Source organism: Arthrobacter sp. K4-10C (genome assembly GCF_059090085.1).
In genome coordinates, this window is record NZ_JBNHFI010000001.1 from 343,159 (window position 1) to 398,799 (window position 55,641).

At 66.1% G+C, this 55,641-nt stretch carries 53 protein-coding genes, 2 tRNA genes and 2 pseudogenes (1 of these 57 only partly in view); 22 read left to right on the forward strand and 35 right to left on the reverse strand.

Annotated elements, in window-relative coordinates; genetic code table 11:
• From AC5RUU_RS01585 to asd, 6 genes are all read left to right on the forward strand, one after another.
• Window positions 1-512, forward strand: partial view of a dihydrofolate reductase gene (locus AC5RUU_RS01585; protein ID WP_493973452.1) — the 3' portion only. The gene continues 73 nt to the left of window position 1, outside the view; 512 of the gene's 585 nt are visible here — the last part of the coding sequence; the start codon falls outside the window, past its left edge; its stop codon occupies window positions 510-512.
• A 4-nt stretch (window positions 513-516) separates the two neighbouring features.
• Window positions 517-735, forward strand: a complete 219-nt coding sequence (locus tag AC5RUU_RS01590) for an NF038396 family protein (protein ID WP_493973453.1) — start codon at window positions 517-519, stop codon at window positions 733-735.
• Between the two features lie 124 nt (window positions 736-859).
• Window positions 860-1,822 carry a hypothetical protein gene (locus tag AC5RUU_RS01595; protein ID WP_493973454.1) on the forward strand — a complete coding sequence of 321 codons (963 nt, stop codon included), beginning with the start codon at window positions 860-862 and terminating at the stop codon, window positions 1,820-1,822.
• Between the two features lie 19 nt (window positions 1,823-1,841).
• On the forward strand, window positions 1,842-2,504 hold the full coding sequence (locus AC5RUU_RS01600; RefSeq protein ID WP_493973455.1) for a hypothetical protein: 663 nt from the start codon (window positions 1,842-1,844) through the stop codon (window positions 2,502-2,504).
• Window position 2,505: 1 nt separating this feature from the next.
• A complete protein-coding gene (locus AC5RUU_RS01605; RefSeq protein WP_493973456.1) occupies window positions 2,506-2,943 on the forward strand; it encodes a hypothetical protein in 438 nt (145 codons plus the stop codon).
• A gap of 167 nt (window positions 2,944-3,110) precedes the next feature.
• A complete protein-coding gene (asd, locus tag AC5RUU_RS01610) occupies window positions 3,111-4,241 on the forward strand; it encodes an aspartate-semialdehyde dehydrogenase (RefSeq protein WP_493973457.1) in 1,131 nt (376 codons plus the stop codon).
• A 62-nt stretch (window positions 4,242-4,303) separates the two neighbouring features.
• Here the strand turns inward: asd and AC5RUU_RS01615 are convergent, their stop codons facing one another.
• Window positions 4,304-5,416, reverse strand: coding sequence for a winged helix DNA-binding domain-containing protein (locus AC5RUU_RS01615; protein WP_493973458.1), 1,113 nt, complete (start codon window positions 5,414-5,416; stop codon window positions 4,304-4,306).
• Window positions 5,417-5,521: 105 nt separating this feature from the next.
• Between AC5RUU_RS01615 and AC5RUU_RS01620 the strand changes: the two genes are divergently transcribed.
• A complete protein-coding gene (locus AC5RUU_RS01620; RefSeq protein WP_493973459.1) occupies window positions 5,522-5,953 on the forward strand; it encodes a hypothetical protein in 432 nt (143 codons plus the stop codon).
• On the opposite strand, the gene AC5RUU_RS01625 is transcribed toward AC5RUU_RS01620, so the two are convergent.
• The 9 genes from AC5RUU_RS01625 to AC5RUU_RS01665 form a co-directional block, all read right to left on the reverse strand.
• Window positions 5,934-7,001 (reverse strand): UDP-N-acetylmuramate dehydrogenase, encoded by a 1,068-nt coding sequence (locus tag AC5RUU_RS01625; protein ID WP_493973460.1) that lies wholly within the window; start codon window positions 6,999-7,001, stop codon window positions 5,934-5,936. The two genes, AC5RUU_RS01620 and AC5RUU_RS01625, sit on opposite strands and share 20 nt — an antisense overlap.
• A 68-nt stretch (window positions 7,002-7,069) precedes the next feature.
• Window positions 7,070-8,308 (reverse strand): MFS transporter, encoded by a 1,239-nt coding sequence (locus tag AC5RUU_RS01630; RefSeq protein WP_493973461.1) that lies wholly within the window; start codon window positions 8,306-8,308, stop codon window positions 7,070-7,072.
• 48 nt (window positions 8,309-8,356) lie between these two features.
• Window positions 8,357-8,794 carry a MaoC family dehydratase gene (locus AC5RUU_RS01635; RefSeq protein WP_493973462.1) on the reverse strand — a complete coding sequence of 146 codons (438 nt, stop codon included), beginning with the start codon at window positions 8,792-8,794 and terminating at the stop codon, window positions 8,357-8,359.
• A 2-nt stretch (window positions 8,795-8,796) separates the two neighbouring features.
• A complete protein-coding gene (locus AC5RUU_RS01640) occupies window positions 8,797-9,258 on the reverse strand; it encodes an FAS1-like dehydratase domain-containing protein (RefSeq protein WP_493973463.1) in 462 nt (153 codons plus the stop codon).
• Window positions 9,259-9,311: 53 nt separating this feature from the next.
• Window positions 9,312-9,536, reverse strand: coding sequence for a DUF3188 domain-containing protein (locus AC5RUU_RS01645; protein WP_493973464.1), 225 nt, complete (start codon window positions 9,534-9,536; stop codon window positions 9,312-9,314).
• 20 nt (window positions 9,537-9,556) lie between these two features.
• On the reverse strand, window positions 9,557-10,498 hold the full coding sequence (locus AC5RUU_RS01650) for a DUF2797 domain-containing protein (RefSeq protein ID WP_493973465.1): 942 nt from the start codon (window positions 10,496-10,498) through the stop codon (window positions 9,557-9,559).
• A 29-nt stretch (window positions 10,499-10,527) separates the two neighbouring features.
• On the reverse strand, window positions 10,528-11,391 hold the full coding sequence (locus tag AC5RUU_RS01655; protein ID WP_493973466.1) for an HpcH/HpaI aldolase/citrate lyase family protein: 864 nt from the start codon (window positions 11,389-11,391) through the stop codon (window positions 10,528-10,530).
• A 167-nt stretch (window positions 11,392-11,558) separates the two neighbouring features.
• Complete coding sequence (locus AC5RUU_RS01660; protein WP_493973678.1) at window positions 11,559-12,500, reverse strand: aldo/keto reductase; 942 nt, start codon at window positions 12,498-12,500, stop codon at window positions 11,559-11,561.
• A 42-nt stretch (window positions 12,501-12,542) separates the two neighbouring features.
• Window positions 12,543-14,255 (reverse strand): glycoside hydrolase family 13 protein, encoded by a 1,713-nt coding sequence (locus tag AC5RUU_RS01665; protein WP_493973467.1) that lies wholly within the window; start codon window positions 14,253-14,255, stop codon window positions 12,543-12,545.
• Between the two features lie 236 nt (window positions 14,256-14,491).
• Between AC5RUU_RS01665 and AC5RUU_RS01670 the strand changes: the two genes are divergently transcribed.
• The gene (locus AC5RUU_RS01670) at window positions 14,492-15,694 is read left to right on the forward strand and encodes an ROK family protein (protein WP_493973468.1); all 1,203 of its coding nucleotides are present in this window, start codon (window positions 14,492-14,494) and stop codon (window positions 15,692-15,694) included.
• Here the strand turns inward: AC5RUU_RS01670 and AC5RUU_RS01675 are convergent.
• The 3 genes from AC5RUU_RS01675 to yidC all read right to left on the reverse strand — a co-directional run bounded on the left by AC5RUU_RS01675 (window position 15,691) and on the right by yidC (window position 17,911).
• Entirely contained in the window at window positions 15,691-16,344 is a 654-nt protein-coding gene (locus tag AC5RUU_RS01675) for an SDR family oxidoreductase (protein ID WP_493973469.1), read from the reverse strand. The genes AC5RUU_RS01670 and AC5RUU_RS01675 overlap by 4 nt on opposite strands.
• A complete protein-coding gene (locus AC5RUU_RS01680) occupies window positions 16,341-17,000 on the reverse strand; it encodes a carboxymuconolactone decarboxylase family protein (protein ID WP_493973470.1) in 660 nt (219 codons plus the stop codon). Before AC5RUU_RS01680 ends, AC5RUU_RS01675 begins: the two co-directional genes overlap by 4 nt.
• Window positions 17,001-17,089: 89 nt before the next feature.
• Window positions 17,090-17,911, reverse strand: a complete 822-nt coding sequence (gene yidC, locus AC5RUU_RS01685) for a membrane protein insertase YidC (protein WP_493973471.1) — start codon at window positions 17,909-17,911, stop codon at window positions 17,090-17,092.
• Window positions 17,912-18,180: 269 nt separating this feature from the next.
• Here yidC and AC5RUU_RS01690 point away from each other — a divergent pair, with 269 nt between their 5' ends.
• Both AC5RUU_RS01690 and AC5RUU_RS01695 read left to right on the forward strand, forming a co-directional pair.
• Window positions 18,181-19,377: an acyltransferase family protein gene (locus AC5RUU_RS01690; protein WP_493973472.1), complete on the forward strand. Its 1,197-nt coding sequence runs from the start codon at window positions 18,181-18,183 to the stop codon at window positions 19,375-19,377.
• Window positions 19,378-20,213: 836 nt separating this feature from the next.
• On the forward strand, window positions 20,214-21,359 hold the full coding sequence (locus AC5RUU_RS01695) for a hypothetical protein (RefSeq protein WP_493973473.1): 1,146 nt from the start codon (window positions 20,214-20,216) through the stop codon (window positions 21,357-21,359).
• Between the two features lie 59 nt (window positions 21,360-21,418).
• On the opposite strand, the pseudogene AC5RUU_RS01700 reads toward AC5RUU_RS01695, so the two are convergent.
• The 3 genes and pseudogenes from AC5RUU_RS01700 to AC5RUU_RS01710 all read right to left on the reverse strand — a co-directional run.
• A pseudogene (locus AC5RUU_RS01700) lies at window positions 21,419-21,673 on the reverse strand (RNA polymerase sigma factor); the annotation flags it as partial.
• A 237-nt stretch (window positions 21,674-21,910) separates the two neighbouring features.
• Entirely contained in the window at window positions 21,911-22,174 is a 264-nt protein-coding gene (locus AC5RUU_RS01705) for a putative quinol monooxygenase (protein WP_493973474.1), read from the reverse strand.
• A 457-nt stretch (window positions 22,175-22,631) separates the two neighbouring features.
• Window positions 22,632-22,763 (reverse strand): hypothetical protein, encoded by a 132-nt coding sequence (locus tag AC5RUU_RS01710; protein WP_493973475.1) that lies wholly within the window; start codon window positions 22,761-22,763, stop codon window positions 22,632-22,634.
• 75 nt (window positions 22,764-22,838) lie between these two features.
• Between AC5RUU_RS01710 and AC5RUU_RS01715 the strand changes: the two genes are divergently transcribed.
• Window positions 22,839-23,495 (forward strand): VOC family protein, encoded by a 657-nt coding sequence (locus AC5RUU_RS01715; RefSeq protein WP_493973476.1) that lies wholly within the window; start codon window positions 22,839-22,841, stop codon window positions 23,493-23,495.
• A gap of 419 nt (window positions 23,496-23,914) precedes the next feature.
• Here AC5RUU_RS01715 and AC5RUU_RS01720 read toward each other — a convergent pair.
• The 4 genes from AC5RUU_RS01720 to AC5RUU_RS01735 all read right to left on the reverse strand — a co-directional run bounded on the left by AC5RUU_RS01720 (window position 23,915) and on the right by AC5RUU_RS01735 (window position 27,610).
• Window positions 23,915-23,988 (reverse strand) — tRNA-Met (locus tag AC5RUU_RS01720).
• 61 nt (window positions 23,989-24,049) lie between these two features.
• A tRNA-Thr gene (locus tag AC5RUU_RS01725) sits at window positions 24,050-24,121 on the reverse strand.
• Window positions 24,122-24,406: 285 nt separating this feature from the next.
• Window positions 24,407-26,548: a DEAD/DEAH box helicase gene (locus tag AC5RUU_RS01730; RefSeq protein WP_493973477.1), complete on the reverse strand. Its 2,142-nt coding sequence runs from the start codon at window positions 26,546-26,548 to the stop codon at window positions 24,407-24,409.
• 405 nt (window positions 26,549-26,953) lie between these two features.
• Window positions 26,954-27,610: an MOSC domain-containing protein gene (locus AC5RUU_RS01735; protein WP_493973478.1), complete on the reverse strand. Its 657-nt coding sequence runs from the start codon at window positions 27,608-27,610 to the stop codon at window positions 26,954-26,956.
• A gap of 159 nt (window positions 27,611-27,769) precedes the next feature.
• Here AC5RUU_RS01735 and AC5RUU_RS01740 point away from each other — a divergent pair, with 159 nt between their 5' ends.
• The 3 genes from AC5RUU_RS01740 to AC5RUU_RS01750 are packed head-to-tail and all read left to right on the forward strand — an operon-like array spanning window position 27,770 to window position 31,159.
• Window positions 27,770-28,411, forward strand: a complete 642-nt coding sequence (locus tag AC5RUU_RS01740; RefSeq protein ID WP_493973479.1) for a Tat pathway signal protein — start codon at window positions 27,770-27,772, stop codon at window positions 28,409-28,411.
• Window positions 28,412-28,422: 11 nt separating this feature from the next.
• A complete protein-coding gene (locus AC5RUU_RS01745) occupies window positions 28,423-29,622 on the forward strand; it encodes a glutathionylspermidine synthase family protein (protein WP_493973480.1) in 1,200 nt (399 codons plus the stop codon).
• A 13-nt stretch (window positions 29,623-29,635) separates the two neighbouring features.
• Window positions 29,636-31,159, forward strand: coding sequence for an APC family permease (locus AC5RUU_RS01750; RefSeq protein WP_493973481.1), 1,524 nt, complete (start codon window positions 29,636-29,638; stop codon window positions 31,157-31,159).
• A gap of 40 nt (window positions 31,160-31,199) precedes the next feature.
• Here AC5RUU_RS01750 and AC5RUU_RS01755 read toward each other — a convergent pair whose 3' ends face one another.
• The 9 genes from AC5RUU_RS01755 to AC5RUU_RS01795 all read right to left on the reverse strand — a co-directional run bounded on the left by AC5RUU_RS01755 (window position 31,200) and on the right by AC5RUU_RS01795 (window position 41,172).
• On the reverse strand, window positions 31,200-32,978 hold the full coding sequence (locus tag AC5RUU_RS01755; RefSeq protein WP_493973482.1) for an N-acetylglutaminylglutamine amidotransferase: 1,779 nt from the start codon (window positions 32,976-32,978) through the stop codon (window positions 31,200-31,202).
• 518 nt (window positions 32,979-33,496) lie between these two features.
• Window positions 33,497-34,312: a gamma-glutamyl-gamma-aminobutyrate hydrolase family protein gene (locus AC5RUU_RS01760; protein WP_493973483.1), complete on the reverse strand. Its 816-nt coding sequence runs from the start codon at window positions 34,310-34,312 to the stop codon at window positions 33,497-33,499.
• A 107-nt stretch (window positions 34,313-34,419) separates the two neighbouring features.
• Window positions 34,420-35,220: a carbon-nitrogen hydrolase family protein gene (locus tag AC5RUU_RS01765; RefSeq protein ID WP_493973484.1), complete on the reverse strand. Its 801-nt coding sequence runs from the start codon at window positions 35,218-35,220 to the stop codon at window positions 34,420-34,422.
• A gap of 124 nt (window positions 35,221-35,344) precedes the next feature.
• Window positions 35,345-36,115, reverse strand: coding sequence for an SDR family oxidoreductase (locus tag AC5RUU_RS01770; RefSeq protein ID WP_493973485.1), 771 nt, complete (start codon window positions 36,113-36,115; stop codon window positions 35,345-35,347).
• Window positions 36,116-36,140: 25 nt separating this feature from the next.
• Entirely contained in the window at window positions 36,141-37,499 is a 1,359-nt protein-coding gene (locus tag AC5RUU_RS01775) for an MFS transporter (RefSeq protein WP_493973486.1), read from the reverse strand.
• 225 nt (window positions 37,500-37,724) lie between these two features.
• Window positions 37,725-38,888, reverse strand: a complete 1,164-nt coding sequence (locus tag AC5RUU_RS01780) for a cystathionine gamma-synthase (protein WP_493973679.1) — start codon at window positions 38,886-38,888, stop codon at window positions 37,725-37,727.
• A 27-nt stretch (window positions 38,889-38,915) separates the two neighbouring features.
• Window positions 38,916-40,301, reverse strand: coding sequence for a cystathionine beta-synthase (locus AC5RUU_RS01785; RefSeq protein ID WP_493973487.1), 1,386 nt, complete (start codon window positions 40,299-40,301; stop codon window positions 38,916-38,918).
• A gap of 33 nt (window positions 40,302-40,334) precedes the next feature.
• Window positions 40,335-40,712 (reverse strand): DUF1304 family protein, encoded by a 378-nt coding sequence (locus AC5RUU_RS01790; RefSeq protein ID WP_493973488.1) that lies wholly within the window; start codon window positions 40,710-40,712, stop codon window positions 40,335-40,337.
• Between the two features lie 31 nt (window positions 40,713-40,743).
• Window positions 40,744-41,172: a VOC family protein gene (locus tag AC5RUU_RS01795; protein WP_493973489.1), complete on the reverse strand. Its 429-nt coding sequence runs from the start codon at window positions 41,170-41,172 to the stop codon at window positions 40,744-40,746.
• 167 nt (window positions 41,173-41,339) lie between these two features.
• Here AC5RUU_RS01795 and AC5RUU_RS01800 point away from each other — a divergent pair, with 167 nt between their 5' ends.
• The 3 genes and pseudogenes from AC5RUU_RS01800 (at window position 41,340) to AC5RUU_RS01810 (ending at window position 44,246) form a co-directional block, all read left to right on the forward strand.
• Window positions 41,340-42,344, forward strand: coding sequence for a DNA-3-methyladenine glycosylase family protein (locus AC5RUU_RS01800; RefSeq protein ID WP_493973490.1), 1,005 nt, complete (start codon window positions 41,340-41,342; stop codon window positions 42,342-42,344).
• 114 nt (window positions 42,345-42,458) lie between these two features.
• Window positions 42,459-43,425, forward strand: a pseudogene (locus tag AC5RUU_RS01805) (ATP-binding cassette domain-containing protein).
• A complete protein-coding gene (locus AC5RUU_RS01810) occupies window positions 43,422-44,246 on the forward strand; it encodes an ABC transporter permease (RefSeq protein ID WP_493973491.1) in 825 nt (274 codons plus the stop codon). The pseudogene AC5RUU_RS01805 and the gene AC5RUU_RS01810 overlap by 4 nt, the downstream one beginning before the upstream one ends.
• Here the strand turns inward: AC5RUU_RS01810 and AC5RUU_RS01815 are convergent.
• A complete protein-coding gene (locus AC5RUU_RS01815; RefSeq protein ID WP_493973492.1) occupies window positions 44,243-44,980 on the reverse strand; it encodes a response regulator in 738 nt (245 codons plus the stop codon). The two genes, AC5RUU_RS01810 and AC5RUU_RS01815, sit on opposite strands and share 4 nt — an antisense overlap.
• A complete protein-coding gene (locus AC5RUU_RS01820; protein ID WP_493973493.1) occupies window positions 44,973-47,024 on the reverse strand; it encodes a GAF domain-containing sensor histidine kinase in 2,052 nt (683 codons plus the stop codon). The genes AC5RUU_RS01815 and AC5RUU_RS01820 overlap by 8 nt, the downstream gene beginning before the upstream one ends.
• Before the next feature lie 179 nt (window positions 47,025-47,203).
• Here AC5RUU_RS01820 and AC5RUU_RS01825 point away from each other — a divergent pair, with 179 nt between their 5' ends.
• Both AC5RUU_RS01825 and AC5RUU_RS01830 read left to right on the forward strand, forming a co-directional pair.
• Entirely contained in the window at window positions 47,204-47,674 is a 471-nt protein-coding gene (locus tag AC5RUU_RS01825; protein ID WP_493973494.1) for a hypothetical protein, read from the forward strand.
• Complete coding sequence (locus tag AC5RUU_RS01830; RefSeq protein ID WP_493973495.1) at window positions 47,658-49,121, forward strand: multicopper oxidase family protein; 1,464 nt, start codon at window positions 47,658-47,660, stop codon at window positions 49,119-49,121. The genes AC5RUU_RS01825 and AC5RUU_RS01830 overlap by 17 nt, the downstream gene beginning before the upstream one ends.
• 20 nt (window positions 49,122-49,141) lie before the next feature.
• Here the strand turns inward: AC5RUU_RS01830 and AC5RUU_RS01835 are convergent, their stop codons facing one another.
• Window positions 49,142-50,818, reverse strand: coding sequence for a LuxR C-terminal-related transcriptional regulator (locus AC5RUU_RS01835; RefSeq protein ID WP_493973496.1), 1,677 nt, complete (start codon window positions 50,816-50,818; stop codon window positions 49,142-49,144).
• 185 nt (window positions 50,819-51,003) lie between these two features.
• Here AC5RUU_RS01835 and AC5RUU_RS01840 point away from each other — a divergent pair, with 185 nt between their 5' ends.
• Window positions 51,004-51,426, forward strand: coding sequence for an ester cyclase (locus AC5RUU_RS01840; RefSeq protein WP_493973497.1), 423 nt, complete (start codon window positions 51,004-51,006; stop codon window positions 51,424-51,426).
• Between the two features lie 3 nt (window positions 51,427-51,429).
• Here AC5RUU_RS01840 and AC5RUU_RS01845 read toward each other — a convergent pair whose 3' ends face one another.
• A complete protein-coding gene (locus tag AC5RUU_RS01845) occupies window positions 51,430-53,109 on the reverse strand; it encodes an AMP-binding protein (protein ID WP_493973498.1) in 1,680 nt (559 codons plus the stop codon).
• 95 nt (window positions 53,110-53,204) lie between these two features.
• Between AC5RUU_RS01845 and AC5RUU_RS01850 the strand changes: the two genes are divergently transcribed.
• Entirely contained in the window at window positions 53,205-53,483 is a 279-nt protein-coding gene (locus AC5RUU_RS01850) for a putative quinol monooxygenase (RefSeq protein ID WP_493973499.1), read from the forward strand.
• A 64-nt stretch (window positions 53,484-53,547) separates the two neighbouring features.
• Here AC5RUU_RS01850 and AC5RUU_RS01855 read toward each other — a convergent pair whose 3' ends face one another.
• Both AC5RUU_RS01855 and AC5RUU_RS01860 read right to left on the reverse strand, forming a co-directional pair.
• The gene (locus AC5RUU_RS01855) at window positions 53,548-53,970 is read right to left on the reverse strand and encodes a thioredoxin family protein (protein WP_493973500.1); all 423 of its coding nucleotides are present in this window, start codon (window positions 53,968-53,970) and stop codon (window positions 53,548-53,550) included.
• 122 nt (window positions 53,971-54,092) lie between these two features.
• Complete coding sequence (locus tag AC5RUU_RS01860) at window positions 54,093-54,647, reverse strand: acyl-CoA thioesterase (protein ID WP_493973501.1); 555 nt, start codon at window positions 54,645-54,647, stop codon at window positions 54,093-54,095.
• 68 nt (window positions 54,648-54,715) lie between these two features.
• Between AC5RUU_RS01860 and AC5RUU_RS01865 the strand changes: the two genes are divergently transcribed.
• Window positions 54,716-55,450: a potassium channel family protein gene (locus tag AC5RUU_RS01865; protein ID WP_493973502.1), complete on the forward strand. Its 735-nt coding sequence runs from the start codon at window positions 54,716-54,718 to the stop codon at window positions 55,448-55,450.
• Window positions 55,451-55,641: the final 191 nt, after the last annotated feature.

A 55,641-nucleotide genomic window follows, 5' to 3' on the forward strand; every position in this document is an offset into this window, starting at 1 on the left:
TGGTTTGGGCGCAGACCCCCGACGGCGTCATCGGCAAGGACGGGGACATGCCCTGGCACCTTCCCGAGGACCTCAAGCACTTCACCCGGCTGACCACCGGTCACCCGGTCATCATGGGCCGCAAGACCTGGCTGTCATTCCCGGACAAGTACCGTCCCCTGCCCGGACGCACCAACATCGTCATCACCAGGCAGAAAACCTGGGCCAGCACGCCTGAGGCAGAGGGCGCCGTCGTGGTTCCTTCCCTGGATGATGCGCTGCTGGAATCGCAGTTTGTCGACGGCGGTGACACCGTCTGGATCCTGGGCGGCGGGGAGATTTTCCGCCAGTCCACGGAACTGGCCAATGTTGCGGTGGTCACCACCATTGATGTGAAGTCCGACGGCGACACGTTCGCCCCCGAGCTTGGCACCACCTGGGAGGCCACTGCTTCCGTCCCGCCGGATGGCTGGCTGACCGCCGCCAACGGCACACGCTACCGATTCACCAAGTGGTCAAGGACCGAGGGCTAGAAACATGCTGAAGAAACCGGAAACCCTCTTTGTCCTGGGCTACATGCTGCTGCCGCTGCTTGCGCTGCTGTCCGCCATCGTGGGGCTGACCATGATCCTGGGCGGCAACAAAATCGCCGGCGCGATCGTGCTGGTGGTGGTGACGCAGGTCTTCGCCTTCGGTGCCTTCTTTGCGCTGCGGGCCCGGAAGTCCGCCGTGCTGGAGGAGTCCAAGCGCGGCTAGCCCCCGGTGGCGTGTGGCCGCGGTGCATGGGGAGGTCACCCCATCGCGGCAAGTCGCCTGCTGGAATAGGCTGAAGCCTGCAGCCTGAGGGACTGCTGTTTGGACAATATTGGGGGGATGCCGGATGGCAGGAACTTTGTGGGGCGCCGACGTCGAGCAGTTGCGCACCCTGGCGCGGCAATTCAGCAAGACAGCTGACCTGCTGCAGCAGCAGTCGCAGCAGCTGAGCGGCCACATCAACAACAGTCCGGCCTGGAAAGGCCAGGACGCCGCGCGCTTCCGGTCGGACTGGAACAGCAGCCACCGGACGCTCCTGCAGAAGACCGCCGTGCGGCTCCAGCAGGAGTCCAAACTGCTGCTGACGCATGCCGACGAGCAGGAGAAGGCGAGTGCCACCCGCGGGGCCGGCGATGCCGGCCCCGGTGCCGGGGCACCAGGCGGCAACGGACCAGGCGGGCAGGTCCCCGGCCAGGGGAGCAACAACCCCTCGGGTCCCGACTGGCTGGCAGACCCTGACTCGCCGTTCCGTGACGGCTGGGACATTTATGGCCTCACTAAAGCGTTCCCGAACCTTCGGGCGGGCGTGTTCGACATCGCTGCCATGCTTCACAAGTCGCGTATATCCGACTTCCTGGATCCGGCAGCATGGCGGGCTTTCCAGAATTCCAACGAGTTCAGCAAGTTCTTCAACCTGTCGAACAGCCTGTTTGAGGGCAAGTTCCACGAGGTCCTGAACCTCGCTGAGGGATCCACCGCCTTCAGGTACCTCGATGGGTTCAGCAAGGGCTTGGGCGTTGTGGGCATCGGACTGGACAGCCTCGACGCCTATAACAACTTCCAGGAGGGCGACTACGGCTCCGCCGCCTACTCCACTACCAAGGCGCTGTTGGGCGCCGGCTCGTTCCTGCCGCCGCCGGCCGGTACTGCCTGCATGGTGGCCAGCGGTGCCCTTGCCCTCTATGACAACGTTCCCATCATCCATGATTCTGTGAATTACGTCGGGGATAAGATCGCCGATGGAGCCGAGGCCGTTGGCGGCGCCATCAGTGACGGTGTGGACGCCGTCGGCGACTTTTTCGGCTTCTGAGAACTGAGGAGAAAAACCAGTGACTGAAACAACCACAGCCAGGTCCTCGAGCGCTGGCCAAGGCTTTCCGGACGCGATCGGTTTTGGCTTCGCCGAGCTCCTTGTGCTCCTTAACCTGCGGCGCGGCCCCGCAGCCGATGCCTCGGCTAAGGCACTACGGCTGGAGGGCGAACTCGATGATGCCTCCCTGCTTTCGGCGGGCGCTTCGTCCCTGGTGGCCCGCGGCGCCGCCAGCGTAGGCGGGGACCGGGAACTTTCCGTCGACGGTCCGGTGGCAGCTGTTACCCATGCCCTCACGGAGGCGGACAAGCTGGTGCAGATCAATCTCCTCACGGCCGACTCCGTGGACAACGTCCTGTCCGTCGAGTCGCCCGAATACCGGATCCTGTTGCAGCCAAGGGCCTACCTCAGCTGGTTCGCGATGGCGCAGCGTCCGGATACCACACCCGCAGAAGCCAACTTCTTTATCGTGCGCAAGCACCTTGAGGACAATCCCGACGGCGGAGCGACCATCCGCCTGCTCCCGGGTGCCGGCGGCAAGCAACTACTGGTGAAACGGAGCGGGGAAGGCTGGACAGTGGGCTACGGCAGCCTGGATGCCCCTTCGGAGCCGATCCGCGAAGTTCCCGGCCTCACCGACGACCAGGTGTTGGACCACATACGATCGATCCGACAGGACTAGCATGCAGAACGGCAATCCGGGCAATACTTCGGGCGGCGCATTCACACCGGACGATCAGGTCCGTACCTTTCACGAGCAGGCGCTGGCGCGCGGAGAAAAACGTGTCCTGTTCCGTACGGTGGATGGCGCGCTGCACAGTTATGCGAAGGACGAACTCGGCGTGGTAACCGCCAGCTCCCACCCGCAGGTACGGTCTGCCGGCGGGTTCCTGGTGATGGCTGTGTTCTTCGCTGCCTTGTCGGTGTTCTCCGTACTGCTGGTGGCCGGACCCACCAGCAGAGGCCAGGATCCCATGTGGGGTGCCCTGATCCTGACCGTGGCCGGTGTGGGCGGCGTGCTCTACGCTGCCCGGATGGCCGGTGTCGCCGCCAAGGCGAAACGCCTGCGCGCTGCGCGCGGAATTCCGGAACCCACCGCCCGCCAGTTCGACAGGCCCTGAGGGCTTTCCGGAGGACTGAACCGGCAGCACGCAGGCGTTCCCCGCTGAACCCGACGCCGCGGCAAACTCCTTAGCCGCCCGCCGCCGTCGTAATGCGCCTCCCCCTAGGCGGCCGGGAGTGACGTAACCGACTGCGCCCTGCCGGTTCCGAAGTCTAAACTGGACGAATGACTACAGCAGCTACCCCTTCCGTCGGCCTGGTCGGATGGCGCGGCATGGTCGGTTCCGTCCTCATGCAGCGCATGCAGGACGAGGGCGACTTCGCCAACATCAACCCGGTGTTCTTCTCCACCTCCAACGCGGGAGGTGCCGCGCCCTCCTTCGCTGAGGGCGCCGGCAAGCTCGAGAATGCGTTCGATCTCGACACCCTGGCGAAGCTGCCCATTATTGTCACCGCCCAGGGCGGCGACTACACCAAGCAGGTCCACGGCGAATTGCGCAGCCGGGGCTGGGACGGCCTCTGGATCGACGCCGCCTCAACCCTGCGCATGAGCGACGATTCAATCATCGTCCTGGACCCCATCAACCGCGACGTCATCGACAAGGGCCTGGTCAACGGCACCAAGGACTTCATCGGCGGCAACTGCACCGTCTCCTGCATGCTGATGGGCCTCGGCGGCCTGTTCAAGAACGGGCTGGTGGAGTGGGGCACCTCCATGACCTACCAGGCTGCCTCGGGCGGCGGTGCCCGGCACATGCGTGAGCTCCTCAGCCAGTTCGGCACGCTTAACGCCGAGGTCAGCACGGAACTGGGCGACCCGGCGTCGGCCATCCTGGACATCGACCGCAAGGTGCTTGCCCACCAGCGCACGGGCGTCGACGCCACGCAGTTCGGCGTGCCGCTGGCCGGCTCCCTCATCCCCTGGATTGATGCGGACCTGGGCAACGGACAGTCCAAGGAAGAGTGGAAGGCCGGGGTCGAGACCAACAAGATCCTGGGCACGTCCGACGAGAACCGCGTCATCATGGACGGCCTCTGCGTCCGCATCGGTGCCATGCGCTCCCACTCCCAGGCCCTCACCCTCAAGCTCCGTGAGGACCTGTCCGTCGCCGAGATTGAGAAGCTCCTGGACGAGGACAACGAATGGGCCAAGGTGGTCCCCAACACCAAGGAAGCGTCCATGGCCGAGCTCACGCCGGTGGCAGCCTCGGGCACCCTGGACATCCCCGTGGGCCGCATCCGCAAAATGGAGATGGGCCCGCAGTACATCAGCGCCTTCACCGTGGGGGACCAGCTCCTCTGGGGCGCCGCGGAGCCGCTGCGCCGCATGCTCAACATCGCCACCGGCACCCTGTAACAGCTGCTGTAGGAGCGGCCCTGCCCCGGATGGGGCGGGGCCGCTTTTGCGTTGGAGCAGGCTCAGGTGTCTAAAAACTGCATGTACCGCCGGGCGGCGCGGTCAAAAGCGGTTTGTGCTGCCGGGCCGAGCGGCCGTGTCCCGTCAAAGAGTTCCGGGACGACGGCGGGCGCACCGCGGAGGCCATCGCGCGCCCAGGTGCCAACCACCTGGCCGGCCACAACAACTGTCTTCTTGAACACCCCATTGCCGCCGGGAACGATCCGGTTGGCGTGCTCCGACGGCAGAACAAGGCTCCGGTCCGTATAGCCCAGCAGGAACTCATCAAAGCCGGGGAGCAGCAGGACGGTGCGGCCGCCCGGGATCCTGCCGTCCAGCAGCGACGCCGTCTCCGGGGACATCCAGTAGGTCGAACCGTCGAACTCCAGCTCCACGAGCCGGCCTCGGATTTCCTCCAGGGCGGACCGTACTTCGGTCAGGGGAATCTGCGTCCACCAGGCGAAGTCGCGGACGGTGGCCGGCCCGTGGCTGCGGAAGTAGCGCAGGAGGAACTCGGCCACCGCCTCGGCCCTGTCCAGGCGGCGCGACAGCGGAATCCAGTTGTCAAAGGCCACCAGCAGCTGCTGGTTTCCGGCCAGCGGTCCCTGGACCAGCCAGCCGTGGCGGCAGAGGGTTCCGATGATGTGGATGCCCCGCTGCCCCTGCGTAGGCTGTCCGGCGGCGTCGAACACACTAAACATATCGGAGCGGCTGAGCGGCCCGGCGGCAGAGATATGGTCGAGGGCAAGATCCCGGCACTTCTCGACGTCCGCCCACGTTATCCCGAGTTCCCGGTGCCGGGCGGCGATGCCCTTGGTCAGCCGGTCTGCAGTCAGCTCAAGCATCCAGCCCAGGTCCTCCGGAGCCACCAGGTGGAGTGTTCCCCGCATCGGCCACGACCGCACCACCGCCCCGGCATCGAGCGCAGCCCGCACCGCGCTGATGCCGGAACCGGCAAGCCGGACGCCTACCGCCCACAGCGCCGCCTGCAGGTCCTGCGCCTGCATTGCCGTCATCCGGCGCACCACATCGGCTGGTGACGCGAGCCCCTCCCCCACGGGCAGCAGTCCCTGGGACGCCAGCCGCAGCCGCCCCATATCCTTGCGGTTGAGACGGTTTCGCACCAGTGCAGCCATGCCCTCATCCTACGATCGCTGCGGAGCAGGTAACACGGCGGCTAGGGTAGAACCATGACTTTGGGGAGTTTGTGGCAGTTGCCCGCGCGTAAAACCAGGAGATGGATGATCTGCGGGACTGCCGGTGTCCTGGCAGGAACTGCACTGGGGCTCATTTCCCTCTCAGCGTTCCTCAGCGAAGGCCGGTCCAATCCCCTGTTGCTCCTCCCGTCCCTCGCCCTGAGCCTGGGCGGTGGCTACGCCGTCCTGTTCCCCGGCATCGCGGTCAGCCGCAACGGCGTGCGGATCCACCGGGACTGGCGGCAGCACCCCCGCGCAGGCCAGGTCCTCTGGATCCTGTCGTTGGCCGTCGCCGTCAGCGGACTGGCCATATGCGTCGTCGCCGGCGCATCGAACCCGCTGGCACCGGGCCTGCTGGTCTGGCTTTTCATGGGCATCTACCTGGCCCTCACGGGGTGGGCATCAGCCCTCATGGGCGCTGCAGAAATACAGCGGCAAAAAGTCCAGGATGTTGGGGTTACAGCTCCAAGCCGATGAGCAGCGGTTCCGGGTGCAGTTCAATTCCGAAGCGCCGCACGACGCCGGCGCGCACCTCGCGTGCCACGGCCACCACATCCGCTGCACGGGCGGCGCCCCGGTTGGTGATCGCCAGCGTGTGCTTCGTGGAGAGCGCCGCCCGTCCGCCGGACACGCTGTCCTGTTCCAGGCCGAAGCCCTTGCCGAACCCGGCCTGGTCGATGAGCCACGCCGCCGAAAGCTTCACCAGCCCGTCGGCACCCGCCGGGTAGCGCGGCGCGGACTCGGGCAACGCGTCAGCCACCTCCGCCGGGACGATGGGGTTCGTGAAGAACGATCCCGTGGAGTAGGTATCCCTGTCGGCGGCGTTCCACACCATGCCCTTGGAGGCGCGCAGCCGCAGGACTTCACGGCGCACGTCCGTGGCGTAGGCGCGCTTGCCGGCCTCGACGCCCAGCGCCCGGGCCAGTTCGGCGTAGCGGATGGGTGCACTCATCCGGCCCAGCGGAAGCTGGAACTCGACCGTCAACACGATGTAGCGGGGCGAACCGTTGACGGTGGTCTGCTTGAGGATGGAGTCGCGGTAGCCGAACTTCAGCTCCGAGTTGGTGAAGGTCTTGACGGCGTTCCGCTCGCGGTCCCAGGTCCGCACCGCGGCGATGGTCTGGGACACGTCGGCGCCGTAGGCACCCACGTTCTGGACCGGCGTCGCACCGGTGGAACCCGGGATCCCGGACAACGCCTCGATACCGGACCAGGCATGCCGGACGGCGTGCTCCACCAACTTGTCCCAGTTGTGGCCGGCCTGGACCACTACGGCCACGCCGCCGCACGAGTCCTCGGCATTGACGGTGAAACCCTCGGAGGCAACCTTCACGACGGTCCCGGGGAACCCGTCGTCGGAAATCAGGAGGTTGGAGCCGCCGCTGATGATCAGCACCTGCTCGCCTGCTGCATCTGCTGAGCGGACGGCGTCAATGATGTCGGCCTCGGTGCGCGCCTCGATGAAGGTGCCGGCGGGGCCTCCGACGGCGGAGGTGGTCAGGGAGGAAAGCAGGGTGGAATTCACCGAACAACAGTACTTGAAGTTACACCGTTTTACCCGGCGCATGTGCAAACCGATGTAAGCAGTGGACTTCAGGCAATCTTCCTGGCCACCGGTGAGAGCAGGAAGCTCACCGCCAGCATCACCATGACGGCCAGCAGCGAATGCAGGATCCCTACGTGCTCGGCGAGCAGGCCGAGCAGGGGCGGCCCGCAGAGGAAGGCCCCGTATCCGATGGTGGACACCACGGAAACCCGGGCGGCTGCCTTTGCGGGGTCGTCGGCCGCGGCTGACATGCCTACCGGGAACCCGAGGGATGCGCCCAGTCCCCAGACCGCCAGTCCAACGAATGCCAGCCAGGGCACCGGCGCAAAAACAAACAAGCCCAGCCCCAGGACGGCTATTGCCGCGCACCAGCGCATCACCGGCACCCGCCCGAAGCGGTCCAGGACCAGGGTTCCGGCGAACCGTCCGATGGTCATAAAGGTGACAAAGAGCCCGTACCCGGCAGCGCCGGCGGCGTCACTCTGGCCGTGGCCGTCGGCCAGGGCCAGCGCCACCCAGTCCCCCGCCGCGCCTTCGGCCAGGGCAAGGCCCAGCACCAGCACACCCAACAGAAGGGTCCGCCGGTCCCGCCAAGCCTGGGCGATCTTGCGTTTGTTGTCCAAGGGCGCGTCCGGGGTCGAAGTACCCGCAGGAACGACGGGAATGGGCCCCGTGGTGGGGTCCTCGAAATTGTCCGGGGCGTAGGTCCGCTCCCCGGCAACCGGAGTGATGTCCGCACGGAACCAGGAGGCCGCCGTCGCCACCGAGACGGCAACCACCGCCCCGGCGGCTGCCAGGTGCCAGGACACCGGCAGGGACACGGCAGCCGCTGCCGCGCCCAGCCCGGCGCCGGCCACAGTCCCCAGGCTGAAGGCGCCATGCAGCCGGGGCATGATGTGGCGGCCAACGGCGCGCTCCACGGCTGCGCCCTCGACGTTGGAAGCGGTGTTCCAGCTCCCGGTCCCCAAGCCGATGATGGCCAGGCCTGCGGCGGTCGCCACCGGGCTGGCCAGGACCGAGGTGCCGAGGCCGGTCAGCAGCAGGCCAACGCCCACCATGATGCTGCCAGTCCGGATTGTCCGCTTCGAACCGAGCCGGAGCACTATCAGCCCGGAGGCAGAGACTGACGCGAAGGAACCCAGGGTCATGCAAAGCAGGAGGACCCCCACATTGCCCGGGGTGAGGTCCAGTGCGTCACGTATTGCCGGGAGCCGGGACACCCAGGAGGCGAACGCCAGGCCGCTGGCCCCGTAGGCAACCACCACGGCATTGCGCCAGTGGGTCACTTCGGTGGCGGTAGCTTCTGTCCCTGCCCTGGGTACCAACGTGCCTGCTCAGGAAAGCTTGACGACGGCCTGGGCCTTCATCAGGACTTTTTGGCCCGCCGAGACAACGGCGAGGTCGACGCGGGCAGTGCCTGCCTCGGCGTCGAGCTTTCCAACGGTGCCGCTCACCTCGATGGTGGCACCCGGTTCGGTTGTGCCGGTGGTGTCCGTGACGAGGACCGGCTTGGTGAACCGGGTCTGGAAGTCGACGACGGCGGCCGGGTCGCCTGCCCAGTCGGTGACCAACTGGACGGCCGAGCCCATGGTGAACATGCCGTGGGCGATGACGCCGGGCAGTTCCACACCCGTGGCGAAGGCCTCGTTCCAATGGATGGGGTTGAAGTCGCCGGAGGCACCTGCGTACTTCACCAGGTCGGTACGGGTGACCTCGACGGTGCGGCTGCCGATCTCCTGGCCGGCGCTGAGTTCGTGAATGCTTGGGCTCATGGCTACTGTCCCTCCCCACGGACCAGGATGGAGGATGTGGTGGTGGTGACCTGCTCGCGCGATTCGTCCGCGCCCAGGGCGAAGATTTCAGAGCGCGTGGTGATCATCGCGCCGCCGCCCATGGCACGGACGCCGTCGACGTGCAGTTCCGCCACCAGGCGGTCACCGGCGAAGATGGGGCGGTGGTGGGTGAAGCGCTGGTCCGCGTGGACCACCCGGGAGAAGTCGATTCCGGCTTCCGGATCCTCGATGAGCTGGGCGTCGGCGCGCTGGGCGACGATGATGGCGAAGGTGGGCGGAGCCACCAGGTCGCTGTGGCCCAGGGCCCTGGCGGCATCGACGTCGAAGTGCGCAGGGTGGGTGGCTTTCACGGCCCGGGCGAACTCGCGGATTTTTTCGCGGCCAACGTCGTACACCTCTGCGGCAGGGTAGCTTCGGCCCTGCAGATCCGGATTGATAGTCATGGCCTCAAGCCTATCGTCCGGCTGTGAACGGGCAGAAAAGGCTTCCGTGCCGCCTACCGGCGCAGGTTTTTACGGATTGCCTGGCCGCGGACCACGATCCCGGCGATATGGAGGACCAGGCCCAGCCCGATCAGCGGCAGGGCGGCGGTGGCGAGGCCCTGGTTGCCGCTGGTGTTGCCCACCAGGTTCAGGATGATGCCGACGCCGATCAGCCCCATCGCGCTGAAAACCAGGACTTTGTAGCGGGTGGGCGCGGTGGCCCAGAATTCGTTCAGCACACAGCCAGCTTACCCGGCCATCAGAACAGGGATTCCTGCACGGCCGGGACCTCGGAGGCGAAGCTGCCCAGCAGGATGGTGCGGGCGGCCAGTTGCGCCAGGTTCACCACGAACGCCGCATCCGATCCGTCGAGGCGAACCAGCATGTTGGCACCGCTGATCCCGGCGATCTCAAAGCCATGCGCGCCGCTGTCCAACGGATGCGGGTAGGCGTGACGGGCGGCGGGACCATACAGGACGGACGCCTGCGCCGGACGCACCCAGGGTTCGTCCGCTAAGGTGAAGCCCTCGACGGCGGTGCGCGCCAGCAGGGCACGGGATTCGGCGGCGCGGCGGACGTTGATGGCATCCAGTTCCGGAGCGGGCAGCGGCCGGAGCAGCGCTTCGGCCTTGGCCGCGGACCGCACCTGCTGGGCCAGTCCGGTTTCCCCCGTGACCAGGTCCTCCAGGATCCGCACCACCCGGCCGTCCTGCGCCCGGGCCACATACCGGGCAACCACGGCCCCCTGCTCCGCCAGCCGGTTCCACTTCCGCGGACCGGATGCCGTCCCAACCTTGCTGGCCCCGCCCGCGAAGGTAGCCACATACAGCCAGTGCTCCTGCATTAGGTAATCCCGGAGCCCGGGCGTGACGCGGCCGCCACGGTGGAAGTCATGGATCAGCCGCGATTCGTCCAGCAGGAAGCAGCGCTCACATTGTTTTCCTTTGGCCGCCGGGGCACCAGCCGCGCACAGGATGTGGTGGCGCCGGGTGGACGACTGGACGCGAAGGTGCCCCAGGCAGGACCTGGCCGGGTCCACAACCTGGAAGCCAGGCCTGGCACCCGGGTGAAGGCTGAGCTGCCGGAAGTCCCCGGATGGCGACTGAAGACGCAGGACCGGGGCGCCGCCGTCGTCCGCTGCTCCCAAGGCCGGCGGCCCATCCCAAGAGACCCCGTGGACCAGATAGCGGGTATCGGTCAACAGTGCCTCCTGGGAACGGGGTTGGTGCACTACAGCGCCGGCTGCACCCCGAAGGCGACCGCGAGCTTCATGATCTTTTCGGCGCGGCCCAGGCGGGGCAGGTCGGAGCCGTCGCGGATGACGCGGCCGTTGGCTTCGAAGTCGGTCATGAAGTCGGTGGCCCAGGCGACGTCGGATGGCGTGGGGCTGATGACTTCATTGATGACGGGCGTCTGGTCGATGGCCAGGCACAGCTTGCCGGTCATGCCCATCATCACGGTGATGCCGGTCTGCTCGCGCAGGATGGGGTGGTTGGTGCCCACGGTGGGGCCGTCGATGGGTCCGGGCAGGTTGCCCACGCGGCTGGCGACGACGAGCTTGGCGCGGGGGTAGGCCATGGCCTCGGGGGTTGCGGCCATGCCGGTATCGCGGCGGAAGTCGCCGGAGCCGAAGGCCAGGCGGAACGCGCCCTGGGCTTTGGCAATGTGGTTGGCTTCCTCGATGCCCAGGGCGGACTCGACCAGCGGGATGACGGGGGTCTTGCCGTCCATGCGGTGGAAGCTCTCGGTCACCTGGTCCGCGGATTCGGTCTTGGCGAGCATGACGCCCAGGAGGCCCGGGGTGCCGCGAAGCCCTGCGAGGTCGTCGGCCCAGAAAGCGCTGGTGGCGTCGTTGATGCGCACCCAGGCCTTGCCGCCGGCGGTGAGCCAGTTGATGACGTTGCCGCGGGCCTGGTCCTTCTGCGAGGGGTCCACTGCATCTTCAATATCCAGAATGATCGAGTCGGCCCGCGACACTGCCGACTGGTCGAAGAGCTCGGGCTTCATGGCATTGACCAGCAGCCAGGAGCGGGCGATTTCTGCGGGGATATTGCGTTCCGGCCTTACGGTCTCGGTAGCGATGGTAGACGTCATGCTTTCTACAGTATCCGCCCTGCGAGGGGCGCGGCGACGAATTTAGCCGCCATGTGAGGATCAATACGAACTAAACAGGTTGTGACTCCAGCCCCGGTGCAAGTAGGTAGCAGCAGGTGTCGTTATGGGCCTCCATAACGACACCTGCTGCTACTCAGTTGGGTGGGTCAGGGGATGTTGCTGCCGCGCGCCGTCACCCAGAGCCGGTACCAGTCCTCGCGGGTCATCGCGGCGGCCACCTTTGAAGCGTCGGCACACGCGCGGATGCGGCCGGGGTTGACCGTGCCGATGACCGGGGCAATGCCTGAGGGGTGCTTCATCAGCCACCCCAGCAGCACCGCTTCCCCGGACGTGCCGTACTCCCCGGCCAGGCGGGCCACCAGGTCCGCCGTTGCCGACTCCGCGGATGTGGGGCTTTCCGGTTCCGCACCGGTGTACACGCCGCGGGCCAGCGAGCCGTAGGCCTGCAGGGTGATCGAGTGGCGGGTGCAGTACTCCAGCGTCCCGTGCGGGAAGCTGTAGTCCAGGTGTTCCGGATGGTTCACCAGCACCTGGCTTTCCAGCCATGCCCGCCTCAGCAGGCTCATCTCCAGCTGGTTGGCCACCACCGGAGTTTCCAGCCTGTCCTGCAGCACTTCGATTTGCGCTCCCGACATGTTGGACACACCCAGCTGCCGGACCTTGCCTTCAGCCATCAGCTGCCCGACGGCGGACGCCACCTCCGCCGGGTCCGCCAGCGGATCCGGGCGGTGCAGCAGGAGGATGTCCACGTAGTCCGTCCGCAGCCGCTTCAGGCTTTCGTTGACCCGTTCCAGGACGGCTTCGCGGCTGAGGTCGTAGTGGGTCTGCAGGCCGCGTTCGTTCAGCCTGATTCCGCACTTGGTCTGCAGCCGGATGCGGTCCCGCAGCCCCGGGGTGGCGGCCAGTACCTCACCGAAGACGGCCTCTGACTTGCCGCTCCGGTAGATGTCCGCGTGGTCGAACAGCGTGATCCCGGCATCAAGGGCAGCCTCGACGGCGGCAGCGGCCTCGTCCACATGCTCGCCTGCATGCGGCTCGTCGGACCAGCTGCCGCCCAGGCCCATGCAGCCATAAATAATCTCCTGCATCATGTCCCCGTCAGGAGGCCGGGCTTCCGCCGGTTGCGGGCATCAGCGCAGCCATGCCGTGGTGTTGGCGGGCAGCTGGCCGCCCTCCAGCGGTCCGCTGGTGAGCAGCACGGTCCCGGCGGGAAGGTCCACGGCGGTGTCCCCGAAGTTGGTCACAGACTGCCAGCCGTTGGGGCGGCGGAAGCGCAGGACTTCAGGGTTGCCGGACTCGACCCACTCGAGTTCCTCGTCCGTCTGCAGTTCGCGGCGCAGTTCCAGGGCAGCGCGGTAGAGCTCCAGGGTGGAGCCTTCCGTACCGTCCTGGGCTTCCACGGCGTACTTGCTGAACCAGTCCGGCTGCGGCAGGTGCGATCCGCCCTCGCCGAACCCGAAGGACGTGCCTTCCACGTTCCACGGCAGGGGCACGCGGCAACCGTCGCGGCCGATCTCCACGCCCTTGTTGCGGAAGAAGGACGGGTCCTGCCGTTCCGACTCCGGAATGTCAGCCACTTCCTGCAGTCCCAATTCCTCGCCCTGGTACAGGTACGCGGACCCGGGGACGGCAAGCATCAGCAGCGTGGCGGCACGGGCCCGGCGTTCACCGAGTTCCACATCCAGCTGCTCAGCGGGACCGCCGGCGAGCAGCCAGTCCTTCCCGTCCTGGCCCTTGCTGCGCTCCTTGCCTTTGGAAACCTGGGGCAGGCCGTAGCGGGTGGCGTGCCGGACCACGTCGTGGTTGGAGAACACCCAGGTGGAGGAAGCACCAGTTGCGGCTGCCTCGGCGAGGTTACGGGTAATGATCTCCTTGTATTCCTCGGCGTCAAAGTCGGCCTGGAGCAGGTCGAAGTTGAAGGCCTGGCCCAGGCCCTGGGGGCTGGCGTAGCGGGCGCGCCGGCTGGCGTGGACCCAGGCTTCGGCAACGGCGGTGCGCGGCGGGTTGTACTCGTTGAAGACCTGGCGCCATTCGGCGTAGATCTCGTGGACTTCGTCGCGGTCCCAGAACGGGTGTGAACCGTCGTCGAAACCGTCCACGCCGGTGTTCGCAGCGCTCAGTTCCAGCTTGGACAGCAGCGGCTCGGTGAGGTCCTTGGTGAGGGCATGGGCCACGTCCACCCGGAACCCGTCCACGCCGCGGTCCGACCAGAAACGCAGGGTCCTGAGGAAGTCGTCACGGACTTCCCGGTTGGACCAGTTCAGGTCCGGCTGTTCCTTGGCGAAGATGTGCATGTACCACTGGCCTGGGGTGCCGTCCGGTTCGGTGATGCGCTCCCAGGCAGGGCCGCCGAACACGGAATCCCAGTCCGATGGCGGGAACTCACCGTTCGGGCCCTTGCCGTCACGGAAGATGTAGCGGTCCCGGGCGGGCGAGCCCTTGGGCGAGGCGAGGGCCTCCTTGAACCACTCGTGGCGGTCCGAGGAATGGTTGGGGACGATGTCGGCGATCAGCTTAATGCCGGCGTCGTGCAGGGCCTTGGCCATCTCGTCAAAGTCCGCCAGCGTGCCAAGCTTGGGGTCGACGTCGCGGTAGTCATCCACGTCGTAGCCGCCATCCGCCAGCGCCGACGGGTAGAAGGGGCTCAGCCACACGGCGTCGATAGCCAGCGATTTCAGGTAAGGAACCTTGGCCGTGATGCCCTTCAGGTCGCCGATGCCGTCGCCGTTCGAGTCTGCGAAGCTGCGCGGATAGATCTGGTAGACAGACGCCTGGCGCCACCAGTTTGGGTCGGACGGGTGGTCGGAGTCGGACAGGGTTGCCAGCCTGGCGGTGGTGGACAAAGGGATCTTCCTTTTCTGTGCGTTGGGTTGTTGCTGGTCAAAGGGTTGGGTCTACTTGGCGGCCCCGCGCATCACTCCGGACAGTACCCACCGTTGGGCCAGGATGTAAACCACCGGAAAAGGAGTCGGACAACGGGCAGCGTCTGCACTGCCCCGCCTGCCGGGACATGTTCATTTGGAATCTAAATTTAGTGTCCCAAGTATTATGTTGTGCAGAGCACAGAGAGGTCAACACTATGACTGAATCCCCGCCGGCAACCCCGCAGCTGCTCCGGCGCGTCAGCGCGGGTGCTGTCCTGCAGTTCATGCGCGCATCTTCGGCGGTAACCGTCACAGAGGTCATCGAGGCCACCGGCCTCACGCGGGCCACTGCCATCTCCGTGTGCGAGGACCTGATGGAGCGGGGCTGGATCAGGGAGCTGGAAAACCAGCGGGCCTTCGGCGGGTACCAGAAAGGCCGCCCGGCCCGCCGGTTCGAGCTTAACGAGCGCGCGGGCTACGTCCTGGGCATGGACGTGGGCGTTTCCAAGGCCACGGCGGTGGTCGCGGATCTCCGGGGCAGGACTCTGGGCAGGGCCACGCAGGCGTTCAGCCGGGCAGAGATTCCGGCCCAGGAGCGCGTGGCAGTGGTTGACCGCACCGCCATGCTGGCGCTCGACAGCGTGGGGGCGCCGCCCGAGGCCGTGCTTGCCGTGAGCGCCGGCATCGCCGCCCCGGTGGACCGCCACGGTGGCGTCCTGCTGAAGCAGCACTTCTGGGGGCTGTTCGACGTCGACCTGCGCGCCGCGCTGCTTGAGATGCGGGGCTGGACGGTGCTGCTGGAAAACGACGCCAACCTCGCCGCACTTGGTGACCGCTGGCAGGGAGCCGCAGTTGGAATTGACGACGTGGTGGTGATCCTCGCCAGCGAGCGGCTTGGTGCCGGCATCATCGACAATGGGCGGCTACTGCATGGGCGCGATGGCGGCGCCGGGGAACTGGCCTTCGTGGAGATGATGGAGGGCGTCGGCGACACGTTCGGCATCGCCTTCCTCGCCCGGAACTGGGCTGCGGATGCGCTCGCCGGCAAGGCCAGGACGTCACTGCGGAAGTACGCTCCTGACGGCGTCGGGGCGGAACAGGTTTTCGCCGCTGCGGCTGACGGCGATCCCGTCGCCCTGCAGATCCTGGACCGCCTGGCGGACCGGATGGCGCGGGTGGTGGGCGCCGTCGCCACCGTCCTCAACCCCGAACTTGTGGTGCTGGGAGGCGCGGTGGCCAATTCGGCAGACGTGCTCCTCGGCTCCATCTCGGAGCGCCTGGCCGGGTTCACCTCCACTCCCCCGCGGGTGGCCGTTTCCCCCTTGGGCGACTCCATCGTGACGGTGGGTGCAGTGCGGCGTGCCTTGGACTTTGTCGAAGAGAACTCCCTGGACCTGACGCTGGCGGCTGCCGGCTAGGGAGAACCCAGGGCGGCAGCAACAGGCAGCGAACCGTCGCGGAATTCGATGGTTCGGCCGGCGGTCTCCGGCAGGTCAAGGACGGCTGCAGCCACGCTGGCTGTGTTGTCGCGGGACGTTGACCGGCCGCCTTCCCGAGGCGGGTCAACGTCGATGCGCCCGGTACCAGGCTTGTCCGTCAGGGAGCCCGGCCCCAGGATGGTCCAGGCCAGCCCTGAGCCCCGCAGGTAGTCGTCGGCGGCCGCTTTTGCTTCCGCATACGCGAAGAAGCCGTTGCTCTCGGGTACGCCGTGGTCCTTGCCGGCACCCAGGTAGGACACCATGACATAGCGGTCCACGCCTGCCTGGGATGCGGCGTCGATGGAGCGGATGGCAGCGTCCCGGTCCACGGCATAGGTGCGGGCCGGATTGCCGCCGCCCGCGCCGGCTGACCAGACCACTGCATCGTGGCCCTTCAGTGCACTGGCGAGTTCCGCCGTCGTCGCGTTTTCAACGTCCAGGACCGACGGCGTGGCTCCGGTCCGGGCCACGTCGGCGGCGTGGTCCGGATTGCGGATAAACGAAGTGACACTGTGCCCCTCGTCGGTGAGGAGGGCGGACAGGCGGAGGGCCACTTTGCCGTGGCCACCGATGATTGCGATTCGGGTCATGGACCCATTCTGCCCCTCAAGTCAGCAGGGGTGACGTCAGGCAGGCCGCGGGTTGCTGGCGGGCTGGACCCGCCCGGGGTGCTCGCCGGCAGGGGTTCGAGAAGTGCGGTGTGCAGCTCGGGGCTCAATCCGGCGGGGACGTCCAGGTCCACATTCAGTGCAAGCAGCGCGCGGCTGAAGTAGTTGCGTGCTGCGGCCGCCATCGTGATGTCAGCAATTTCGCGGTCGCTGAAGCCCAGGTCCCGCAGGCCCTGGGCATCGCTGTCCGTCATGGCTGCCGCGTCGGTGCTCAGCCGTACTGCGTAGTCCATCATCGCCACCTCGGCAGCCGGCAGCCCGGCGTGGTGGTAATCCCGGGCGATCGCCACCAACTGTTCCTCGCTGATGACCTGGAGTGCCTTCTGTCCGTGGGCAAGCCGGCAGTGCGTCGACCCGATCGCCTGGGCCGCCGCGAGCGTCACCAGCTCGTAACGGCGCAGCCCCAGGGATGAGCTGATGGCTTCGGTGAGAGAGTCCCAGGCCATGTGGGCCTCAGGGTTGAGGCTCATCACCTTGGTGTGGCTTGGCACGTAGCCGAGCGAGCGGACGTTGCCCTCGTAAATCGTGGCCCTTAAACCGTCCGCTTCGGCTTCGGGAATCATTTTGAGGATGGTCATGGCTGATCCTGGAGGACGAGGCGTTCGCTGACCCGGCTCATTCTTGTCCGCGGCCCGTGGATTGTAAATACGCCCACAACCTGCAGGTGTTAGCTGCCCTGCTGGTCCGGTCCTGGCGCGGCATCGTTGCGGGTCACGAGGAACTGCTGCACCAGTGTCCACACGTTGGAAACGGTCCAGTAGATGAGGACCCCGACGGGGAAGATGATCCCGCCGGCACCGAAAACCACCGGCAAAATGTAGAGGAGGACCTTCTGCTGGCGCACGAGCGGACTGGCGGGGTCCTGCCCGGCAATGCTCCGCGCCATGACGAGTTTCTGCGTAAGGAACTGGCAGGCGGTCATGGCCAGGATCATGACGACGGCGAGAATCGCTACGGCGGTCTGCTCACCGCCGCCGCCATGGAGCAGGGACGCGGACAGCGGCGCGCCGAAAATGCCGGAGGCGTCGAACTGGGCGGCCTGGGCGTGGTTCAGCGTTCCGATACCTTCGCCTCGTGCCGCCGCATCGGAAATACCGGATAGGACCTGGAACAGGGCGAGGAAGAACGGCGCCTGGATCAGCAGGGGAAGGCAGGCAGAGAACGGGTTGGTGCCGTGTTTCTTGTAGAGGGCCATTTGTTCCTGCGCCATGGCCTGCCGGGACAGCTGGTCAGTTTTGCCCCGGTATTTCTCCTGGAGCTCTTTCAGGTCGGGCTGCAGGAGCCGCATGCGGCGCTGGGCCCGGACCTGTGCCAGGAACACCGGGATCAGGGCGGCCCGGATGACCAGTACCAGCCCGATGATGGACAGCGTCCAGGTCCAGCCGCTCCCCGCCGGCATCCCGACCGCAGTCAGACCGCCCTGGAAAGCCAGCATGATGACGGAAACAAGCCACCGGAACGGTTCCATTACCGATTCGAAAAAGTCCACCCAGCCCCCATCCGCCGCCTGCTGCAAAGCTACTGCGCAAAGCCGCCCCTGTCACGGAGCCTGGCCCGGAACAAGTCCTCCTGCTTCGATGCCGAATGAGCTCAGGAATTCACGTAGCCACCGCCGAAAATTCGAGTACTCGGAACCGGCGCCTTGGGAAGCAGCTGCTGCTAACGTCGGGTACGGGTTGACGGTAGCGCCTCCTGGGCCCGCCGTTCAGGAGCTGCAGGTGCGTTCAGGGGCTGCAGGTAACAGCAAAGGGACCAGGCGTGGAGAAACCGACAGTCAGCACAAGTCCCGCACCTCCGGCCGCCGCCCCTGGACATGGTGCAACACCCGGCCATGTCAAGCCTGACCGTACCGCCCCGGACCCTTCCGGGCGCGACCGGTACCTGGACCTGCTGCGGGCGATCGCCCTGATCCGGATTATCGCCTACCATACCTTCACCGGCGTAGCCTGGCTGACTCTGATCTTCCCTTCCATGGGCGTCATGTTCGCCCTCGCGGGTTCCCTCATGGCGCGTTCCCTTGAGCGGCCTGCCTTGGGTGTTCTGAAAAGCCGGGCACGCCGCCTGTTGCTGCCCTTGTGGATTTACAGCGCCACAGTTCTGTTTCTTCTGCTCTGGCAGGGCTGGAGTCCGGACCAGGAAGAGGGCCGCTCCTGGCCCCATATCCTTTTGTGGTTCGTCCCGCTCGCTGACCCGCCTTACCCGGACAGCATTGGTTCTGACGAAGGCCTGGTTGACAGCTTGTGGGCTCACGAGGCTGGAGTCATCCTCTGGTACATCCGCGCCTACTTCTGGTTCATGCTTTTGTCGCCCCTGCTGCTCGCGGCGTTCCGCCGGCTGCCGTGGATTACCCTGGCGGCGCCTCTCGCAATCCTGGTGCCCGTCGTCGCCGGTTGGGTGACGCTGCCCGCCTGGGCGGAAAGCGGCGTCAGCGACTTCGCTACTTACGGCTCCTGCTGGGTTCTCGGCTTCGCCCATTACTCCGGGATGCTGCGCCGGATTCCGCGGTGGATCGTATTCTCGGCCGGACCGGTGTTGATGGCCCTCGGCCTCCTCTGGGCCGCACCCCACCTTCAGGACGAGGGATGGGACCTGAACAACATTTGGGGGGCAAATGGCCTGTATGCCCTTGGCTTCTGCGCGATGCTGCTGCGAATCTCGCCATCCTGGAAGTCGATGCCACGGCCGATCAGGCTCCTCGACAAGCCGGTCACGCTCATCAACAACAGGGCAGTCACCATCTATCTCTGGCATACCCTGCTGCTGTCGTTGATGTACACCATCGTCAACACGCTCTACGGTAACGACCAGATTGGCGCTGCCATACCCTGGCTGCTGGAGAGCGAGTGGACCCTGTTCGCCGGCATCTGGCTGCTCCTCGCCGTGGTGTTCCTTACTGTCGGCTGGGTCGAGGACGTGGCCGCTAAGCGGGCTCCGCGGCTATGGCCGGACAGATAAATCGAAGAGATTGTCAATTCCTTTCGCAGTATTCCAGGGTGCACGTTGGGTAGGAGACTATCGAGTTCCGACGTTAACTGGAGCTCTCTGACTGCCATCCCTAGGAGCGGCCGGGGCTGTGGCCGGGCTCCGGGCCAACGCGGGTTCCTCAAGCCCGGGAAGGGCCTGGGCGGCGGGCTTCATCGCCGGCGCCGCCTTTAAGGAGTTCGGGACGGCTCAGGCCTTTCGGATGTGGTCGCACCCTGACGGACAACCGCGCAGCACTACACGCCGCTATGTCGGTCTTCACCGTCAAAACCCGGACACGCGGCTCATGTCGACGAACGCGGCCGGGAAGCCCGCGCCCAGAACGCCCGCACAAGTGCTGCTGGAAATACCGGCAGAAGGAAAGCCGCGAAAAGCGCACAGGTGTCGCACAACAACTCGCCGCGATGCCCGGTGACGATGATCCCATCACCTTCATCAAAGTGGCACGCAGGTCGTCGACCGGCTCAACCGTCTCGCAGGCGAGCTGGCGGAAGCCCGCGCATCGAACACCGAACTGAACCCACAGATCGCAGCCCCACAAGACGACCGACCTCACCGCAGCCCGCACCAGCCTCCGGCGCATGATCCGAGAGCAAAACAGCGGCACAAGCAGATAACGTCACCTCAAGCAGCCGTGAAAGTGCGGCAACGGTCTGTCAAGATTTCGGTGTAACTGTTTGGCGGTTTGGGCTGCGGCTGAACGACGAGGGTTGAGCGGGCCGGTTCGATCAGTTCCTCGAAATATTCGCAATGGGATGGTGTACGTTCACCGAAGAGCGATAGCACTACATGCGAACGAAGGGGATCGTATGCCGGAGCCCGGCGTTGAGGTTGTGTGGGGCGCGTTGTCGAGGGCCTTGCGGAAGGCCCAGTACGAGGAACTATGGCTGCAGTTCCGGCCCCGCGGTTCGAAGGATGTTTTTGACGCGGTCGCGGCCGCCGTCGAGGTCGCGAACCAGAAAGTCGAGGACGCGGGGTGGGGCGACGACGTCTTCACTGGGGGCCTCTCGGATTCCGACGCGGGCCCGGTGGCGTTTATGAGCAGGGCCAGATCGAAGGAGGGCGTGCGCGTCTGGTTGGCTGTCTTCGCCCGGCATTTGCAGACCCAGGGGCTGTCCGGGCGGGTCACCGCCGCGCCGGAGGCGTTCTTTCCGGACTGGCTGAGCGGCGAAGTCGAAGTGCCGCGGCAGCTCACGGCGTTCGTGTCTTACCAGACCAATGATCTGGCTTTGCTGGACGCAGACGAAGAGAGGCGTGCGTGGCATGTCCCGGCTGCCTTGACTACGAAGGTGGCCGACGCCGCGACGGCGTGGGGCCGGTTCAACGGTGCGGATGTGTACCTGCTGCGCTACATTCACCAGACCCGCTCGAAGAACCCGGACGCGGGGTCAGTCCTGGCGGGCGCGGCTGTGAAATTCGCTATGGGCCGGGTGGTCTATCTGCGGTCTCAGCCGCGCCGGTTGGTCTGGGCGTCGCTGGGCGCCCTGGGCCGGGCCTCCTACGGCGTTCTGGATGACACGGTGTCCTGGCAGGACCGGCTTGCCCAGGTTGTCCGGGCCATGGTCGCGTTCCCCGAGGACACAGATCTGGCGTTTGTGCAGTACAGCAGCGCCCTCGAACTCGGCTGGAGCGGGCTCTACACCGTCAGACCCGTGCTGCCCTACGTGGAGGAATACCACATCCGCTACAACAGGCACCTGAACGGGCAGTACATTGCCGACGCGCACGGGCTGCAGCTCCTCACTGACGCCCATCTGGCGCACGCGAACGACCTGTCCGACTGGATCATCGAACCTCTCGGGGCAGGAAAGCACCTCGTGCAGGCCAAAGACCTGGAGCCTTGGTATGCCACCGTCAACCCGGACGCGGACACACTCGCAAAGGCCCGCAACGACTTCGGGGGCATGCTCCTCACCCCGGAGATCATCGCGAACAACCCTCCACCCTGGCGCTGACCATACGACGGCGTGACTGACCGGCAGGCCATCTCAAGGCGTGGCATGTTCGTGGTTGTCACCAACAGCCACGGAAGGATCGATCCTTCAACGACGCGGACGTGCTTTCGCCGGCGCCAGAGTTCAAGGAACGAGGCAGCCATGATGTCCTCAGCATCGTGGTGGTTGCCGGTTAGTCGATAGGCGTGACGGAAAATCCTGTCCCGGTGCCGGTCATAGAGGGCGCCAAAGGCGTCGCCCCGGCCCAGAAGGCTCTGGCGCCACAGCCCCTCTTCTCCGGTTTCTATGCCCCCATGCCCATTAGTGTCCGGCAAAGCCCAAAAGGTTTCACCAAACGAAAAAAACTTTAGAATCCATGTCCAAGGCGCCCGTACGGGAACCCCTTAAGAGACCAGAACGCACTCCTGCTCCGCCACATGATGTTTTCGCAGGACTGTTGCATCAATGGATCGGCAACGGCTGGGCAGGCGCGCCGGTTGGCGCTGCGAAAACGACGCCATTTACCGCCGCGATTCACGGGCCAGGTGAAGCCAGAGGATTAGGGCTGTTCCTTATTCGTAGAACTCGATCCGCGGCTCGCCCTGCATGCCGGCTTGCTGCATGGCGTCTTTCAGACCGGGATTGCTCAAATAGGCGCGGGCTGTCTCAAGCGAATCGAAGGAGTGGAGCACCAGAATGTTGTTGGGGTCATCGGCCATGCGGTGCACTGAATGATCGATTACACCGCCGGCCTGCCGCAGCCCGTCCGCCGAGTCGTAGACCCTGCGGAAGGTGTCGTAGTCGGCGAAGCGGTGGAGGAGAGTAACGAGTGCCATGGAAAACTCCTTCAACTCGTTCCGAGATACGGGTGGTCAGTAACGTCAAATTAGACCCGGGACCAAGACTGGTCAAGGCACTCCGGCGTTCATGCTCCCGCAACCTCGGTGGTCATCTACGACATCACCCCGGCCGGGCGGCCACCAAGCGCCGCGCTGCCGGCAAAGACCTGGGCGGCCGACACTAGAGAATCACCGACAGCCAGATCCGAAGTGAATTTCTCATTGCAAGCAAGTTCGGTCAGGCCAGCGGAATAACGCTCAGGATCACGAAGCAAGTGCGTTTCTCACGCAGAGGGCAGGAAACCTGCCAAGGACAGAGGTCTGCAAGACTTTCTCTGCAGTGACGCGGAGAATTAGTTGGCTCGTGCAAGAGCCTGCGGATTGAAGTCGGGGCGGGTGGTATCGACACCTGAATCCAGAACGGCAACATTAATGCCGGCCCGGTCGTGACAGTTCACGCGTCCATGGCGTCCATATCAGCGCTCCGCGTGCCTCCGGCCACATACATCGGGTAGGCCGGGTTGTTGTTGGTACATGACTGGCCATGGTTCTGCAGGGCGTACTGACGGGGGAAAAAATAGGTCATCAGTAGCGGCAGCCACGACCTCGTCCGGCTCTGACGCGCCCGGAGCGTGACCTGAGTCAGCGGTAAGGTGGGCCTGTGAGCACCACCGCAGTCGATCACCTCGTCGTCGCCGCGGCCAGCCTGGAACAGGGAGTGGCTTGGTGCGAGGGCACGCTCGGCATCACGCCAGGGCCGGGCGGCAAGCACCCGCTGATGGGCACGCATAACCGGGTGTTCAGCATCGCGTCGGCCCCGTTCCCGGGCGCATACTTCGAGATCATCGCCATCGATCCGGATGCTCCGCCGCCACCGCGCCGGCGCTGGTTCGGCCTCGACGACCCGGAACTGCAGCAACGCATCGCCCATTCGCCACGCCTGGTGCACATGGTGGCGCGCAGCGGCGTTCTGGATAAGCACCGAGTGGGCATTCTTGACGCCGGAATAGACCCGGGCCTTCCGGTGGCTATGTCTCGCGACACGCTGCAGGGGCGGCTAGCGTGGCAGGTCTTGGTGCGCGACGACGGCAAACTGCAGCTAGGCGGCGCGCTGCCAACTCTGATCCAGTGGGACGGCACGCATCCCACAGAACATATGGCTACCAGCAGCGTCGCGCTGCGGGAGCTTCAATTGGGCGGGCTGCCCCCGACGGTGCGCCAGTTGCTGGCGCTGCCGGGCGTGGCACATGCACCGAAACCAGCGCTGCGTGCCGTATTGTCCACGCCGCTGGGCGACGTGATCCTCGAGACGCAATGACCACCGAGGAGCTGTTCCTGAATATCGGAAGAAGAGCGAGCACTCGTGGACACGCTCCGGGGGTTAGGCCGCGTTTCCCCTTGGAGCTGACCGCACCGAAGATCTCAAGCAACCGGTGCAGCTCGCCCGGGCCACGATTGATGACGCTGACAGTAGCTTCTTGACGCCGTCCAGAGACCCCTCTGAGCCGCCGGCGGCACTGGACGGCGCAAGCGGGAAGCTTGGGCCGTAGGGGGCCGCTCCGCGGTCCTGCGTCGGTCTGGACAGCCCTGGCCGGTTCATGGAGCAGCCATTTAACAGCCACCCCTCAGAGAATGCGACTCCTTTTTAGGGAACATGAAAGACGCACCTCATGAACATTGCCATCTTGGAAAACAGGAAAGCCCCCGAAATCTTGCGGATTCCGGGGGCTTGTCCTGTAGCGGTGGGGAGGCTCGATCTCCCGACCTCACGATTATGAGTCGTGCGCTCTAACCAACTGAGCTACACCGCCACGAATGAGAAAAACCTGTGTCAAGCCGGTCAAAACCGCCTTGACACAGGCCCTCATTCAGAGCCCCCCACCGGAATCGATCCGGTGACCTCGTTCTTACCAAGAACGCGCTCTACCACTGAGCTAGGGGGGCAACGAGTAAATACTCTACCGGAAGATTTTGCTCCCAACAAATCGGCTCCAGGGGCGTCTGGGTAGCCGAAGCAACACTTGCAGTTCCGTGTGATTTGGGTGCGAGTTCCGCGTGATCCCGGGGATTCCGAGCCGCCGGAGTGGCCAGCGGAAGTGGCCCGGCAGGGGCTGTCGGGCCACTTCAAGGACGGAATGTGTCCAGGCCCACAGGAGTCTTCAGCTGCTTAAACGCCGATGGGCCGGCTCGAGAGCCGGCCCATCGGGGAAGCATCAACCTGCGGGAGGTTTACCACTTGCCCTTGCGGTTGAAGTCGCGGTGTCCGCCCTCGCCGCCGTGGCGGGGCTTGCGGGAGCCGTCACCATGGCCGCCGAAGCGGGAGTCGCTGGCCTGTCCGCGGCTGTAGTTGTCAGAACCGAAGCTGCGCTCGGACCGCTCGCTGTAGGAGCGTCCGCCACGGTCGGCGGAGCTGCGCTCGCCGTCGTTCTTCCGGAACTCCTTCTTGAAGCCGCCGCTGCCCTTGAAGTTGCCGCCGCGGTCGCCGCCACGGTTGCCCTGGTAGCTGCCACGCTCGCCGGACGGCTTGCGGCCGTTGTCCAGCTCGAGGTGGATCAGCTCACCGCCGATCCGGGTGCGGGACAGCGCACGCAGCTGCTCCGGGCTCAGGTCCGCCGGAAGCTCCACCAGGGAGTGGTCGGAACGGATGTCGATGCCGCCGATCTGCGAGGAGGAGATGCCGCCCTCGTTGGCGATGGCGCCCACGATGGAGCCGGGCATGACGCGCTGGCGCCGTCCCACGGCGATCCTGTACGTGGCGTTGCCCTCGGTCAGGGCGCGGGTGGGCCCACGGGAGCCGAAGCCGTCCTTGGAACGCTCGCGCTTCTGGAACTCGGGAGCTGCGGGCAGTTCCTTGACCAGCAGCGGCTGGCCACCCTGCGCCATCACGGCAAGGGCTGCAGCGATCTCCGCGGCCGGCACGTTGTGCTCTTCCTCGTAGGAGGCGATGAGGTCACGGAACGCTGCGACGTCCTCTGAAGCGAGGGTCTCCGTGATGCGCTCAGCGAACTTTCCCAGACGCAGGGTGTTCACGGTTTCGGCAGTGGGCAGGTGCATCTGCTCCACCGGCTGGCGGGTTGCCTTTTCGATGGAACGCAGCAGGTACTTCTCCCGCGGCGTCATGAACAGGATGGCGTCACCGGAACGGCCTGCACGGCCGGTGCGGCCGATGCGGTGGACGTAGGACTCGGTGTCATGCGGAATGTCGTAGTTGATGACGTGGCTGATCCGCTCCACGTCGAGGCCACGGGCGGCGACGTCGGTGGCCACCAGGATGTCGATGCGGCCTTCCTTCAGCGCGTCAACAGTGCGCTCACGCTGCTGCTGCGGAATGTCACCGTTGATCGCTGCTGCCTGGAAGCCCCGGGCCTTCAGCTTGTCGGCCAGGTCCTCGGTGGCCATCTTGGTCCGCACGAAGGCGATGACGCCGTCGAACTCTTCAACCTCGAGGATGCGGGTCATGGCGTCGAGTTTGTGCGGGCCCATGACCTGCAGGTACCGCTGGCGGGTGTTGGCACCGGTAGTGGTCTTGGACTTGACGGAGATCTCGGCCGGGTTGTTCAGGTACTGCTTGGACATGCGGCGGATCTGGCTCGGCATGGTGGCAGAGAACAGTGCAACCTGGCGGTCCGACGGGGTCTGCTGGAAGATTTGCTCCACGTCTTCGGCAAAGCCCATGCGCAGCATTTCGTCGGCCTCGTCCAGCACCAGGTACTGGAGTTCGGACAGGTCCAGGGAACCCTTGGCGATGTGGTCGATGACGCGGCCCGGGGTGCCGACAACAACCTGGGCGCCGCGGCGCAGGCCGGCGAGCTGGGGGCCGTAGGCGGAGCCGCCGTAGACGGGCAGCACAGTAAAGTCATCGATGTGCTTGGCGTAGGAGGTGAACGCCTCGGCAACCTGGAGCGCGAGCTCGCGGGTGGGAGCCAGGACCAGGGCCTGCGTCTTGCGGGAGGGACCGTTGAGGTCGTGGAGCTCGGCCAGGCGGGACAGTGCCGGTACTGCGAATGCTGCAGTCTTACCGGTGCCGGTCTGGGCAAGGCCCACCACGTCGCGGCCTTCAAGAAGCAGCGGGATGGTTGCTGCCTGGATGGGGGAAGGCTTCTCGTAGCCGACGTCCTGCAGGGCGGCGAGGACGCGGCCGTCGATGCCGAGATCGGCGAAGCGAACGCCGTCCTCGTCGGTCTCCTCAGCCTTGGCTGCCGGGGCGGAAGTCTCCGCTGCGGGCGCGGCCGGTTCCGCTGCCGGGGCGGAAGTCTCTGCTGCGGGCGCGGCCGGTTCTGCTGCCGGGGCCTCGGTGAATTCGATGGCAGCGGCCTGTGCGTCGTTCACGGGGTTCTGGGTGTCGACGGAGTCGTTCTGATTTTCGGGCATAGGGAAATGTTCCTCATCCATAGGGGGCCAGGCGGCACTACCCAGGGTGAGCGGAGCCGCAGTACGTGTGCCGTGGATGCCGGGCAAACATTGACCGGCCGGTCACAGAAGTCCGGCGCTTTCGCAATCCCGTGGCAGGACTTCGCGCTGCATCTCTTGGCTGCTATCCCAGCAGTCTGTACAGCGTTTTCTTCAGCCGGCTCTCCCTATGAAACTGCCCGCATCACAGTTGCGGGCCCCAACACTTGCCAGTCCTGCCTCAAGAATTGGGCAGGAAAAAGGGATTTCCGGAGTGGGGGATGTTTCAAGTGTACGGCACCGGGGGCGTCTGCCCGAAATCAAGCGCCCGACGGCGGCGGTGAGCTTGGGCACATTCCTCGCCCTTCGGCGTCGCTCTTCCTTGCCTCAGCCGCGCAGCTGCCGCTGCAGGGCTTCGAACTTTTTGGTGAATTCCGGCTGCTGCAGGCGGATCTCACCCCCGGCGTCGGCGTCCTTGAGCGCCTCCATGGACTCGGCATCCGGCTCGCTGAACCATTTGCCCACGGTGACGCCGTGACGTGGAATGTAGGTCCGGTGGATGTGGTCCCCGGCCTGGATGCTGCCGGTCTTGATGACCCTCAGGTACGCGCCCACGCGCCCCTCCTCCGTGAAGCGCTTCACCCACAGGCGCTCCCCCAGACGCCGCTGGAAGGTGGCGCACGGCGTCCGGGGCGACGTGACCTCCAGTTCGACGTCAAGGCCGATCTTCCAGCGCTCCCCGATCACGGCGGAGGTGGCATCGATCCCGGCCACCCGCAGGTTCTCCCCGAAGGACCCCGGCGGCAGGTCGCGCTGGAGCTGGGCGGCCCAGTAGTCGGCATCAGCCTGGGAGTAAGCGTAGACGGCCTGGTCCGGCCCGCCATGGTGGACCCGGTTCGCCTGGATATCACCGTGCAGTCCCAGCCGGTGCACCCTGACCGGTCCTTCCGCCGGGCGCTTGTCGATGGCGGTCACGCCCACGTTCGAAGTATCCGGGAGCAACTGGTGGACACGGCAGACGGCAAGCACGGACGCGGTTTCCATGGCTCAAGTGTAGGGTCCCGCTCCGGTTGCGGAATGGATGGGCAGTTCTTCCCTTGGCCGCACTCGCAGCACGGGCCGGCAGGGACTACGCTGATTCGAGGATTGCAATTGGGGGTGCAGCGCTGTGCCCAATTCACGTGGACAACTGAGGGGGACGCCGTGGACCCAGACAAGCAGGATCCAAACAGGCCGGCTCCGGACAACGGTCCGGAGCGCCAGGATCCGGACCACCAGGCCACCGGCGGCGCCCAGCCTGCGGGTGAAGGCAGCAGTCCAAAGCCACCCCCTTGGCAGGTGCCAAAGCCTGAGCTACGCCCCGACCTGCTCAACGAACCCGTCACTCCCGTGGACCCGTTCGCCCGTGACCGCGAGAGGCAGCTGAACGAGGCGGCGGCCCGCAAGAAGCGCTCCCAGCGGCGCACCGTCGTCGTCGGCCTGGGTGTGACCGCGCTGCTGGCGGGCACCATCACCGCCGTGGTGGCCAGCAACCAGGACGAGCCCGAATACGCGCAGGTGTGCTTCAACGATGAAACCGGCGAGCGCGTCGAAGACGCCAACTGCAACAGCTCGGCGGGGCGGGGCGGCGGTATCTACGCGTGGTACTTCTTCTCCCGGGGCGCTTTCGTCCCCGCCGTGGGGCAGAACCGCTCCACCGCCCCCAACTTCACCCGGACCGTGCCCAGCGGCGCGAAGGCCTCCACCGGGTACAGCACCAAAGGCGGGACCGTCAGCCGCGGCGGCTTCGGAACCAGTGCAAAAAGCGGGACGAGCGGTGGCGGCGGCAAGGTCTCGGGGGGCTGAGCGTGAAGCGGATGCTGAGCGAACCCCGGCCCGGCTGGAAACAGAAAATCGAAGAACAGGGCCTGGTATTTTCCACCACCACGATGGATGACGGCCGGAAGATCGAATACTGGAACGAATCCGCCTACTACGAGTTCACCATGGACGAGGTGGAAACCCTCGAGGAGACTGCCGAGGAGATGCACCGGATGTGCGTGGAGGCGGCCAAGTTCCTTGCCACCGGCGCCATGGGCACCATCGGCATTGGACCGCAGGCGCTGGAACTCGCCGCTGAATCCCTGCAGGCCGGCGATACGGACGTCTACGGCCGGTTCGATTTCATCTATGACGGGCAGGGCCCGGCCAAGATGCTGGAATACAACGCCGACACCCCCACAGGCCTGATCGAGGCCGCCGTGGCCCAGTGGTTCTGGCTGCAGGACGTCTTACCGGAGAAGGACCAGTGGAACGGCATCCACGAAGCCCTGATCCGGCAGTGGAAAAAGGTTCAGTACCGCACCGGGATGAGCACCCTCCACGTTGCACACTCCGAGGTGGAGGAATCCGGTGAGGACTGGATGACCGCCGCCTACATGCGCGACGTGGCCAGCCAGGCCGGCTGGACCACCATCGGGATCAACATGTCCGATATCGGCTGGGACCCCAACCTCAACCGCTTCGTGGACCTGGACAACTTCATGATCAGCACCATCTTCAAGCTCTACCCGTGGGAGCTAATGATGAAGGAACCGTTCGGGCCACGTTTGCTCGAACGCGCCCACAACCCCCGCTGGGTGGAGCCGGCGTGGAAGATGCTGCTCTCCAACAAGGCGCTCCTCGCCGCCCTCTGGCACCTGTACCCCGGGCATCCGAACCTGCTGCCGGCCTACCTGGACGGGCCGGGGCCGCTGAAGGAATGGGTGGCCAAGCCGCTGCACGGCCGTGAAGGCGACAACATCAGGATCCATGCCGAGGGCATCAGCCTGGAGCAGCCGGGCGGGTACGGCCGGGAGGGCTGGTGCTACCAGCAGTATCACCAGCTGCCGGATTTCGACGGCAACCATCCCGTCCTGGGCCTCTGGGTTGTGGACGGAGAGTCCGTGGGCTGCGGAATCCGCGAATCGGACGGCCCCATCACGGACTACTTCTGCCGTTTCGTCCCCAATACTATTGACGCGCCGGCGCCGCTTTCGGCCGCGGCGTCCTCCAGCAAAGCAGGTATCGCACTATGAATCCGGTGACAGCATGAGCACAGACGTTACGACGGCGTCAGGCCCGGGCGGAGCGCCCGGCACACCGGTCCCGGCCAAGGGACTGCGCGCCGGAATCCTCGACCTCGGTGACTCCGTCATGCTCGGCCTTGCGTCCACCGCACCGGTGTACTCGCTGGCCGCCACGCTGGGCCTCATTGTGGCGGTGAACGGGAACTACACTCCCCTGATCCTGCTTCTCGGGTTTATCCCGGTCCTGTTCATCGCATACGCCTTCCGGGAGTTGAACAGCGCCATCCCGGACTGTGGCACCACTTTTACGTGGTCCCGCCGCGCCTTTGGACCGTGGGCGGGCTGGCTGGGAGGCTGGGGAGTGGCGCTCGCCGGCATCGTGGTCCTGGCCAACCTCGCCCAGGTGGCCGGCCAGTACCTGTGGCTTCTGGTCGGTGACGGCTCGCTGGCCGGCAACAAGGTGCTGGTCACCGCCACTGGGGTGCTGTTCATCGCCGTCATGACATTGGTCAACTACCGGGGTATCCGGCTGGGTGAGCACGTCCAGCGCGTGTTGACCTACGTGCAGTACATTGCCCTGGGCATCTTCGCGCTGGCCATCGTGGTCCGGATTGTTGGTGGCGCACCGGAGGGACAGGCGTTCGACTTCGAATGGTTCAACCCCGCAGGCGCCTTCGCCGATCCCGGGGCGGTGGTGCACGGTGCACTCCTTGCCCTGTTCATCTACTGGGGCTGGGACACCTGCCTGGCCGTGAACGAGGAGACGGAGAACCCGTCCACGACGCCGGGCCGCGGCGCCGTGATCTCAGCCTTTGTGCTGGTGGCGATTTACGTGTCCATGGCGCTGCTGGTGATGATGTACGCCACTGTGGGCAGCGAGGGCATCGGCCTCGGGAACGAGGCCAACCAGGACGACGTGTTCGTTGCCATGAAGGACGTGGTGCTGGGCCCGTGGGGCTGGCTGATCGTCGTCGCGGTCCTTGCCTCGGTGCTGTCCTCCACGCAGACCACCATCCTGCCCACCGCCCGCGGAACGCTGTCCATGGGCGTCCATGGTGCCCTGCCGGGGAAGTTCGGAGAGGTGCATCCGCGGAACCAGACCCCGGGCTTCTCCACGCAGGTGATGGGTGCCGCCGCCGTTTCCTACTACGTGGCGATGAGCTTCCTGAGCGAAAACCTGCTCTCGGACTCCATCAGCGCCATCAGCCTGTTCATCGCGTTCTACTACGCCCTTACCGGGTTCGCCTGCTTCTGGTACTTCCGGGGCACCCTGCGGACATCGGCCCGCAACCTGTTGTTCCGGGGCATCCTGCCCCTGGCCGGTGCCTTGCTCCTGACAGCCGCGTTCTTCATCTCGGCCGTGCAGATGTGGGACCCGGCCTACGGGGATACCGAGATCTTCGGCGTCGGGGGCGCGTTTATCAGCGGCGTGGTGCTGCTGGCACTGGGAGTGGTCCTGGCCGTGGTCTGCCGCTTCCTGCCCTCGACCCGCGCCTACTTCACCGACGGCGGAAGCGAGGTTTGGCGCGACCGTCTCTCAAAGTGAGGGGCAAGAGGGAGCTGTCCTTGCCTGCCGGGGCCAACGGTCACCCCACCCCATGGTGCTGCAGCCACATCTCCAACAGCGCCAGCTGCCAGAGGACGTTGCTGTTCACAGCGGTCCGCTGCGTGTTGGGGTCCACGAGCAGATTATCGATGCAGGCCGGCTGAAAGAGCCCGCGTTGCTTGGCTTCAGGCGCATGAAGGGCGTCGTGCACCATGGTGATGAACGGTTCCTCGAGGTGCCGGAGTGCCGGGACGGGGAAGTATCCCTTGGGCCGGTCCACCACGGCGGAGGGCAGCATCTGCCGGCCCAGGTCCTTGAGGATGCCCTTTCCGCCCTGCGAAGCCTTGAGTTGCGGGGGGCAGGACGCGGCCAGCTCCACCAGTTCATGGTCCAGGAACGGGACGCGGGCTTCAATCCCCCATGCCATGCTCATGTTGTCCAGGCGCTTGACCGGGTCGTCCACCATCAGCAGGTGGGTGTCCAGCCGGAGCACCGCGTCCAGTGCTGTCTCCGCCCCGGGTGCGGCCAGATGGGAGGCGAGGAGCTCCCTGCTGACGTCAGTGCCGGAATACCACTCGGGTTCCAAAATGTTCAGCAACTCTTCGTGGCTGTGGTCCACAAAGCTGGCAGTCAACACTGCCTGCGCTTCAGCGCGGCCTGCAGTGGCCAGGGGCTGGTGATAGGCGTAGCCGCCGAAGACTTCATCAGCCCCCTGGCCGCACTGCACCACTTTCACGTGCTGCGCAACAGTCCTGCAGAGCAGGTGGAACGCCGTGACATCGTGGCTGGCCATCGGCTCCGACATCGCACCCACGGCACCATCGATGGACGGGGCGAACCCGGAAGTGCTGATGTGGAGGCGTTCGTGCCGGGTGCCGAACTCGCGGGCAATGAGATCCGAGTAGGCGAACTCATTGCCAGGGTCCCCGCCGGCTCCGTCGAACCCGATGCTGAAGGTGGAGAGACCGTGCTGGCCCTCCCCGGCAAGCAGCGCAACCAGGAGACTCGAATCCAGGCCTCCGGAGAGAAGGACACCCACCGGCACGTCGGCCACCATCCGCCGGCGTACAGCCGTCGTCAGGGACTCACGGACCGCGTCCTGCCAATCCGCCGCGGACCACCCCGCACGCTCCGGATTCCGCGTGTAGGAAGGCTTCCAGTACTCGCGGTCGTGCCAGGTGCCGTCGGCACGGATGGTGCGAATGGTGGCGGCGGGCAGTTTCTGGACGCCGCGCAGGATGGTCCGCGGTGCCGGCACGATCGAGTGCCAGCTCAGGTAGTGGTGCAGGGCGGTCTCGTCGATGGCGGTGTCAATCCCGCCGGAGGCCACCAGCGCGGGCAGACTGGACGCAAAGCGCAACCTTCCGGGCAAATGGGAAAAGTACACCGGCTTGATGCCCAGCCGGTCCCGCACCAGCAGGACCTCCTGGCGCGCGGGGTCGTAGAGGGCCACAGCGAACATCCCCACCAGGTGGTGGACAAAGTCGCCGCCCCATTTCCGGTAGGCCTTCAGGATCACCTCGGTGTCGCTGGTGGACCGGAGGGTGAACTCGGGCTCAAGTTCCCTGCGCAGTTCCTTGTAGTTGTAAATGCAGCCGTTGAAGGTGATGGCCAGGCCGCCGTCGTCCAGCATGGGCTGGGCCCCCGCCTCGGAAAGGTCAATGATGCTGAGGCGCTGGTGCCCCAGTGCCACCCAGCCCGCATCCCAACTCCCCCGCCCGTCCGGACCCCTCGACGCCATTGCCCCCATCATTGCCAATACCGACTCCTGGGAGGCCCTTCTCCCGTTGAAGGCGATTTCGCCGGCTATACCGCACATGGTGCTGTCCCTCGTTCCTGCGATTTACTGCGATCGGTGTGGTTCCTCACGGACCACCCGGTAGGTCTTCACTGTTGAATCGGCCGGATGCGGCTTGATGCATGGGCCACCTGCCGGCAGCGGCGGGTGGGCACTGCGGCGTGCCACCTGTCCCAGGCCTGGGAGGAGTAGCTGGAAGAGCCGGTAGGGGCCCGTTGCAATAGAGGGGAGAAGCCGTCAGCCCAATCAACACCGGGAGCCGGCGCATTTCCGGTCCCCCGTTGAAAAGGCATCGCCATGACGAGGGATGCCGCCTGGGAGGGCGGTGGATTTGTCGTGGGAACCAGCCATTATTGCTCCTCCGATCTAACCGTGAAGCAATTGCTTAACCTCCGATGCCAACATACTAAGCATGCTTATTTCCGGGCCGCAAGGCACAGCACGGGAAAACGCCCCGGAAAGGGGTGGCTTCCGCGCTTTCAGGAACGGCTCCGACGTCGTTCCGGGATTCTTTGCCCCCTGCTGGACGGGACGGCACGCTAGCCGAGAGACGGCCCGGCAAAGCTGGCATTGATCTCCGCAGAGACAGGCGACGTTGCAGCCGGCAGGAGGCGGGACAGGAACTTCCCGCGTGCTGCTTCCACAAAGCCGCGGAACAGGCCGAAGTCCTCGGGGAGTTCCTCAGGGTGCCACTGGATGCCCATGGTGAAGGTGTTGGCCGGGTACTCGATGGCTTCCACCACCTGGTCGTCGCTCCAGGCAGAGGCGACCAGCCCCTCACCCAGCTTGTCGACGGCCTGGTGGTGGGCCACGGGAACCGGTCCCGGGTTGGCGCCAATCAGCTGCTCGAGGCGGGAGCCGGGCCTGACCTCCACCGGAATGCGGTTGAAGTTGTAGCCGCCTGGCTGGTACTGCCCGCTGCCGATGACGTCCGGCAGGTGCTGGTGGAGCGTGCCCCCAAGGGTCACGTTCAGCAGCTGCTCACCGCGGCATATCCCCAGCAGCGGAAGGTCCTGTGCGAGGGCTTCCTGGATCAGTGCCTGCTCCCAGGCATCCCGTTCGGTCCGGGGCTCATCAGTTTTCGGGTGCGCTTCCTGGCCGTAAAGGGCCGGGTCAACGTCCCAGCCACCGGGGACGACCAGTCCATCGAGCCTGTTCACGAGCTGTTCCACCATGCCGGCCATGATTGTCTGGGGCGGCAAAAGAACGGGAACGCCGCCGGCTGCAATGATCGGTTTCAGGTAAGTCTCGGGCAGGAAGGCGGCGTTGAGCCTACCGCAACCGTCGGTGTCCGCCTGCTCGAGGTACGTCGTGAGTCCGATGATGGGCTTCATCGCGGCGTCGGTCGCGTGCACGGTAGTCCTTCCGGAAGATTCGACTGCCTTCAATTTTATGGCTGTCAAAGGCCCGGAATGTTTCGTCCCTGTCAATTCGAGGTGTCAAGAAGATCACACCCGGTGGCTCATGCGGTCTCGCTTGGGAGCACCCTGAACCGGCGGTTCCTCAGCGACGGAACCCAGGTGCGCACAGCGGCAATTCGCTCCGGCTTGAGCTCCGCGAAGATGATGCCGGGTCCCTCGCCGGCGTTGGCGATCACCACGCCGAAGGGGTCGACAACGATGGAGAAGGCAGTGGCCAAGGGACCGCACTGGTTGGCAGTGACCACATAGGAGGTATTCTCAATGGCGCGGGCGCGCACAAGCGTGCTCCAGTGGTCCTCCTTTCCCGGGCCCACGATCCACATTGCCGGCAGCAGCAGGACGTTGGCTCCTGCGTCCACCAGGTAGCGTGCGCTCTCCGGGAACCTGAGGTCGTAACAGGTGAGCATGCCCAGGCGCAGTTGGCCGAAGGAGAGCAGGAAGGGCTCGCCGATGGTTCCCTGGCTGGTTCCCTCGCTTTCGCGGTAGCCGAAGGCGTCGTAGAGGTGGATTTTCCGGTAGGTGCCCTGTACCGCCCCGTCGGAGCCGATGGCCACGAGGGTGTTGAAGGGCAGGCCGTCCGGGTTGGCTTCAGCGGTGCCCACCACCACGGGAAGGCTGAATTCCTCCGCGAGGGCGGCGATACCGCTCATGAAAGGACCGTTGAGGGGTTCGGCCACCGTTGCCAGGACGCCGGGCGGTTCGGCGCTTGCATACAGGCTGGATTCCGGCAGCACCAGCAGGTCCGCGTTGCCCAATGCCGCGGCTTCCATCAGCTGCTGGATGCGCAGCAGGTTCTTGCGCGGTTCCCTCCCGGCGCTGAACTGTCCGGAGGCGATCCTCATTGCAGCCCTCCTGCCACGCGAAACGGCTCCCCCACACAGGTTCGCACACCCGCCACGGCGCGAACAGGCCCCTTGCGAACAGGCCCCTTTTGCCTTCTCCGCCTGGAGGAAGGTGAGCGGGCGGTCAGGCCGAGAAGCCGCCGTCGGACTTGATCAGCTGGCCGGAGACCCAGCGCCCGGCGGGTGAAAGCAGGAACGACACCGTCCCGGCCACATCCGCCGGCGTCCCGAGCCGGCCGGTGGGCTGGCGTTCGAGGACCGCTTCCCTAATTGCGTCATCCATCCAGCCCGTGTCCACCGGCCCGGGGTTGAGGACGTTCGCCGAGATGTTCCTGGGGCCCAGCTCCCGGGCTGCGGCAATGACGATCCGGTCCAGCGCCCCCTTCGAGGCGCCGTAGGGAAGGTTGAACGCTGTGTGGTCGCTGGTCAACGCAACGATCGCGCCGCCGTCGTCCGTTGCCTGCCGGGCAAACGCGGCAATCAGCTGCCAGCTGGCCCGTGTGTTCACGGCAAAGTGCCGCTCAAAAGACTCCACGCTGGTGTCCAGGACTCCGGAGTCAACCGATTCCGCGTGGCTCAGCACCATTCCCTGCAACGGCCCTGCGAGCTGCACTGCCTCCGCCACGAGCCTGTCCGGCACGCCCGGGTCCTGCAGGTCGGCGGACAGCACGTGGACGCGCGCGCCGATGGCCTCAAGTTCCGCGGTCAGGCGCACAATATCGTCGGGCTCAGTCCCCCACGGCATCCGCTCGTCGTAGTCCTGCCAGTAGGAGAGGACCATGTCCCAGCCGTCGGCGGCGAGTTGGCGGGCAATGCCTGCGCCAATTGAGGCGAGCCGGCTGGCACCCGTGATCAGGGCAGTGTTGCGGGCGGTGCCTTGCAGAGGGGTTTCCATGCAGCCAGCCTAATAGGCCGGACTGCTAGGACGCCGCCGCCGCCGGTTCCGCTTCCCGGGACCCGGTGTGGCGCCGGATAGTGGCACTGATGACCGCCGCCACGGTACACATCGCGGCAGCCCCCAGCCAGGCGTAGGTGTAGTGCCCGGTAGCGTCACGGAGTGCGCCGGCGGCGAGGGCTGCAGCTGCCGCCCCGAGCTGGTGCGCCGCGAAGACCCAGCCGAACACCACGCTGCCGTCCGCGCCAAAGGTTTCCCGGCAGATGGCGGCGGTGGGCGGGACAGTGGCCACCCAGTCCAGGCCGTAGATCACCACGAACACGATCATGCTGGGCTGCACCTCCGCGCTCAGCAGCAACGGCAGCACCAGCAGGCCGATGCCGCGGAACTGGTAGTAGACGGCCAGCAGGATGCGCGGGTTGAAGCGGTCCGTGAGCCAGCCGGAGGCGATGGTCCCCACGATGTCAAAGATTCCGACGACGGCGAGCAGGCCTGCGGCCGTGGTTTCCGGCATGCCGTGGTCGTGGGCGGAGGGGATGAAGTGGGTCCCGATCAGCCCGTTGGTGGTGGCACCGCAGATCGCGAACCCGGCCACGAGTGCCCAGAACGTCCTGACTTTGCTGGCCCGGCGGAGTACCTGCAGCGCGCGGACCGCGGCGTTGGTTCGGGGAGCGCTGCCGGCTGGCGGCGCCTGGACACGTGGTGCTGCCTGCGGTTCCTCGCCGTAAGGAAGGACGCCGACGTCGGCCGGCGAGTTCTTGAGGAACTTCAGCACGAGCGGGACCACGGCCAGGGCCCCGGCGGCGATCAGGAGCGAGGCCTGGCGCCAGCCGGGATCCTGCGCGAGCACGGCGATGAAGGGCAGGAAGACCAGCTGGCCCGCCGCACTGCCGGCCGTCAGGATGCCGATGACGAGGCCCCGGCTCTTGACGAACCAGGTGTTGGCGATGGTGGCGGCGAACACCAGGGCCATTGATCCGGTGCCCAGACCAATCAGCAGGCCCCAGGTGAGGAGGATCTGCCAGGCCTGGTTAACCAGCACGGTCAGGGCGCTGCCCATGCCGATCAGCGCCAACGCAGTTGCCGTGACTTTCCGGATTCCGAAGCGTTCCATCAGGGCGGCCGCAAACGGTGCCGTCAGGCCAAACAGGACCAGGTTGATGCTGACGGCTGCCGACAGCACGGTGGTGGACCAGCCGAATTCCTGCTGCAGGGGAACCATCAGCACACCGGGAGCCGCACGGAACCCTGCCGCGCCCACCAGGGCCAGGAATGCTACCGCCGCGACGATCCACGCCGGGTGCAGCCTGCGCCGGGACGCGGGCGGGGGAACAACTGTTTCCCGCCCCTTCGGAACGGCTTCTTCATCAGGAAGGGTACTCACGCGGCGGCTCCTGTTCCAGCACGGCGGTGGAAAGTTTAAGGGTGTGTTGAAGCTTGCCCGGCTGTGCCAACTGGTGTTGGCGGCAGTCAGCCGGTCCCCGACTGCCCGGGGCTTCCGCCGAGTTGGCACGTCGCGGCAATGTCCGGTGTGAACACTGCTGCGAAGTGCCATCCCGCGGGATAAGGGAGGCGGGTCCGGAGGTGGCTCCTGTCCGGGGAAACGCCCCTACGGGATGGAGGTGAACGCCTGCTCCAGGTCCGCGATCAAGTCCTCCGCGTCCTCGATGCCGCAGGAGAGCCGGAGCAGGTTCACGGGGACGGCCAGCTCGGTGCCCTTGACGGATGCGTGGGTCATCTCCGACGGGTAGTTCATCAGCGATTCAATACCCCCCAGCGACTCCGCCAGCACAAACACCGACGTGGACTCGGCCACCTTGCGGGCCGCTGCCTCGCCTCCCTTGAACTGCACCGAAACCATGCCGCCGAAGCTGCGCATCTGCCGCTTGGCCAGCTCATGGCCCGGGTGCGTGGACAGGCCCGGGTAGAGGACGGCCTCCACCTCGGGGCGTTCCAGCAGCCACTCGGCGACGGCCTGGCCGTTGAGGCTGTGCCGGTCCATTCGCACGCCCAGGGTCTTCAGGCCACGGGTGGTGAGGAAGGCGTCCATGGGGCCGGACACCGCACCCACCGCGAACTGGACGAACCCGATCTTCTCTGCCAGTTCCGCGTCCTTAACGACGACGGCGCCGCCCACCACGTCGGAGTGGCCGCCGATGTACTTGGTGGTGGAGTGGACCACCACGTCGGCACCCAAAGCGAGCGGGGTCTGCAGGTACGGGGACGCGAAGGTGTTGTCGACGACGAGGAGGGCCCCGGCGTCGTGCGCTATCTCGGCGAGCGCAGCGATGTCGGTGATCTTCATCAGCGGATTGGACGGCGTCTCCACCCATACGAAGCGGGTCTTGTTGGCGGCGACCGCGTTCCGGACAGTGTCCAGGTTGGCCATGTCCACAGGGGTATTGCCGATACCCCAGTCACCGAGGACCCGGCTGATGAGCCTGTAGGTCCCGCCGTAGGCGTCGTTACCCAGCACGATGTGGTCCCCGGGACGGGTCAGCGCGCGGATTAGCGCGTCCTCCGCCGCCAGCCCCGAACTGAAACTGTAGGCGTGGGTGCCGAGCTCCAGCGCGGCGAGCTGCTCCTGCAGCGAATCCCGGGTGGGGTTGGCGCCGCGGCCGTACTCGTAGCCGTCACGGAGACCGCCGATGCCGTCCTGCGCGTAGGTGGAGCTGAAGTGCAGCGGCGGGACCACCGCCCCGGTGCGCGGTTCAAAGGCCTGGCCGGCGTGGACGGCGCGGGTGTTAAATCCCTGATTCTTCGATACGGACATCATGCTCCTTTATCGGGGTGAAGCGGGTCAGTTGCTGAGGTAGGCCAGGAGGTCGTGGCGGGTAAGGATGCCCACGGGCGCGCCCACGAACGTGACCATCACGGTGTCCACGTCCGAGAGCAGCTCCCTGGCCGCGGAGATGGTTTCCAGCGAACCGATCACCGGCAGCTTGGGGCCCATGTGCTCGGAGATCTTGTCCGTCAGCCTGGCCTCACCGCGGAAGAGCTTGGCGGTCAGCGTACGCTCGTCCACGGCACCCAGGACCTCGCCCATGACCACCGGAGGTTCCTGCGACAGGACCGGGATGTGGCTGACGCCGAACTCGTTCATGATGTTGATGACATCGCGGACGGACTCGTTCGGATGGATATGCACCAGGTCGGGCAGTTCGCCGTTCTTGGACTTGATCACCTCGCCCACCGAGGTCTCTTCGCCCCCGGACAGGAATCCGTAGGAGCGCATCCACTGGTCGTTGAAGATCTTGGCCAGGTAGCCGCGTCCCGAGTCTGGCAGGATCACGACGACGACGGCACTTTCCGGAAGATCCCGCGCCGCCTGCAGCGCGGCCACCACCGCCATGCCCGAGGAGCCGCCCACCAGGAGCCCCTCCTCCCGGGCGAGGCGCCGGGTCATTGCAAAGGAGTCAGCGTCGCTGACGGCGATCACCTGGTCCGGGACGGACTTGTCGTAATTTGCCGGCCACATGTCCTCCCCCACGCCTTCCACGAAGTAGGGCCGTCCGGTTCCGCCTGAGTAGACAGAACCTTCCGGGTCGGCGCCGATGATCCGGACCGTGCCGCCGTCGGACTCCGGCCGGTCAGCCGAGACTTCCTTCAGGTAGCGGCCGGTGCCCGTGATGGTGCCACCGGTGCCGGCACCGATGACGCAGTGCGTGACCCTGCCGTCGGTGTCCCGCCAGATTTCCGGACCGGTGGTCCGGTAGTGGCTGCCGGGTGCGGCGGGGTTCGAAAACTGGTCCGGTTTGTAGGCTCCGGGTGTTTCGCGCACGATCCGGTCGGAGACGCCGTAGTAGCTCTGCGGGCTGTCCGGCGGCACGGCGGTAGGCGTCACCACCACCTCGGCGCCGTAGGCCTGCAGTACTGCGCGTTTGTCCTCGCCCACCTTGTCCGGAACCACGAACACGCACTTGTAGCCCTTTTGCTGGGCCACCAGCGCCAGGCCCACGCCGGTGTTTCCGGAGGTGGGCTCCACGATGGTCCCGCCAGGCTGGAGCTTGCCCTCCCGTTCGGCATCCTCGACCATTTGCGCCGCGATGCGGTCCTTGATGGAACCGCCCGGGTTCAGGTACTCCAGTTTCACCAGGACTGTGGCTTTGATGCCCTCCGTCACGTGGTTGAGTTTGATGAGCGGGGTATTGCCGATGAGGTCCAGGATGGACTGGGCGTACTTCATAGGTACAAAGCTACCGCTTCCGGCCCCGGCGGTTCAGGCGGCAAACATCAGCAGGAGGATCACCGCCGGGAAAAGCGACTGACCGATGCCGCTGATCCACAGCCGGGGTTCGCTGACGATCAGCACGATGCCAAGGATGAAGTGCGCGATGCACATCAGCGTCACCGTGGTGCGGCCCGCGGTGACCTCGCCGAGGTTGGCGAGCACCACGCCGGCAATGCCGAACAGGCCCCAGACGATGTTGTAGAAACCGACGTTGACCGTCCAGAGCCGGACGGCGGCGGTGTCCTCCGGCTTGATGAGGAAGATTGGGTGGAGGCGCTGGTCCTTGTACCGGAAGGCTTCCAGCAATCCGACGGTTATCAGAGCTATGCCGGTGATAACGGCCAGCACCTGCACAAGAACACTCATAGCGACTCCTGCCCTGCCGCGAGCCGGGCGGCTACTCGGAGGTGCCGTTCGCGGTGTCCGTGGCCGGGCCTGCCCCATCCGGCGGGAGATTCTCCCAGAGACCCATCACGTTGCCCTCGGTGTCCTTGAAATATGCGAAGGACCCCATTCCGGGGATGGTCTCCCGTGGTTTGACCACGGCGCCGCCCAAGGATTCCACCGTCTGCAGGGTGGCGTTGATGTCCTCCACATCAACGGTGATCACCGGCGTTTTCAGCTCCGCTTCCCTGGCGAACATGCCGCCGTTGATCGCTCCCGGTTCCGTGGGCGTGCCGGTGGATTCGTCCATCGGCGTGGTGACCACCATGTTGTAGTCCATGCCCGGGACGGGGTCGATCCGCCAGCCAAGGGCCTCCTGGTAGAACTTCCGGGCCCGCTCCTGGTCGTCCGCGGGGATTTCGAAATGCACTACTCCACCCATTGTTTCCTCCTGGTTTTTCGGGCTTCCGGCACGGAGTGTTCCGCGCCACAGGTGGAGTCTAGTCCCGGTATCAGCGCTGGTTAAGGGCCAATTTCCTTGTCCCTGGCAGCTGCCCCGGTGCAACCCGTCCCCGGCGAATGTCGCCCGGGCGTGGGACGATGGAGGACATGACCATTGCAGAGGCACCTCCCCGGCTGGCAGCCGCAGCGGACGCCTCGCTCCGGTGGTATCCCGGCGGTCCCTACAGCCTCTGCCGGACCCTCGGGCCGCTCCTGCGCGGCAACAGCGATCCGTCCTTCAGTGTCCAGGGCAGCGTTATCTGGAATGCGTTCATGACGGCGGACGGCCCCGCGACGCTGCGGCTCAGCCCGCTGGGCGGGGCCGCAGGAGGCACTGGAACGGGTGCAGGTGTGGAGGCTTTCGTCGATGTCCAGGCGTGGGGGCCAGGTGCCGCCGCGGCCGTGAAGGCAGTGCCCCGGCTCCTTGGCGCCGACGACGACTGGCGGGGCTTTGACGACGCAGGCTTCCACGCAACCCTTCCGCCGATGGTCCGCGAAGCACGACGGCGGAGCCTGGGGCTGCGGCTTCCCGCCAGTGGCCGCATGGTGGACCAGCTGGTGCCCATCATCCTCGAGCAGAAGGTGACGGTGATCGAGGCGCGGCGGGCCTACCGGTACCTGGTCCACCGTTACGGAACGGCTGCCCCGGCGGCCGGTACGTCACCGGCCGGTTTAGTGGTGGGACCCACGGCTTCCCAGTGGCTGCAGATCCCCAGCTGGGAGTGGCACAGGGCGGGTGTTGGACCACAGCGTTCGGCAACTGTCATGCGCGCGCTGCGTTCCGCCGTCGCGCTTGAACGGCTGGCTGCCCTGCCGGCCGCAGAGGCACGGGCAAAGCTGCAGACCATCCCCGGCATCGGCATCTGGACCGCGGCCGAAGTGGTGCAGCGGACACATGGGTGCCCGGACTCCATTTCGGTGGGCGACTACCACCTGGCGGCGTATGTGGGCGCGGCGCTCACGGGGCGGCGCACCGATGACGCCGGGATGCTGCGGCTGCTTGAGCCCTGGCAGGGCCACCGGCAGCGGGTGGTCCGGATGATCCAAAGCAGCGGTTTCCGCAAGCCCACCTTCGGCCCCCGGATGACCATCCAGGACCACCGCCGGCACTGACACGGAACCGGCAACCCCCTCCCGGCAAAAGGGCGTGGACTGGCATGCCCGGCGGGTATACCGTGGCGCAAGGGACCCGCACCGGAGCCCCGCACGCATCCCTCGGAGCCGGCGATGATCCATACGGAAAAACTCACCAAGACCTTCCAGGTCAAAAAGGAAACGGTAGAAGCCGTCAAGGGCGTGGACATCGATGTTGCCCCCGGCGAGCTGGTGGCGTTCCTGGGTCCCAATGGCGCAGGCAAGTCGACCACGCTGCGGATGCTCACCACCCTGCTCCGCCCTACCTCCGGATCAGCCACCGTGGCCGGGGTGGACGTGGCCGCCGATCCGGCCGGTGTGCGGGCGCGGATCGGCTACATCGGCCAGGGCAACGGCGGCGGCCACAGCTTCCGCGTGATCGACGAACTGGTGATGCAGGGCCGCTTCTACGGCATGAACACCAGCGACGCCGCCGCCCGCGCCCAGGAACTGCTCCAGTCGATGGACCTCACCGACCTGGCCAAGCGTACGGTCATCAAGCTCTCGGGCGGACAGCGGCGCCGGATGGACGTTGCACTCGGCCTGATGCATTCCCCCAGGCTGCTGTTCCTCGACGAGCCGTCCACCGGCATGGATCCGCAGAACCGGGCCAACCTCTGGGACCACATCACCCGGTTGCGGCAAGAACACGGCACCACCATCGTCCTGACCACGCACTACATGGATGAAGCGGATTCGATGTCCGAGCGGGTCATCGTCATCGACCACGGCCGGATCATCGCCGATGACACTGCGGCGCGGCTGAAAGCCAACCTCGCCGGCGACCTGCTGGCCGTCGAAGTGGCGGCCGAGTCCGCGCCGGGTGTGCGCGGACTGCTGGGACGGGCGGCTGCCGGCGGCGAGGTGACGGAAAACAGGCTTGACGGCGTGGTGACTTTCCGGCTGCGCCTGCCTGAGGGCGCGCGGATTGCCCCGGCCCTGCTCAAGGACATGGACGACGCCGGCTCCCGCCCAGTCCCTGGAGTTGAAGCCGCCCACCCTGGACGACGTTTTCCTGGAACTGACGGGCCGCAATCTCCGCGAAGGAGCCAACCAATGAGCAGCCAATCCGTCCGGAACACAGTCAGCACCGGGGACGGCCTGAAGGCGCCCGGCCTGGGACAGATCCTGCGCGATACCAGGTACGTCTTCTGGCGCGAGATGCTGCTGCCGCTGCGTGACCCGTTTTCCCTGATCTTCTCCCTGATCCAGCCGCTGGTGTTCCTTGGCCTGTTCGGTCCGCTGCTCAGTGCGTCCGTGGGCGCCCCGGCGTTCGGCGGGCAGTCCACGCTGCAATGGTTCCTCCCCGGCGTAGTAGTGATGATCGCCCTCTTCGGTACCTCAATGACCGGCTCCAACCTGCAGTACGAGCTCATGACCGGTTCCTATGAGCGGATCCTCGCCACTCCCCTGTCCCGTTCGTCGCTGATGATCGGCAGGGCGCTGAAGGAGTGGGCGCCGCTGGTGGTCCAGGGGCTGCTCATCGCCCTGGTCTGCATCCCCTTCGGCTTCGTTTTCCACCCCCTGCATGTGCTGCTGGGCCTGGTGATCCTGGGGATCTTCGGCATCGGCCTGGGTGCGCTCTCCTACGCCCTGGCACTGGTGTCGCAAAACAAGGAATGGATTTTCTGGGGCGTACAGCAGACGCTGCTCTTCCCGCTGATGATCCTGTCCGGGATCATGCTGCCGATCGAAGCCGGGCCTGCCTGGATGAAGACCGCCAGCCTGTTCAACCCCCTGACCTACCTGGTGAACGCCGAGCGCGAACTGTTCGCGGGGAACATCGGGCAGCATACTGTGTGGGGACTTGTGGCAGCGGCGGTGACAGCCGCCGTCGGACTGGTGGTGGGGATCAGGACCATCAGCCGCGACATCCGCTAGGCCTGGCGGGCGTTCCCGCCGGCCCCGGGCTGATTCTGGTCGCGCTCGCTGGTTGCCGCGTGGCCGTCGGTTTGCAGGAACGTCAGGACCGCGGCAACCCTGCGGTGCACACCGGTAGCGGGAAGTCGGAGCTTGGTGAAGATCGCGTTCACATGCTTTTCCACGGTTGACGAGGACAGGTAGAGCGACTGCTCGATGCCGGCGTTCGTCCTTCCCCGGGCCATCTCACGCAGCACGTCCAGTTCCCGCGCTGACAGGCCGGCCAGGGGATTCTCTGCACCTGCGCTTCGGCGGCGCACCAGCGTATCCACGATCTGCGGGTCGATGACCGAGCCGCCCATCCGCACTTCGCGAAGGGCATGGACCAGGTCCTCCAGATCTCCAATGCGGTCCTTCAACATGTAGCCAAGGCCCGCCGAACCGGCAGCGAAAAGCGCCAGGGCGTAACTCTCGTCAGAATGTTGTGAAAGGACCACGACGCCGGTGTCCGGGTGCGCGGCCCGGATCGCGCGGGCGGCCTCGATGCCCTCCATGTGGTGGCCCGGCGGCATCCGGATGTCGGTAAGGACTGCATCCGGGCTGAACCGGCGCACGGCATCCAGCAACTCCGGCGCGTTGCCGGTGCATGCCACCACGTCGATCTCACCGGAGTCCTCCAGCAGCCGGCGGAGCCCCTCGCGCACAAGGTAGTTATCTTCTGCGATCACAACGCGCAGGACGCCTGGGTTATCCAACGTGTTCCGCCTTCCGGTCGACGGGAAGTTGCACCAGCACGGTGGTGCCCGACGGGTTGTTGTCCGCGACGTGCAGGCTGCCCCGCAAGGCAGCCACCCTATCCCGGATGTTCGCGAGGCCGCCGCGCGGAGCGGAGGGGTGCACTCCGATTCCGCAACCGTTGTCGGTGACCGCGATCCGCAACTGCCCGGCATTCCGTGCAATCTGCACCGAGGCCTGTGTGGCATTCGCGTGTTTCGCGGTGTTCGCCAGGGCCTCCCGAACCACGTAATACGCCGTTGTTTCGACGTCCTCGGGAAAGCGTGCAGTGCGGACGCCGTCATCCGCTTCCACAACCAGCGGAATCGGGAACCTTCCCACGCTCGACTCGATGGCCGCCACGAGTCCGTTGTCGCTCAGCACCGGCGGATGGATCCCATGGGCAAGCTCCCTCAGATCGCTCAGGGTTTCCCGGGCCTGGTCCTGCAAGGCGGCCAGTTCATCCCCGGTGAGCTGGCCGCGCTGCAACCGGTTCCGGGCGAGACGAAGTCCGGCTATTTGTGCCACCACGTTCTGCTGGATTCCATCATGCAGGTCCCGCTCCAGCCGCTTGCGCTCATCGTCCTGGGCGGCAACCAGCCTCTCCCGGGAGGCAGTGAGGTCGTTGAGCTGCTTGGCGAGTTGGTCGCTCAGCCGGACGTTCGCCACCGACGCCGAAGCCTGGCCGGCGACAGTCCGCAGCAGGGCCCGTTCGGCGTCGCTGTACTCCCCGCGCCTGCGCGGACCCACTTCAACGCGCCCCAGCGTCTCATCGGCGTGCACCAGGACGCAGGAGTCGGCAGGCTCCCCACTCACCTCGCCGGCCAGGCCCATCGGGGACTCGGTAAGCGTGCCGTCGGGTCCGGCGAGCCTGATCCGGACCCAGGAGGCATCAAGACCATAGCGGACCGCCTCTGTCAGCCGGCTGAGCAGTGCGCCTGGATCCACCGCCTGGTCCAACTGGCGGCCGAGCTGGCTGAGAAGCGTCAGCTGCCGGTCCCGGTCGCCGAAGACGGCGCGGTGGATCCAGTCCCGCAGCCATCCCCGCAGCGGCAAAAGGCAGACGGCGAAAATCGTGGTGAGCAGGATGGCACCAATCACCGTCAGGCTTTCGGCCAAGAGCACTGCCGGCGTGGCGGTACCGATTCCGTACAGGACCGTGATGAGCAGGTCGGATGAGCGGGCGGTAAGCCGCCCCCTGTCGCCCGGGGCGATATCGAAGGCTCCGTAGCGGAGGATGCCGTGGATTGCGGCGAGGGGAATAGCAATCAGGGAGGCGAATACGGCCACCGCGGCCGCATTGACCCAAAGTGGCGGCGCGATCGTCCACAGGACAAAGGCGGCCAGTGACGCCGTGACCACCCACGTCACTACCCGCATCCGCGCACGGACCGCGGGCTCGCCGAAGAGCGCCCTGAAGTAGAGCACGCTAAGCCCGAGCACGACGCTCGGCCAAGGCTGGTAGATGAGGAAATCCACCGCAGGAGCGGCCCACTCCAGCCCGGGCACGACGAACGGGTTTGGAATTACCTGGTTACTAAGGCCGGCGTAGGCAGGTGTCACAACATGCGGGGTGGTCAACAGGGTCAGCGGCCCCACGAGCACCGGCACCCAAAGGAACCCGACAGCGATCCGCTGCCAGCGCCGCTCCGCCGTCCCGGTCGGATACGTGGCGAACATGACCAGGAAAGCCGCAGCAGATACCTTGTCCGCGGTCAGTCCGATCGTGTTGAAAAGCGGAAACCACTGATGCTGGATCAGCTCGGCATTCCGCTGGATGAATGTCTCATACGCCGACCCGACTCCCATTGCCGTAGCTGAAAGGGCAATGAACACTGCAGACCGGGACGATGACACCGTCAGCAGCCAGATGCCGAAAACAAAGGTAGGGAGCACCCCAAGCAACGGCCACGCAAGGGCATGATCCGCCGTCGAATCAACAAATCCCCGGACGATGACGACGTAGATGAGCGCCGCGGACCCGATTGGAGCCAGCGTGGCGAGCAATACCCATCGCCGGAGCACAATCCCATGATCCGCCTCCTTCGCAGTTCCCGGGAGGGGGTTGCCTCCGCCCCTCCCCCGTGGCTGGCTTCCATCCACCCTGCGGCCACCCGCGTTCCACCGCCCCTTCATCGGCCACTAGCGTCTGGATCAGAACGGATGCTCCAGATAACGTCCGGACAACCCCAGAGGAGGACATCATGCGCAGGATCTACTCGGCCTTGGCCTGGATCATTGCAGGCGGTGTCGCGGTGCAGGCAGCTTCGATTGCCTTCGGCCTCGGCGGCATGGCGCGCTACATCCAGGACGGCGGCGTCATCGACAAGGCCCTCGTCGAGAGCCGCGAGGCGACGTTCACAGGTGACCTCGGCTTCCCCATCCACGGCATTGTGGGCGGGATGGTCATACCACTGGCCGCCGTCGCGCTTCTCATCGTGGCGTTCTTCGTGCGGATTCGTGGTGCACGCCGGTGGGCGGCCATCGTGCTCGGCGTGGTGGCGCTTCAGATCACCCTCGGGTACTCCATCAGCGATATGCCGTACCTCGGCCTGGTTCACGGCGCGAACGCATTGGCGGTGCTGCTGACCGCAGTCTACGCAGGGATGCTCGGCAGCCGGAAGCGCACATCGGGAACAACAGAACAAGCTTCCTCCGATGCCGTCGCAACCTGACCTCATCAGGCGTGTCGCCGCCGGATTCGCTTTGACGGCTGTACTTGGCCTCGGAGCGCTGGCGTGGAGCTCAACGCTCATGGGTGAGTACTCGGTCATGGACATGGGCGGCGGCCAGGCGGCCCACGCGCACGGCGCCGCGGGCGCCGTCAGCGTGGCGGCGCTTATCCCGGATCCGCTCCGGACCCCGGACGTCAGCGTAGTACTCGTCGCCCGGCAGGAGACCGTTGAGGTTCCGGGCGGGCGCCCGGTGGAGGGTTACACGGTGAACGGTACCTCCCCCGGGCCCACCCTCCGCGTGCGGCAGGGCGATCTTGTGGAGGCGGTGTTCGTGAACGAGTCCGTGGCGGCGGGGGCCACCCTGCACTGGCACGGACTCGATGTACCAAATGCGGCCGACGGGGTTGCCGGCATTACCCAGGATGCAGTTCCTGCCGGTGGCCGGTACGTCTACCGGTTCATTGCCGCCGACGCCGGCACCTACTGGTACCACTCACACCAGGTATCGCATGAGCAGGTGGAGCGCGGGCTGTTGGGCGCCATAATCGTTGACCCCGTCCCGCAGGCTGAGGACAGCAGCACCGACTTTGTGGCGCTGCTGCACGTCTATGGCGGCCAGCACACTCTCAACGGACGGCTGCAGGACCACCATGTGCCGGCTTCCACGGGTTCGCTGGTCCGGGTCCGCGTCATCAACACCAACCAGGGCACAGCGGCGGTATGGTCCGCCGGTCCGTTCACGGTGGTTGCAACCGACGGGCACGACGTGAACAGCCCGTCCCGCATTGATGGCCAAAAGGTTCTAATACCGGCGGGCGGGCGCGTTGACATCACCGTTGAGGCTCCCGCACAGGGCACGGCGAGTGTGCACGTCGGCGGCGCCCGCAGCATCCTGATTGGTGCCCCGGTCCCCGCGGACGTCCGGGACGCACGGCCTGCCCGGCAGCCGGACCAGGTCCTCGACTTGCTGGCGTACGGTGCGCGGGCCCCGTCAGGCTTCGACCCGGCGCTGCCGGACCGGACGTTTGACTATGCCATCGGGCGCCGCTTCGGTGTCATCGACGGCCGGCCCGGCAACTTCTGGACGGTCAACGGCCAGCTGTTCCCGGACGTGCCGATGTTCGTGGTCCGCGAGGGAGACGTGGTGCAGATGCGCATCCGGAATGACTCCGGAGAAGTGCACCCCATGCACCTGCACGGACACCACGTCCTGGTGCTCTCCCGGAACGGTATACCGGCGTCGGGAAGCCCGTGGTGGGTCGACTCGCTCGACGTCCATCCGGGCGAGTCGTACGTGGTCGCCTTCGTGGCGGACAATCCGGGCATCTGGAGCGACCACTGCCACACTCTGCCCCATGCCGTGGACGGCCTCGTCGCGCACCTGATGTATGAGGGGGTCTCCACTCCGTTCACGATCGACGGCGCGGCCGGCAACCAGCCCGAATAGTGGGCGTTATCCCTGACCAGTCATTCGTAACCACGCCGGGCGGCGTATACCGCCGCCTCGGCCCGGTTGCGCAGTCCCAGTTTCTCCAGCACGCTGCTGACATGGTGGGCGGCGGTCTTGCGGCTTATGAACAACCGGCCGGCAATCTCCTGGTTCGAGTATCCCTGGACCAGCAGTCCCAGGATTTCCTGCTCCCGCCGGGTGAGGAGCCCTGACCCGCGGGGTACAGACCGGCCGGTGGCGCCCCAGGACCGGAGCAGCGCCGCGGCCACGTCCGCGTGGTGGGATGCGCCCAGCCGGTCCAGTACGGACATGGCCGCCCTCGCCTCGGCGATGGCCAGCGAGGACTGGCCGTCGCTGGCCAGGACCTGGGCAAGTTCCAGCCGTGTCCGCGCGGCCTCGAGCGGAAGGTCCAGGATCCCGAACCAGCGGAGGGCGTCTTCGAAGCATCCCCTGGCTGGCTCAAGGCTTCCCGCCGCCGCCGCCACCCGGCCCCTAGCCAGGGCGGAGTGCGCGGACAGTAGTCGGACTTCCCCGGTGCCGCCATCAAGATCACTCAACTGCCGGGCAACAGCGGCCGCTGCGGCGGCATCGCCCGCAGCCAGGTGCGCCTCGACCAGCAGGCCGCGAGCACCCGCCGTTTCCAGCGGTGAGCGCTGCCCGCCGGTGTGCAGCGGTGGAACGGCGGCGCCGTCGTCGTTGCCGCGCAGCCACCGTTCGGCCAGAGCCACGGCCGACGCCGGCTCGTTGGCGGCCAGGGCCAGGCCTGCCGCCGCGAGGCTGGTTTCCACGGGGGCCCCGATACTGTCGATGAGGGCCCTGGCTTCATCAAAGTGCCCCTGCCGGAGCCGGAGCTCGGACAGGCCAGCTATAGTCCGGTGGTACATGCCGGGGAAGACATCCCTGGTGGCGTCTGCAGCCCGGCGCAATTCGTCCTCCGCCTCGGCCCAGTGCCCGGTCAGCAGGAGGACCTGCCCGTGAACCATGCGGCACTGGGCGTACAGGTAGGGACAGCCGTAGGACTTCATCCAGTCGTCGGCGGCCTGGGACCATTGGGTGGCGCGCCCCAGATCGCCCAGGAGCTCACATACCGACAGCATCGAGCAGCTGGCCATGATCACTGTGTAGAGCGTGGTGCCGTCGCCGCCGAGCGCGCTTGCCATGGCCTCGTCCACGCACCGCAGGCCCGCCTGCACCTCACCGTCTTTGACCAGGATCACCCCGCGTTCCGCCAGGGCACAAATTGCAAGGTCCGCGTCGCCGAGCTCCCGGGATGCCGCCAACGCACGCTCCACCAGGTCCCGGCAGTGCCGGGTCTCGGTGGAGAGCAGCGCTGCGCAATAGTCCAGCCAGGCCAGAGTTTGCCCGTCGTCGGGTCCGGCCAAGCTTTCGGCGCGGGCCAGCCAGCCCCGCGCCGCGGCCTCGTTGCCCAGGGACATGCCATAGACCAGGCACAGCCAGATGGCAGAATCGATCGCGTCGGGTACGTTTCCGGCCCGCCGGCTCGCGGCGTACGCGCGCTCACGGCAGTGGACGCTGCCGCTGGCGTCGCCGAGGAAGAAGAGGGAGTCGCCCAGCCCGGCCAGGGCCTCCGCCGACCCCGATTCCGCCAGCGCTTCCTCGAATGCCGTACGCGCCTCGGCCCACCGCCCCGCTTCCAGTGCAGCGTGGCCCCTCGCTGTCAATTCCTCCAGCACCACGCTTAATTACAGCACTCCACCGATGGGTTCCCTAGGGGATTCATCGGCCGCTGCGTAGCCTGGCAGTCGGACCCGCGCGACCGGTTCAAAAATGGGTCAGTTGCCCGATCCGTCCGGTTCGGCGCCCCGGCAATCTGGAGGTGTCCGGGGATCGGACAGCACACCTCTTTAAGGAGCCAGCAATGAGTATTGAAGCATTTGCCAAGGCAGTGGAGATCATCAACACCCATGACGCGAAGAGCTTTGCCGCCACGTACGCCGCGGATGCGGTGGTCCACGACCCGCTCTACCCGCAGCCCCTGAAAGGACGGGACGCCGTGGAGCAGGACATGGTGGAGCTCCTGCGGGCGTTCCCCGACATGCGGTTCTCCACCGGCGCCCTGCTCCAGGACGGCGACACTGTCGCTGCGGAATTCACGCTGCGGGGAACGCACCAGGGTCCGCTGGCATCACCTGACGGGGAGATTGCCGCCACCGGCCGGTCCATCGAGAACCACGGCGCCGTCTTCTCCAGGTTCGATGCGGACGGGAAAGTCACAGAGGAACGCCGCTACTACGATGCCGCCGGCCTGCTGGGCCAGCTGGTACCGGCAGCGGAGGAGTAGGCGTCACAGCCCCAGCCGGGCCACGGCCTCCTCGCGCATCTCCACCTTCCGGATCTTCCCGGAGACCGTCATGGGGAAGCTGTCCCGGAGCTCCACGTAGCGCGGGATCTTGTAGTGCGCCAGCTGCCCGCGGCAGAACTCTGCAATGGCGGCGGCGTCGAGCGGTTCGGCGCCGGGCTTGAGGATGACGCAGGCCATGAGTTCCTCGCCGTACTTGTCGTCCGGCACCCCGATCACCTGCACGTCCTGGATGGAAGGGTGGGTGTAGAGGAACTCCTCGATCTCGCGGGGGTAGATGTTCTCGCCGCCCCGGACCACCATGTCCTTGATCCGGCCTTCGATGACCACGTACCCGTCGTCGTCCATCCGGGCAAGGTCGCCGGTGTGCAGCCAGCCGTCGGGGTCGATGGCCTCGGCGGTCTTCTCCGGCTGGTTCCAGTACCCGGCCATCACGGCGTAGCCGCGCGTGCACAGCTCCCCGATCTGCCCGCGCTCCAAGGCCTCGCCCGTGGCGGGGTCCACGATCTGGCTTTCCAGCCGGGGCATGGTCCGGCCCACCGTCTCGGTCCGGTGCTGCAGGGTGTCCCCCTGCCGGGTCATGGTCGAGACCGGCGAGGTCTCGGTCATGCCGTAGCAGATGGCCACGTCCTTCATATTCATCTCCGAGATGACCCTGTTCATCACCTCGACGGGACACGGCGAGCCCGCCATCACACCGGTGCGGAGCGTGGAGAGGTCGTACGTGGCAAAGTCCGGCATGGCAAGCTCGGCAATGAACATGGTGGGGACCCCGTACAAGGACGTCCCGCCGAAATCCTGCACGGCTTCCAGTGTGGCCGCTGGTGAGAACCCGCGGCCCGGAATGATGGTGGCCGAACCGTGGCTCAGCGCGTTCAGGTTCCCGATGACCATGCCGAAGCAGTGGTAGAACGGCACCGGAATTACCACACGGTCGTGCTCGGTGTACCCCAGCAGTTCCCCGATGGCATATCCGTTGTTCAGGATGTTGTGGTGCGTCAGTGTGGCACCCTTGGGGAAGCCGGTGGTGCCGGACGTGTACTGCAGGTTGATGGGGTCGTGCGGGCTGAGTTCCGCCATCCGGGCTTTCAAGGCGGAATGCCCGACGGCGTCCGCCCCCTTGAGCAGTTCGGCGTACGTCAGCTCCGCGTCCCCCAGCGGGGCCACACCGCCGTCGGGCCCCTCGCCGCCGGGCGCGGGAAGAAACACGAGTTCGCGCAGGTCCGGGCATCCGGCGAGCGCCCGCCTTGCCATGCCCACGTAGTCGCTGTTCCGGTCCGACGGGGCCGCCACCAGCATCCGCATGCCGTTCTGCTTCACCGCGAATTCCAGTTCCTGGCTGCGGTAGGCCGGATTGACGTTGACCAGGATGGCGCCCACCTTGGCGGTGGCGTACTGCAGCAGCGTCCACTCGGCGCAATTGGGGCTCCAGATCCCCACCCGCTCCCCCTTGCCGACGCCCAGGGCGAGGAGCCCCCGGGCCAGCCGGTCGACGTCGTCGTTCATCTTGGTGTAGCTCCACCGCCGGGCATCGGCCCCCGGAACCGGCCCCGCTTCGATCAGCGCGTCATGGAACGGGAACCTTGCCACCACCCGCTCGAAGTTCCCGCCGATAGTCTCCTCGAGCAGCGGAACGTCAGTGTCCCCGGCTGTATAAGCACGCATGGTGGCACGCTACCAACAGGTGAGGGGCAAATGAAGCACCCCCGCCCTGCGCAACAGAACGGGAGCCGGTGCCGTGGGCCGGTATTGTGACATCCATGAGTGCACCGATTGACCTGCAGGCAACGTTCATCCCCAACGAGGGCGAATTCTTCCGCGTGAAGCTCGCCCTGGAAATCGCCATCGACGAGGTGGTGAACGAGCCGGGCTGCATCCGCTATGAACTGACGGAAGCCACCGAGGAAAGGCTGGTCCTGACCGAGCAGTGGGCCTCCGAGGATGACCTGGACAAGCATTCCAAGGGCATTGCCGTGCAGGACCTGAACGAGTCACTGAGCGCACTGCTCGCGGAACCCGTCAAGGTGGAGCGCATCTAGCGCAGCCTTTAACGTGAAAGCGGGACCCCTCCTGTGAAGAGGTCCCACTTCCCGTTAAGAAGACTTAGATGTCCGGGATCTGGGAGCCGTCCTGGGGTCCCGCCGGCTTGCTGGCAGCCGCGGCTTCTTCCCGCTGGCGTGCCACGTGGGCATGGACTTCCTCCATGTCCAAGGCCTTCACGGCGTCCACCACCTGTTCGAGCTGCTGGGCGTTCAGGGCGCCAGGCTGCGAGAACACCAGCACCTTTTCACGGAAGGCCATCAGGGTGGGGATGGACGTGATGCCTGCCTCCGCAGCTAGCTGCTGCTCGGTCTCCGTGTCCACCTTGGTGAAGAGGACATCCGGGTGCTTCTCGGACACAGCCGAGTACGTGGGGCCAAACTGCTTGCAGGGCCCGCACCATTCAGCCCAGAAATCGACCAGGACAATATCGTTGCCCTCGATGGTTGACGCGAACTGTTCACCTGTGATGTCAAGGGTAGCCATGCGTCCACGCTACGCGGGATGGCTGCCGATGTCGCGGCCACAGGGCGCTTGTTCGCTCCCCGCGTCATCGGGAATAACCCGGAGGGAGCCATATTCACGCGGCATCCGCACATACCTGCAGGTCAGGCGCTGGTCTTCCAAAGGTGCGGGGCCGGGGTACGGCTCCCGGGCAAGGCGCTCGAGGCGCGCCACTCGTGGATCCACTCGGGCAGGACCAGGTCGGCCGGGGGCGCGCCGAACTCGCGCAGGATCTCCTCCAGTCCCGTCGGGCCGGCTTTGGTGACCAGGCGGGTGGCGATGTAGGCGCGTGCGTAAATTTCGCCGTCGGCCACCATCCGCTGCTCAAAGTAGATGGCCTTCGCATCCAGCCCGATAATGCGCGTCTCAATGGTGTACTGCTGCCACAGCTGGAGCGATTTGCGGAACGAGATGGTCTCGGCGGCCACTACCGGGCTCCAGCCGCGGCGGCGCATCCGCTTCCACACACCGCTGCGCACCATCAGGTCGAACCGGCCCAGATCCATCAGGGACAGGTACATGCCGTTGTTAACGTGCATGGCGATATCGATGTCCGTGGGCAGCACGCGCAGGGGCAGCGAGGCACCGTCCCAGACCGTGAGAGGCTGGCGGCGGGCGGACGTGAACAGCAGGAGGAGGGTTCTGAGGAGCAGATGCATCCCCTTATGCTACCGGTCGGTAACATGTGGCAGGCCCTCCCGGCGCCAGCCCGCGTAGGATTTCGTCCATGACCCAACAACGCTACCGGGACCTGGCGGAGTGGCCGCTAATGGCAACCGCGCTCCTCTTCCTGGCGGCGTACACCTGGCAGGTCATCGGCCGCGTTGAGGGCAGCGGAGCCATCTGGCTGGAAGCCACCATGTGGGCCACCTGGGGCATCTTCGCCCTTGACTACGTGGCCAACCTCTGGCTTGCCAGGGACCGGTGGAACTGGTTCATCCGCAACCTGCACGAGCTCCTCATCGTGGCCCTGCCGTTCTTCCGGCCGTTGCGCCTGCTCCGGCTGGTGACGCTGCTGTCCGTCCTGCACCGCACCGTGGGCGAGACCCTGCGGGGCCGCGTGGTGACATACGTGGCGGGTTCTGCAGCCCTGCTCGTTTTTGTCGGCGCCCTCGCCGTCCTGGATGTGGAGCAGACGGCGCCGGACGCCAAAATCGTCACTTTCGGCGATGCGCTCTGGTGGGCAATTACCACCATCACCACGGTGGGCTACGGGGACATGTACCCGGTGACTCCCATCGGCCGGATGGTGGCCGCGGCACTCATGATGAGCGGCATCGCCGTCCTGGGCGTAGTCACGGCGTCCATCGCGTCCTGGCTGGTGCAGCGGGTGGAGGACACCGCCGAAACGGTGGCCGATGCCGTGGAGGAGCCGGTGCGGGCGGAAGTGGCGGAGCTTGTGTCCGAGATCGCTTCGCTCCGGCGCGAGATCGCGGAACTCAAGGAGCACCGCACGCTGTAGCTGTAGGCGTGTTTCGGAAGCAAGTATCGGGCGCGTGACGCGTGAGTAGCAGGTCCGGCGCCACCAAGTACCGCCTCAAAAAACTCAGGTAATTCCTACTGGTGCCGCGCCCTGTGCTTGCTTCCTAGACTCGGGATTCCTAGGACCCAACACGCACCGGCGGGTCCCCCGGGGTTTGCTTCCCGGGGTAT

What these genes read in the sequence shown, in the direction of transcription:
- AC5RUU_RS01730 (WP_493973477.1), bottom strand. Translation starts at nt 26,548, where the DNA reads ATGCCCGAAAATCAGAACGACTCCGTCGACACCCAGAACCCCGTGAAC.
- AC5RUU_RS01790 (WP_493973488.1), bottom strand. Translation starts at nt 40,712, where the DNA reads ATGAGTGTTCTTGTGCAGGTGCTGGCCGTTATCACCGGCATAGCTCTG.
- AC5RUU_RS01785 (WP_493973487.1), bottom strand. Translation starts at nt 40,301, where the DNA reads ATGAAGTACGCCCAGTCCATCCTGGACCTCATCGGCAATACCCCGCTC.
- AC5RUU_RS01660 (WP_493973678.1), bottom strand. Translation starts at nt 12,500, where the DNA reads ATGCAGGAGATTATTTATGGCTGCATGGGCCTGGGCGGCAGCTGGTCC.
- AC5RUU_RS01840 (WP_493973497.1), top strand. Translation starts at nt 51,004, where the DNA reads ATGAGTATTGAAGCATTTGCCAAGGCAGTGGAGATCATCAACACCCAT.
- AC5RUU_RS01640 (WP_493973463.1), bottom strand. Translation starts at nt 9,258, where the DNA reads ATGACTATCAATCCGGATCTGCAGGGCCGAAGCTACCCTGCCGCAGAG.
- AC5RUU_RS01590 (WP_493973453.1), top strand. Translation starts at nt 517, where the DNA reads ATGCTGAAGAAACCGGAAACCCTCTTTGTCCTGGGCTACATGCTGCTG.
- AC5RUU_RS01675 (WP_493973469.1), bottom strand. Translation starts at nt 16,344, where the DNA reads ATGACCCGAATCGCAATCATCGGTGGCCACGGCAAAGTGGCCCTCCGC.
- AC5RUU_RS01800 (WP_493973490.1), top strand. Translation starts at nt 41,340, where the DNA reads ATGACCATTGCAGAGGCACCTCCCCGGCTGGCAGCCGCAGCGGACGCC.
- AC5RUU_RS01810 (WP_493973491.1), top strand. Translation starts at nt 43,422, where the DNA reads ATGAGCAGCCAATCCGTCCGGAACACAGTCAGCACCGGGGACGGCCTG.
- AC5RUU_RS01635 (WP_493973462.1), bottom strand. Translation starts at nt 8,794, where the DNA reads ATGAGCCCAAGCATTCACGAACTCAGCGCCGGCCAGGAGATCGGCAGC.
- AC5RUU_RS01765 (WP_493973484.1), bottom strand. Translation starts at nt 35,220, where the DNA reads ATGAGGATCGCCTCCGGACAGTTCAGCGCCGGGAGGGAACCGCGCAAG.
- AC5RUU_RS01825 (WP_493973494.1), top strand. Translation starts at nt 47,204, where the DNA reads ATGCGCAGGATCTACTCGGCCTTGGCCTGGATCATTGCAGGCGGTGTC.
- AC5RUU_RS01695 (WP_493973473.1), top strand. Translation starts at nt 20,214, where the DNA reads ATGCCGGAGCCCGGCGTTGAGGTTGTGTGGGGCGCGTTGTCGAGGGCC.
- AC5RUU_RS01750 (WP_493973481.1), top strand. Translation starts at nt 29,636, where the DNA reads ATGAGCACAGACGTTACGACGGCGTCAGGCCCGGGCGGAGCGCCCGGC.
- AC5RUU_RS01780 (WP_493973679.1), bottom strand. Translation starts at nt 38,888, where the DNA reads ATGTCCGTATCGAAGAATCAGGGATTTAACACCCGCGCCGTCCACGCC.
- AC5RUU_RS01850 (WP_493973499.1), top strand. Translation starts at nt 53,205, where the DNA reads ATGAGTGCACCGATTGACCTGCAGGCAACGTTCATCCCCAACGAGGGC.
- AC5RUU_RS01620 (WP_493973459.1), top strand. Translation starts at nt 5,522, where the DNA reads ATGATCTGCGGGACTGCCGGTGTCCTGGCAGGAACTGCACTGGGGCTC.
- AC5RUU_RS01670 (WP_493973468.1), top strand. Translation starts at nt 14,492, where the DNA reads ATGACTGAATCCCCGCCGGCAACCCCGCAGCTGCTCCGGCGCGTCAGC.
- AC5RUU_RS01705 (WP_493973474.1), bottom strand. Translation starts at nt 22,174, where the DNA reads ATGGCACTCGTTACTCTCCTCCACCGCTTCGCCGACTACGACACCTTC.
- AC5RUU_RS01595 (WP_493973454.1), top strand. Translation starts at nt 860, where the DNA reads ATGGCAGGAACTTTGTGGGGCGCCGACGTCGAGCAGTTGCGCACCCTG.
- AC5RUU_RS01680 (WP_493973470.1), bottom strand. Translation starts at nt 17,000, where the DNA reads ATGACCATCCTCAAAATGATTCCCGAAGCCGAAGCGGACGGTTTAAGG.
- AC5RUU_RS01795 (WP_493973489.1), bottom strand. Translation starts at nt 41,172, where the DNA reads ATGGGTGGAGTAGTGCATTTCGAAATCCCCGCGGACGACCAGGAGCGG.
- AC5RUU_RS01655 (WP_493973466.1), bottom strand. Translation starts at nt 11,391, where the DNA reads ATGACGTCTACCATCGCTACCGAGACCGTAAGGCCGGAACGCAATATC.
- AC5RUU_RS01865 (WP_493973502.1), top strand. Translation starts at nt 54,716, where the DNA reads ATGACCCAACAACGCTACCGGGACCTGGCGGAGTGGCCGCTAATGGCA.
- AC5RUU_RS01855 (WP_493973500.1), bottom strand. Translation starts at nt 53,970, where the DNA reads ATGGCTACCCTTGACATCACAGGTGAACAGTTCGCGTCAACCATCGAG.
- AC5RUU_RS01830 (WP_493973495.1), top strand. Translation starts at nt 47,658, where the DNA reads ATGCCGTCGCAACCTGACCTCATCAGGCGTGTCGCCGCCGGATTCGCT.
- AC5RUU_RS01860 (WP_493973501.1), bottom strand. Translation starts at nt 54,647, where the DNA reads ATGCATCTGCTCCTCAGAACCCTCCTCCTGCTGTTCACGTCCGCCCGC.
- asd (WP_493973457.1), top strand. Translation starts at nt 3,111, where the DNA reads ATGACTACAGCAGCTACCCCTTCCGTCGGCCTGGTCGGATGGCGCGGC.
- AC5RUU_RS01605 (WP_493973456.1), top strand. Translation starts at nt 2,506, where the DNA reads ATGCAGAACGGCAATCCGGGCAATACTTCGGGCGGCGCATTCACACCG.
- AC5RUU_RS01755 (WP_493973482.1), bottom strand. Translation starts at nt 32,978, where the DNA reads ATGTGCGGTATAGCCGGCGAAATCGCCTTCAACGGGAGAAGGGCCTCC.
- AC5RUU_RS01745 (WP_493973480.1), top strand. Translation starts at nt 28,423, where the DNA reads ATGCTGAGCGAACCCCGGCCCGGCTGGAAACAGAAAATCGAAGAACAG.
- AC5RUU_RS01710 (WP_493973475.1), bottom strand. Translation starts at nt 22,763, where the DNA reads ATGACCTATTTTTTCCCCCGTCAGTACGCCCTGCAGAACCATGGCCAG.
- AC5RUU_RS01845 (WP_493973498.1), bottom strand. Translation starts at nt 53,109, where the DNA reads ATGCGTGCTTATACAGCCGGGGACACTGACGTTCCGCTGCTCGAGGAG.
- AC5RUU_RS01615 (WP_493973458.1), bottom strand. Translation starts at nt 5,416, where the DNA reads ATGGCTGCACTGGTGCGAAACCGTCTCAACCGCAAGGATATGGGGCGG.
- AC5RUU_RS01770 (WP_493973485.1), bottom strand. Translation starts at nt 36,115, where the DNA reads ATGGAAACCCCTCTGCAAGGCACCGCCCGCAACACTGCCCTGATCACG.
- AC5RUU_RS01735 (WP_493973478.1), bottom strand. Translation starts at nt 27,610, where the DNA reads ATGGAAACCGCGTCCGTGCTTGCCGTCTGCCGTGTCCACCAGTTGCTC.